This is a genomic window from Photobacterium marinum (assembly GCF_000331515.1).
Taxonomy (GTDB): Bacteria; Pseudomonadota; Gammaproteobacteria; order Enterobacterales; family Vibrionaceae; genus Photobacterium; species Photobacterium marinum.
Genome location: NZ_AMZO01000045.1, coordinates 1 through 57,671, shown reverse-complemented (window position 1 = coordinate 57,671; position 57,671 = coordinate 1). Strand labels below are relative to the sequence as shown.

At 51.7% G+C, this 57,671-nt stretch carries 54 protein-coding genes (1 of these 54 running past the window's edge); 28 read left to right on the top strand and 26 right to left on the bottom strand.

The window, feature by feature from the left end; all coding sequences use genetic code 11:
• Together gspD and gspC are read right to left on the bottom strand one after the other, a co-directional pair.
• Window positions 1-246 carry the beginning of a type II secretion system secretin GspD gene (gene gspD, locus C942_RS23320; RefSeq protein WP_007471110.1) on the bottom strand. Its footprint begins 1,764 nt before the window's first position, so the window shows 246 of its 2,010 coding nt (coding positions 1-246); the start codon lies at window positions 244-246; its stop codon lies beyond the left edge, outside the window.
• A gap of 29 nt (window positions 247-275) precedes the next feature.
• Window positions 276-1,163 carry a type II secretion system protein GspC gene (gene gspC, locus C942_RS23315; protein ID WP_007471108.1) on the bottom strand — a complete coding sequence of 296 codons (888 nt, stop codon included), beginning with the start codon at window positions 1,161-1,163 and terminating at the stop codon, window positions 276-278.
• 289 nt (window positions 1,164-1,452) lie between these two features.
• Here gspC and hslR point away from each other — a divergent pair, with 289 nt between their 5' ends.
• The 4 genes from hslR to C942_RS23295 all read left to right on the top strand — a co-directional run bounded on the left by hslR (window position 1,453) and on the right by C942_RS23295 (window position 6,931).
• Entirely contained in the window at window positions 1,453-1,860 is a 408-nt protein-coding gene (gene hslR, locus C942_RS23310) for a ribosome-associated heat shock protein Hsp15 (protein ID WP_007471105.1), read from the top strand.
• A gap of 26 nt (window positions 1,861-1,886) precedes the next feature.
• Window positions 1,887-2,765, top strand: a complete 879-nt coding sequence (hslO, locus tag C942_RS23305; protein ID WP_007471104.1) for an Hsp33 family molecular chaperone HslO — start codon at window positions 1,887-1,889, stop codon at window positions 2,763-2,765.
• A gap of 317 nt (window positions 2,766-3,082) precedes the next feature.
• Window positions 3,083-4,714: a phosphoenolpyruvate carboxykinase (ATP) gene (gene pckA, locus C942_RS23300; RefSeq protein WP_007471102.1), complete on the top strand. Its 1,632-nt coding sequence runs from the start codon at window positions 3,083-3,085 to the stop codon at window positions 4,712-4,714.
• 171 nt (window positions 4,715-4,885) lie between these two features.
• Entirely contained in the window at window positions 4,886-6,931 is a 2,046-nt protein-coding gene (locus C942_RS23295; protein ID WP_007471098.1) for an AsmA family protein, read from the top strand.
• Here the strand turns inward: C942_RS23295 and C942_RS23290 are convergent.
• The 3 genes from C942_RS23290 to C942_RS23280 all read right to left on the bottom strand — a co-directional run bounded on the left by C942_RS23290 (window position 6,856) and on the right by C942_RS23280 (window position 9,216).
• The gene (locus C942_RS23290; protein ID WP_036801625.1) at window positions 6,856-7,779 is read right to left on the bottom strand and encodes a bifunctional GNAT family N-acetyltransferase/hotdog fold thioesterase; all 924 of its coding nucleotides are present in this window, start codon (window positions 7,777-7,779) and stop codon (window positions 6,856-6,858) included. The genes C942_RS23295 and C942_RS23290 overlap by 76 nt on opposite strands.
• Before the next feature lie 61 nt (window positions 7,780-7,840).
• Window positions 7,841-8,278 (bottom strand): D-aminoacyl-tRNA deacylase, encoded by a 438-nt coding sequence (dtd, locus tag C942_RS23285; RefSeq protein WP_007471096.1) that lies wholly within the window; start codon window positions 8,276-8,278, stop codon window positions 7,841-7,843.
• Window positions 8,275-9,216, bottom strand: coding sequence for a virulence factor BrkB family protein (locus C942_RS23280; RefSeq protein WP_007471095.1), 942 nt, complete (start codon window positions 9,214-9,216; stop codon window positions 8,275-8,277). The genes dtd and C942_RS23280 overlap by 4 nt, the downstream gene beginning before the upstream one ends.
• 104 nt (window positions 9,217-9,320) lie before the next feature.
• Here C942_RS23280 and C942_RS23275 point away from each other — a divergent pair, with 104 nt between their 5' ends.
• Entirely contained in the window at window positions 9,321-9,962 is a 642-nt protein-coding gene (locus C942_RS23275; RefSeq protein WP_007471093.1) for a DUF2959 domain-containing protein, read from the top strand.
• Here C942_RS23275 and C942_RS23270 read toward each other — a convergent pair.
• Window positions 9,959-10,489: an AAA family ATPase gene (locus tag C942_RS23270; protein WP_007471091.1), complete on the bottom strand. Its 531-nt coding sequence runs from the start codon at window positions 10,487-10,489 to the stop codon at window positions 9,959-9,961. The two genes, C942_RS23275 and C942_RS23270, sit on opposite strands and share 4 nt — an antisense overlap.
• A gap of 90 nt (window positions 10,490-10,579) precedes the next feature.
• Window positions 10,580-12,409, bottom strand: a complete 1,830-nt coding sequence (typA, locus tag C942_RS23265; protein WP_007471089.1) for a translational GTPase TypA — start codon at window positions 12,407-12,409, stop codon at window positions 10,580-10,582.
• Window positions 12,410-12,972: 563 nt separating this feature from the next.
• On the opposite strand from typA, the gene glnA reads away from it, so the two are divergent.
• The 6 genes from glnA to C942_RS25675 all read left to right on the top strand — a co-directional run bounded on the left by glnA (window position 12,973) and on the right by C942_RS25675 (window position 20,820).
• Window positions 12,973-14,382, top strand: a complete 1,410-nt coding sequence (gene glnA / locus C942_RS23260; RefSeq protein ID WP_007471086.1) for a glutamate--ammonia ligase — start codon at window positions 12,973-12,975, stop codon at window positions 14,380-14,382.
• Between the two features lie 124 nt (window positions 14,383-14,506).
• Window positions 14,507-15,076, top strand: a complete 570-nt coding sequence (locus C942_RS23255; protein WP_007471084.1) for a DUF4124 domain-containing protein — start codon at window positions 14,507-14,509, stop codon at window positions 15,074-15,076.
• Between the two features lie 124 nt (window positions 15,077-15,200).
• The gene (gene glnL, locus C942_RS23250; protein WP_007471083.1) at window positions 15,201-16,250 is read left to right on the top strand and encodes a nitrogen regulation protein NR(II); all 1,050 of its coding nucleotides are present in this window, start codon (window positions 15,201-15,203) and stop codon (window positions 16,248-16,250) included.
• A gap of 55 nt (window positions 16,251-16,305) precedes the next feature.
• Complete coding sequence (glnG, locus tag C942_RS23245) at window positions 16,306-17,721, top strand: nitrogen regulation protein NR(I) (protein WP_007471082.1); 1,416 nt, start codon at window positions 16,306-16,308, stop codon at window positions 17,719-17,721.
• 178 nt (window positions 17,722-17,899) lie between these two features.
• Entirely contained in the window at window positions 17,900-20,422 is a 2,523-nt protein-coding gene (locus C942_RS23240; protein ID WP_036801611.1) for a bifunctional diguanylate cyclase/phosphodiesterase, read from the top strand.
• Window positions 20,423-20,691: 269 nt separating this feature from the next.
• A complete protein-coding gene (locus tag C942_RS25675; RefSeq protein WP_007471079.1) occupies window positions 20,692-20,820 on the top strand; it encodes a hypothetical protein in 129 nt (42 codons plus the stop codon).
• A gap of 88 nt (window positions 20,821-20,908) precedes the next feature.
• On the opposite strand, the gene hemN is transcribed toward C942_RS25675, so the two are convergent.
• The 4 genes from hemN to C942_RS23220 all read right to left on the bottom strand — a co-directional run bounded on the left by hemN (window position 20,909) and on the right by C942_RS23220 (window position 24,155).
• Complete coding sequence (gene hemN, locus C942_RS23235) at window positions 20,909-22,282, bottom strand: oxygen-independent coproporphyrinogen III oxidase (protein WP_007471078.1); 1,374 nt, start codon at window positions 22,280-22,282, stop codon at window positions 20,909-20,911.
• A 203-nt stretch (window positions 22,283-22,485) separates the two neighbouring features.
• Window positions 22,486-22,956 carry a DUF2489 domain-containing protein gene (locus C942_RS23230; protein ID WP_036801620.1) on the bottom strand — a complete coding sequence of 157 codons (471 nt, stop codon included), beginning with the start codon at window positions 22,954-22,956 and terminating at the stop codon, window positions 22,486-22,488.
• A gap of 12 nt (window positions 22,957-22,968) precedes the next feature.
• Window positions 22,969-23,514: a Der GTPase-activating protein YihI gene (gene yihI, locus C942_RS23225; protein ID WP_007471074.1), complete on the bottom strand. Its 546-nt coding sequence runs from the start codon at window positions 23,512-23,514 to the stop codon at window positions 22,969-22,971.
• Complete coding sequence (locus tag C942_RS23220) at window positions 23,514-24,155, bottom strand: class I SAM-dependent methyltransferase (RefSeq protein ID WP_007471072.1); 642 nt, start codon at window positions 24,153-24,155, stop codon at window positions 23,514-23,516. Before C942_RS23220 ends, yihI begins: the two co-directional genes overlap by 1 nt.
• Window positions 24,156-24,210: 55 nt before the next feature.
• On the opposite strand from C942_RS23220, the gene C942_RS25200 reads away from it, so the two are divergent.
• Window positions 24,211-24,498 carry a hypothetical protein gene (locus C942_RS25200; RefSeq protein ID WP_007471069.1) on the top strand — a complete coding sequence of 96 codons (288 nt, stop codon included), beginning with the start codon at window positions 24,211-24,213 and terminating at the stop codon, window positions 24,496-24,498.
• A gap of 554 nt (window positions 24,499-25,052) precedes the next feature.
• On the opposite strand, the gene C942_RS23215 is transcribed toward C942_RS25200, so the two are convergent.
• Entirely contained in the window at window positions 25,053-25,670 is a 618-nt protein-coding gene (locus tag C942_RS23215) for a c-type cytochrome (RefSeq protein WP_007471068.1), read from the bottom strand.
• Between the two features lie 157 nt (window positions 25,671-25,827).
• Between C942_RS23215 and yihA the strand changes: the two genes are divergently transcribed.
• The gene (gene yihA, locus C942_RS23210; protein WP_007471066.1) at window positions 25,828-26,493 is read left to right on the top strand and encodes a ribosome biogenesis GTP-binding protein YihA/YsxC; all 666 of its coding nucleotides are present in this window, start codon (window positions 25,828-25,830) and stop codon (window positions 26,491-26,493) included.
• A 736-nt stretch (window positions 26,494-27,229) separates the two neighbouring features.
• On the opposite strand, the gene C942_RS25805 is transcribed toward yihA, so the two are convergent.
• Window positions 27,230-27,277, bottom strand: a complete 48-nt coding sequence (locus C942_RS25805) for a hypothetical protein (RefSeq protein WP_438616993.1) — start codon at window positions 27,275-27,277, stop codon at window positions 27,230-27,232.
• A 194-nt stretch (window positions 27,278-27,471) separates the two neighbouring features.
• The gene (gene polA / locus C942_RS23200; RefSeq protein ID WP_007471065.1) at window positions 27,472-30,243 is read right to left on the bottom strand and encodes a DNA polymerase I; all 2,772 of its coding nucleotides are present in this window, start codon (window positions 30,241-30,243) and stop codon (window positions 27,472-27,474) included.
• 329 nt (window positions 30,244-30,572) lie between these two features.
• Here polA and elbB point away from each other — a divergent pair, with 329 nt between their 5' ends.
• Entirely contained in the window at window positions 30,573-31,223 is a 651-nt protein-coding gene (elbB, locus tag C942_RS23195; RefSeq protein ID WP_007471063.1) for an isoprenoid biosynthesis glyoxalase ElbB, read from the top strand.
• 254 nt (window positions 31,224-31,477) lie between these two features.
• Here the strand turns inward: elbB and C942_RS23190 are convergent, their stop codons facing one another.
• From C942_RS23190 to recQ, 4 genes are all read right to left on the bottom strand, one after another.
• Window positions 31,478-31,915: a GNAT family N-acetyltransferase gene (locus C942_RS23190; protein WP_007471061.1), complete on the bottom strand. Its 438-nt coding sequence runs from the start codon at window positions 31,913-31,915 to the stop codon at window positions 31,478-31,480.
• An 89-nt stretch (window positions 31,916-32,004) separates the two neighbouring features.
• The gene (locus tag C942_RS23185; RefSeq protein WP_007471058.1) at window positions 32,005-32,694 is read right to left on the bottom strand and encodes a 7-cyano-7-deazaguanine/7-aminomethyl-7-deazaguanine transporter; all 690 of its coding nucleotides are present in this window, start codon (window positions 32,692-32,694) and stop codon (window positions 32,005-32,007) included.
• 202 nt (window positions 32,695-32,896) lie between these two features.
• Window positions 32,897-33,214, bottom strand: coding sequence for a DUF3630 family protein (locus tag C942_RS23180; protein ID WP_007471056.1), 318 nt, complete (start codon window positions 33,212-33,214; stop codon window positions 32,897-32,899).
• Window positions 33,215-33,534: 320 nt separating this feature from the next.
• Window positions 33,535-35,376 (bottom strand): ATP-dependent DNA helicase RecQ, encoded by a 1,842-nt coding sequence (gene recQ / locus C942_RS23175; protein ID WP_007471054.1) that lies wholly within the window; start codon window positions 35,374-35,376, stop codon window positions 33,535-33,537.
• A gap of 213 nt (window positions 35,377-35,589) precedes the next feature.
• Between recQ and rarD the strand changes: the two genes are divergently transcribed.
• The 4 genes from rarD (at window position 35,590) to ggt (ending at window position 40,136) form a co-directional block, all read left to right on the top strand.
• The gene (gene rarD, locus C942_RS23170) at window positions 35,590-36,501 is read left to right on the top strand and encodes an EamA family transporter RarD (RefSeq protein ID WP_007471052.1); all 912 of its coding nucleotides are present in this window, start codon (window positions 35,590-35,592) and stop codon (window positions 36,499-36,501) included.
• A gap of 105 nt (window positions 36,502-36,606) precedes the next feature.
• The gene (locus tag C942_RS23165; RefSeq protein ID WP_007471050.1) at window positions 36,607-37,407 is read left to right on the top strand and encodes an AraC family transcriptional regulator; all 801 of its coding nucleotides are present in this window, start codon (window positions 36,607-36,609) and stop codon (window positions 37,405-37,407) included.
• Window positions 37,408-37,543: 136 nt separating this feature from the next.
• Entirely contained in the window at window positions 37,544-38,236 is a 693-nt protein-coding gene (locus C942_RS23160) for a LysE family translocator (RefSeq protein ID WP_007471048.1), read from the top strand.
• Window positions 38,237-38,354: 118 nt separating this feature from the next.
• Window positions 38,355-40,136 (top strand): gamma-glutamyltransferase, encoded by a 1,782-nt coding sequence (gene ggt / locus C942_RS23155; protein ID WP_007471046.1) that lies wholly within the window; start codon window positions 38,355-38,357, stop codon window positions 40,134-40,136.
• An 81-nt stretch (window positions 40,137-40,217) separates the two neighbouring features.
• On the opposite strand, the gene uvrD is transcribed toward ggt, so the two are convergent.
• Window positions 40,218-42,389 (bottom strand): DNA helicase II, encoded by a 2,172-nt coding sequence (uvrD, locus tag C942_RS23150; protein ID WP_007471044.1) that lies wholly within the window; start codon window positions 42,387-42,389, stop codon window positions 40,218-40,220.
• A 356-nt stretch (window positions 42,390-42,745) separates the two neighbouring features.
• Here uvrD and C942_RS23140 point away from each other — a divergent pair, with 356 nt between their 5' ends.
• The 5 genes from C942_RS23140 to C942_RS23120 are packed head-to-tail and all read left to right on the top strand — an operon-like array spanning window position 42,746 to window position 45,389.
• Entirely contained in the window at window positions 42,746-43,012 is a 267-nt protein-coding gene (locus tag C942_RS23140; RefSeq protein ID WP_007471042.1) for a BufA1 family periplasmic bufferin-type metallophore, read from the top strand.
• Window positions 43,013-43,055: 43 nt separating this feature from the next.
• Window positions 43,056-43,319, top strand: a complete 264-nt coding sequence (locus C942_RS23135) for a BufA1 family periplasmic bufferin-type metallophore (RefSeq protein ID WP_007471039.1) — start codon at window positions 43,056-43,058, stop codon at window positions 43,317-43,319.
• A 24-nt stretch (window positions 43,320-43,343) separates the two neighbouring features.
• Window positions 43,344-44,180, top strand: a complete 837-nt coding sequence (bufB, locus tag C942_RS23130) for an MNIO family bufferin maturase (protein WP_036801618.1) — start codon at window positions 43,344-43,346, stop codon at window positions 44,178-44,180.
• Window positions 44,158-44,931: an HvfC/BufC N-terminal domain-containing protein gene (locus C942_RS23125; protein ID WP_007471035.1), complete on the top strand. Its 774-nt coding sequence runs from the start codon at window positions 44,158-44,160 to the stop codon at window positions 44,929-44,931. Before bufB ends, C942_RS23125 begins: the two co-directional genes overlap by 23 nt.
• Before the next feature lie 2 nt (window positions 44,932-44,933).
• Window positions 44,934-45,389 carry a DoxX family protein gene (locus tag C942_RS23120; RefSeq protein WP_007471032.1) on the top strand — a complete coding sequence of 152 codons (456 nt, stop codon included), beginning with the start codon at window positions 44,934-44,936 and terminating at the stop codon, window positions 45,387-45,389.
• An 83-nt stretch (window positions 45,390-45,472) separates the two neighbouring features.
• Here the strand turns inward: C942_RS23120 and yigB are convergent, their stop codons facing one another.
• From yigB to lptM, 6 genes are read right to left on the bottom strand one after another with little or no spacing between them, the layout of a single operon-like run.
• The gene (gene yigB / locus C942_RS23115) at window positions 45,473-46,189 is read right to left on the bottom strand and encodes a 5-amino-6-(5-phospho-D-ribitylamino)uracil phosphatase YigB (protein ID WP_007471030.1); all 717 of its coding nucleotides are present in this window, start codon (window positions 46,187-46,189) and stop codon (window positions 45,473-45,475) included.
• A 36-nt stretch (window positions 46,190-46,225) separates the two neighbouring features.
• Window positions 46,226-47,146: a tyrosine recombinase XerC gene (gene xerC, locus C942_RS23110; protein WP_007471027.1), complete on the bottom strand. Its 921-nt coding sequence runs from the start codon at window positions 47,144-47,146 to the stop codon at window positions 46,226-46,228.
• Window positions 47,143-47,844, bottom strand: coding sequence for a DUF484 family protein (locus tag C942_RS23105; protein ID WP_007471025.1), 702 nt, complete (start codon window positions 47,842-47,844; stop codon window positions 47,143-47,145). Before C942_RS23105 ends, xerC begins: the two co-directional genes overlap by 4 nt.
• Entirely contained in the window at window positions 47,841-48,671 is an 831-nt protein-coding gene (dapF, locus tag C942_RS23100; RefSeq protein WP_007471023.1) for a diaminopimelate epimerase, read from the bottom strand. The genes C942_RS23105 and dapF overlap by 4 nt, the downstream gene beginning before the upstream one ends.
• A 14-nt stretch (window positions 48,672-48,685) precedes the next feature.
• A complete protein-coding gene (gene lysA, locus C942_RS23095) occupies window positions 48,686-49,939 on the bottom strand; it encodes a diaminopimelate decarboxylase (RefSeq protein WP_007471021.1) in 1,254 nt (417 codons plus the stop codon).
• A gap of 30 nt (window positions 49,940-49,969) precedes the next feature.
• The gene (gene lptM, locus C942_RS24840) at window positions 49,970-50,086 is read right to left on the bottom strand and encodes an LPS translocon maturation chaperone LptM (RefSeq protein WP_007471019.1); all 117 of its coding nucleotides are present in this window, start codon (window positions 50,084-50,086) and stop codon (window positions 49,970-49,972) included.
• Between the two features lie 78 nt (window positions 50,087-50,164).
• On the opposite strand from lptM, the gene cyaY reads away from it, so the two are divergent.
• Window positions 50,165-50,476 (top strand): iron donor protein CyaY, encoded by a 312-nt coding sequence (cyaY, locus tag C942_RS23090; protein WP_007471017.1) that lies wholly within the window; start codon window positions 50,165-50,167, stop codon window positions 50,474-50,476.
• Between the two features lie 94 nt (window positions 50,477-50,570).
• Here the strand turns inward: cyaY and C942_RS23085 are convergent, their stop codons facing one another.
• Window positions 50,571-53,132 carry a class I adenylate cyclase gene (locus C942_RS23085; RefSeq protein WP_007471015.1) on the bottom strand — a complete coding sequence of 854 codons (2,562 nt, stop codon included), beginning with the start codon at window positions 53,130-53,132 and terminating at the stop codon, window positions 50,571-50,573.
• A 403-nt stretch (window positions 53,133-53,535) separates the two neighbouring features.
• Between C942_RS23085 and hemC the strand changes: the two genes are divergently transcribed.
• From hemC to C942_RS23065, 4 genes are read left to right on the top strand one after another with little or no spacing between them, the layout of a single operon-like run.
• Window positions 53,536-54,468, top strand: a complete 933-nt coding sequence (gene hemC / locus C942_RS23080; protein WP_007471012.1) for a hydroxymethylbilane synthase — start codon at window positions 53,536-53,538, stop codon at window positions 54,466-54,468.
• The gene (locus C942_RS23075; protein ID WP_007471010.1) at window positions 54,468-55,223 is read left to right on the top strand and encodes a uroporphyrinogen-III synthase; all 756 of its coding nucleotides are present in this window, start codon (window positions 54,468-54,470) and stop codon (window positions 55,221-55,223) included. The genes hemC and C942_RS23075 overlap by 1 nt, the downstream gene beginning before the upstream one ends.
• A 4-nt stretch (window positions 55,224-55,227) precedes the next feature.
• On the top strand, window positions 55,228-56,400 hold the full coding sequence (hemX, locus tag C942_RS23070) for a uroporphyrinogen-III C-methyltransferase (protein WP_007471008.1): 1,173 nt from the start codon (window positions 55,228-55,230) through the stop codon (window positions 56,398-56,400).
• Window positions 56,397-57,584 carry a heme biosynthesis HemY N-terminal domain-containing protein gene (locus C942_RS23065; protein ID WP_007471006.1) on the top strand — a complete coding sequence of 396 codons (1,188 nt, stop codon included), beginning with the start codon at window positions 56,397-56,399 and terminating at the stop codon, window positions 57,582-57,584. The genes hemX and C942_RS23065 overlap by 4 nt, the downstream gene beginning before the upstream one ends.
• Window positions 57,585-57,671: the final 87 nt, after the last annotated feature.

Below are 57,671 nucleotides of genomic sequence, written 5' to 3'. Positions count from 1 at the left end.
TTCCAGTACATTCAGGAAGAACTGGTAATACTGTTCATCATTCAGCAAATCATAACTGCGAACATTGACCTGACCGCGGACAGCAGGATCAACGATAATCGTTTTCTGCAGATTGCGCCCTACAATATTAATGAATTCCTGAATATCGGTTCCTTTGAAGCTGGCACTGAAATCATTTGCCATTGCAGAACTGCATAGCAAAGTTCCGGCCAACCACAGGGCACTTTTACCCATCCATTTTTTCACAAAAAACTCCTGCGTTCTCTCGCGTGTAACTAGCGCAACTCAATATAAATATCGTGTAACTGGCCTTCCCGCTCTACCGTCAAAGTAAAGTCTGTAGCCTGTGACAATTCTGTCCATAACTTAGCCATGACCGTCGGATCCGTCAGGTCGTTGCCGTTAAGGCTGACAGCTAAATCATTAGCCTTAAGCCCGACCGAATCAAATAAGGCGCGCTGCTTGCCCGGATTAACCCGATATCCCACTAATTTTCCGTCCCGCTTAACCTGAGACAGACGAATATAACTGAACAGGGACTGAGGCTTTTCCAGAATCTCCTGCTTGATACGGCTCAGATCCGAAGATGCTGTCGGTCTTTTCACCTCTTTAATCGGTGGTAACGGGGTAAATTTGCGGCTCTTTTTGAATTCCTCACCATCCAGCATCAGGGTTTCATCACGTCCCTGATTGCGGATAATAACCCGGTCAACATACACAGCCTGCAAGGTGGCACGTGTACCGTCTATCGTCTCGTTGATACCATACGTATTCTGTTTGCCGCGGTTGGTAATCACCGCCAGGCTACTGTTGGTCGTAGAACTTGCTACCACACCAACCAAGGTGAGATTAAGGCGCGTAACCGGCGCATCTTGCTTCACCGGCTCTTTTTTAACGACAGGTGCATTCTGCTGATAGCGACCGAAAAGGTTCATATCCAAAACATCTGACATCTGAAAGCCTGATCGGTTCGATGTAGGGACAGAAACCTGCTTCGCCTGCCATGAAGACGGGGCTACCGCCGGCTGGACAACAGACCAGACCAAACGCCCCAGAGTCCATGCCAACATCACCACTAGCAACCAGGTTATCATGCGGGTGAGTGTGGTGACTGACATCGGGCGCTTAGCCTGAAGCAGGCCCAACCATTTTGCTGTAACCATTTTAAAATCCATAACCTTGTGGATGTAGTCTAGATACGGCGGCTTATGAGCCGGATCTGATAAGAATACCTGTTAGTCAAAAATAACGGCAGTCTTTTACTTATAAAAGATGAAATATACCAAAACAGATCACGTAAAAAACATATCTACTATCAATACAATAAGACATTATGGGGCAAATATGTTCCCTCTGCAGTTGAAATCTAGGGCCAATATCACCATTTACTAAAGCTGACGCTGTAATCGCATTGTGGTATTTTTAGCGCCCTTTATGGGCTAGGAGCACGTTATGGGCCAGAAATCATCAGATTCTGACACTCTCCAGGTACGTCTTGATAAATGGTTATGGGCAGCACGTTTTTATAAAACTCGCTCTATTGCCCGTAACATGGTCGACGGCGGCAAAGTGCACTATAACGGGCATCGAAGTAAACCAAGCAAGCTGGTCGAAGTCGGTGCAGAAGTCCGCCTGAGACAGGGCAACGACGAAAAAACCGTTATCATTGCCAAATTGTCCGGCACTCGCCGAGGCGCTCCTGAAGCCCAAACGCTATATCAGGAGACAGCCGAGAGCATCCAACAGCGCGAAGCACATGCAAAATTGCGCAAGCTCAATGCCTACGGTAACCCAAGCCCTGAAAAGCGTCCCGATAAGAAACAGCGACGCGATATAATTAAGTTTAAGAGCAGTAACTAAATTTTACCTGCCGGAGTATACAAAAGATGGCAAACGATAGTCTGTACCGTTACCTGTTTGACGGTGTATCTGTACGTGGTGAACTTGTTCAGCTGAACGAGACATATCAACAAATCATTTCCAGCAAGGAATACCCTGCTCCGGTTCAGCATCTGCTGGGTGAGCTGCTGGTTGCAACCAGCCTGCTGACTGCAACCCTGAAATTCGAAGGCTCAATCACTGTCCAGCTTCAAGGTGACGGCCCGGTAAAACTGGCAGTGATCAATGGCGACCACGATCAGAAGATGCGCGGCGTAGCACGTTGGGAAGGTGATGTACCGGCTGACGGTTCAATCCACGACCTGATCGGTAAGGGCCATATGGTAATTACCATTACCCCTAACCAAGGCGAGCGCTACCAGGGTGTGGTTGGTCTGGAAGGTGACAACCTGGCCAGCTGCCTTGAAGGTTACTTCGAAAACTCTGAGCAGCTGAAAACCCGCATCTGGCTTCGCACCGGTGAAATCGAAGGTCAGCCAAAAGCGGCCGGTATGCTGCTGCAGATCCTGCCTGACGAACAAGGCAGCGCAGAAGACTTCGAGCACCTGGAAAAACTGACAGAAACAGTGAAGAACGAAGAGCTTTTCAGCCTGGACGCACAGGAAGTCCTGTACCGCCTGTACCATCAGGAAACGGTTCAGCTGTTTGAACCTCAGGAAGTTACTTTCCACTGTGGTTGCTCCCGTGAGCGCAGTGCTTCAGCAATTGCATCAATTGATCGTAGCGAAGTGGAGCGCATCGTTACTGAAGAAGGTAAGGTCTCTCTGCACTGTGATTACTGTGGCACCAGCTACGACTTTGACAGCATTGATGTTGCAGCCCTGTTTGAAAATGCAGCAGCAAGCAGCAGCGATCAGGTTCATTAATTATCGCCACACATTAACACTGAAAGTTAATTACAAAAGCCGGAGTTGATCCGGCTTTTTTTACTTTTGCAGCACATAACCTCCTCCTTCCTGAAAGCAAATAACAGCTAACCCCCGCTTTTTTCAAGATAAATATTAAATCTGAGATCTAGCGCAATCGCTTTACATTCCCGTAAAATACTCACCCACAAAACCACTAAAACTTTTACTCCACCTTAACTTTTGGATGGTTAATTTTTGATTAATATCCCTGATTTAGCCCCTTAGGGTTGCTAGCATGGTCAACAGTTAAACAACATCTTACCCAAGGAGCACCTATGACTGTCATGAACGTCGAGAAAAAGGTTGCAAAACATATGGATCTGTCTAAATACGGTATCAAAAATGTTACAGAGGTAATTCGTAACCCATCTTACGAATTTCTGTTTGAGGAAGAGACCAAACCGGGCCTGGAAGGTTATGAAAAAGGTGTCGTAACAGAGCTTGGCTCTGTCGCTGTTGACACTGGTATCTTCACCGGCCGCTCACCAAAAGATAAGTTCATCGTTAAAGATGACACAACAAAAGATACCCTATGGTGGGCAGACCAAGGCAAAAACGATAACAAAGCCATTGGTCAGGAAGCGTGGAACGATCTGAAAGAGCTGGTTACTGAACAGCTGTCTGGCAAACGACTGTTTGTGATTGACGGTTACTGCGGTGCCAACCCTGATACCCGCCTGTGCATCCGTGTTATCACAGAAGTAGCATGGCAGGCGCACTTCGTGAAGAACATGTTCATCCGTCCAAGCGAAGAAGAGCTGGAAAACTTCGAGCCTGATTTCGTGGTGATGAACGGCGCCAAGTGCACCAACCCTAAGTGGGAAGAGCACAGCATGAACTCTGAAAACTTCACAGTGTTCAACCTGACTGAAAAGATGCAGCTAATTGGCGGCACCTGGTACGGCGGCGAAATGAAGAAGGGTATGTTCGCAATGATGAACTACTTCCTGCCGCTAAAAGACATCGCATCCATGCACTGCTCCGCTAACATGGGTGAGAATGGCGATGTTGCTGTCTTCTTCGGCCTGTCCGGTACCGGTAAAACAACCCTGTCGACAGATCCGAAGCGTGCCCTTATCGGTGATGATGAGCACGGCTGGGACGACAACGGCGTCTTTAACTTCGAAGGCGGCTGCTACGCGAAGACAATCAACCTGTCTAAAGAAGCTGAGCCGGATATCTACAACGCAATCCGCCGCGATGCACTGCTGGAAAACGTCACAGTTCGCGGTGACGGCTCAATCGACTTTGATGACAACTCGAAGACCGAAAACACCCGTGTGTCTTACCCTATCTACCACATCGAAAATATCGTGAAGCCGGTATCTAAGGGTGGACATGCAAACAAGGTGATCTTCCTGTCAGCTGATGCGTTCGGTGTTCTGCCTCCGGTTTCTAAACTGACTCCTGAACAAACCAAGTACCACTTCCTGTCTGGCTTTACTGCCAAGCTGGCCGGTACTGAGCGCGGCATCACTGAGCCGACTCCAACCTTCTCGGCCTGTTTCGGTAATGCCTTCCTGACACTGCACCCAACCAAGTACGCAGAAGTACTGGTTAAGCGCATGGAAGCCGCAGGCGCTGAAGCATACCTGGTTAACACCGGCTGGAACGGCAGCGGTAAGCGTATCTCTATCAAAGATACCCGCGGTATCATTGACGCCATCCTGGATGGTTCTATCGATAAAGCGGAAACCAAGCACATTCCAATCTTCAATCTGGAAGTACCAACTGCACTGCCAGGCGTAGATCCTGCCATCCTTGACCCTCGCGATACCTACACAGATCCTCTGCAGTGGGAAAGCAAGGCGAAAGACCTGGCTGAACGCTTCATCAATAACTTCGACAAGTACACAGATACTGACGAAGGTGCATCACTGGTTTCAGCTGGCCCTCAGTTGGACTAAACCATCACTCTGACGTTACTCGGCCCCTCTTATGAGGGGCCTTTTTTATATCGCCAACCAGCCCGACCAAAGTCAAAAACAGCTGATAAATAAAACAATCCGGCTTGCAGCCATAACCTTTTTCCGTCAAGTTATAACCTTCCTCCAACACACTCAGACAGGAAAGCGCCGATGCGTCTGGCCGGGAAACTCTCCGCAACTGTAATTGTCCTCTTGTTGCTTTGTCTCACTATCGTGCTGGCGTTGCTCCATACCCGGCATGCCACCAGCATTGTAACTTATGCGCTCAACACGTTTTCCCCTTACTCGGTAACCGCAAACGCCGTCAGTTACCACATTACCGATCCCTGGCACCTGACTGCCAGCGATATCCACTTCAAAGATCAGCACCAAAAGAGCGAAAACCTAAACGCCAAAGTTCTTCAGCTCTGGTTCTCACCGGGTAAGCTGCTTCAACCCGGCTGGCACTTTGACACCATACTGATAGACGGCCTTTCCCTGAGTGCAAATACCGAACAACCATCACTGCCAGAGTTGTATACCGACCGCCTGGCACTGACCAACTTCGACTGGCACAGCGCGCAGCTCAGCCTGGAAAACAGTAAATTGCAACTGGATAACTGGCAGAATAGGCCGGACTCAGGACAAACCTTCAACGGAGATTTTCAGCTGGCTGCAGACCAGTTAGCCTGGCAGGGCATCAAGCTCAATGAAGTCCTGCTCGACGGTGACTACAAACCAAACAGCGATACGCAGCCGCAATGGACACTGTACGGCTTTTCTTTTGACTGGCAGCAGGCCAGCTTTAATGGTCAGGCCGAATATATCGAACAGGATGACGCCCTGATCCTGCACCAGCTGACAGTCTCCGATTTAAAACTGCACCACAGTGAATCACTCAACAGCCAATGGCTTGAACAACAAACTCGCTCACTACAGCTTCCACAAACAATTGAGATTCGCCGCCTGGATATCTTAGACAGCAGTTTTGAACAGCCACAGCTGAGCTTAAACCACACTAACCTATCGCTACAAAACTGGCATTGGCCAGCCGATCACTGGCACCAACAGGATGCCCGCTTTTCCCTCAGTGCCGACAGCCTGCGCTGGCACGATACCGTAATGGATGCCCCCCTGGCTGAGCTGGCTTTTTCCCCGGAACAAATCGTCATCGAAGGTGCATCTGCCAAAGCCCTTGAAGGTTATGTCCAAACCGATGGCACACTGACTCCAGACACCCTGGCCCTGAACCAGCTGACGCTGAACAGCATCAAGTGGTTCCTGCCTGAAAACTGGCCTGAGTTAATCAAGAAAACCAGCCAGCATTTTGACAATATCCAACTGGCAGCTCTGGATATCGGCTATGCCCAAGTTACTGACACCGCTCCCGGCCGACATTTCCAATTCTCGGATCTCAACGTTAGTGGCCATGACCTGCTCCTTAAACATGAAGGACAAGCTGGTTTATGGCAGGGTGAACTGACCGCCAGCAGCGGTTTTGCCAGTATCAAGACAGTGAGTATGGTGGAACCCTTAATCACCATGCGCAGCCAGGAAGGACAGTGGCAGCTGAGCGAACTGATTGTGCCGTTCAAAAATAGCGGATTACTGTCAGCCAATGGCAAAATTAACCTGCAACAGGAAGGTCAACCGTGGCAACTTGAGCTGACCACTGACAGTATGCCTGTCAGCGTGCTGCCTCAGTGGCTCAACCTGCCTCTTCCCCTTGGCGGAAATATGGATATAGAACTGACTGCAAATGGCCTCGGCCAGCATGCAACCAGTCTGGCCTACAGCTTAGAAGGCGAGTTGAAAGGACAATTCCGCCAGCTTCAGCTCAGCCAACAAAAAACGAAACAAATATGGCAGCAATGGAGTGGGAGCAGAACAGAGCAGCACAGTGGAAAAGACACTATGTCAAAAACCGACATTGAGGAAACTAAGCCTTTCTCCGTTAGCGCCAACCAACTGCACGTTCAGGCAGAACGAGGAAAGATCAAACTGGCGCCGATATCACTGCAAAGCCGAGGCTTTACGGCAACATTGCAAGGTAACTGGGATTTAGCCAAACCCAACGGCAAACAAGTGAAGTTGCAGGCAAGTCAGGGCTGCCTGCAACTGAAAAAAGAATGGCGGGGCAATCAGAAACAGGTTTTACAGTCGTCACCCTGCGACGGTAACAACATAAAAGTGCCAGTGAAAACAGACGCCAGCTGATCACCACTATAAACACCGGCTTCAACAATAACGCGGCCCTTTCGACCACTGGCCAGTCGGTCCAGATCCCCCTGAAGGCTTTCAATGGTGGCTACCGCTCGCGGGCGCTCTTTGACCGGTGCGACATAACGGATACGGCTGTCAGCCAGCACAATATCGGCTTTGAGCTTGCGCTCTTTCAACAACATCCAAACAAATCCCCAACCCGCCAGTGTCGCCATGGTAAAAATACTGCCGGCGAACATGGTCTCAGAAGGGTTAAGGTTGGCATTGATCAGGGCACTAACCTCAAAGCGGTAACCGGTATACTGGCTGATCCTGACCCCCATCTTTTCACTGATCGGGATCTGAAACTGCCATAACTCCTGCAGCTCCTGACACCACTCGGGATGGCGAAGCACACCAGTCATCGGCTTGAGGTGTTTTAGCATCTGCTGGTGCTGCACCGGACCGCGCTCTTCACTCAGCTCTCCCTCACTGGAAAAGCCATGACTGAGGTAGAAAGGAATGGCATCTTCGCGGGCATTACAGACCAGGCGCTTGGCACCTTCCTGACGGGCCAGCGATTCCAGCGCCATCAACACAATCGCCCCCATCCCCTGATGACGATAATCCGGATGCACCGCCATGAAACGGATCTGGCCGTCATTATCCGGCGTCATGTACAGGCGGCCAATGGCTATGCTTTCACCGTTATCACCGACAACCATCCGGTGACAGCTCATCTCATCGTAGGCATCCCGCTCCGAGCCGGCCGGCATATGCCAAGGCTCTCGCAACATCTGCCAGCGAAAATGGTAATACTGAGCCAATTCACTCTCAGTCTGCGGGGTGATCAATCGAAACATGCCATCCATCTCCACTGTTATTGAGGCCCGGCTCCCTGAGCACTCATTGCCGGGGTAGCCGTTAAACCTGCAGCCAGAAAGTCACCGGGCCGTCGTTCAGCAGGGCAACCTTCATATCGGCAGCAAAGATGCCGGTTTCGGTCTTGATATCTTTGGCCTTACAACATTCGACAAAATATTCGTACAGACGTTCCGCATCCGCCGGAGCCGCGCCCGACGAGAAGCTCGGGCGCATCCCTTTCTTGGTATCCGCAGCTAGCGTGAACTGGGAAACAACAAGAACGCTGCCACCGGCCTGCTGAACATTCAGGTTCATCTTGCCTTCGTCATCTTCAAAAATCCGGTAGCCCAGCACGCGATCCCGCAGGCGTTGCGCTTTTGCCTCATCATCGTCTTTCTCGACACCCAGCAGTACTAACAAGCCCTTGCCGATAGCCCCTGTTACCTTTCCGTCGACAGTTACACTGGCTTCACTCACTCGCTGAATAAGCGCAATCATTCCCCTGGCTCCTTTGTTTCATGGTTTTCTTTACTTACTTGCTGCTCGAGACGATTTTCCGAATCCACCTCAGCCTGCACCTTAGGCTGCCAGTGTACACGTTCACCGAGGCTGGCGGTAATTTCAGCGCCCAACAACACGATACACCAGCACAGGTACACCCAAACAAACAGGATAGGGATCACCGCCAAAGCGCCGTAAATCACCTGATAAGAAGGGAAGTTAGTAATATAAAGCGCAAAGCCCTTCTTACTCAGCTCAAACAGGGTACTGGCAAACAGCGCCCCGACCAGGGCATGGTGAAAACGCACTTTAATATTCGGCACCAGCAGGTAAAGCCCGAGGAACGCACTGCTGGACATAATGACCGGCAACGCACGCAGGGTTTGCTGGAACAGGCCGTGAACCGCTTCACTTTCGAGCAGATTAAGCGAGCCGAGATAAGAACTGACCGCAATGCTGGTACCGACCAGTATCGGCCCTAGCGTCAACACCATCCAATAGATAGAAAATGAAATCATCGGGCGGCGCTTTTCATGCACCCGGAAGATAAAATTGAGTGCCCGATCGATCGATGAAATCAGCATCAGCGCCACCACAAATAATGCGCCGATACCAACTGCCGTCATCTTTCCCGCATTAGCGACAAACTCATTGAGGTACTGCTTAACCACTTCACCTGCCGCCGGAACAAAGTTCTCAATAACAAAATTTTGCAGCAGTTCCCCCAAGCCGGCAAACACCGGGAAGGTCGACAAAGCGGATAAAACCACGGTCAGTAATGGCACTAAAGACAGCAAAGTGACATAAGCCATCGACCCGGCTGCCACTGTCAGGCGGTCATGCCCGATCCGCCGGCGCAGATATTTGATATACGCAAACCCAATAGCCAGATATTGCTGCCAAGACAGCTTGCCTGTTATCTTTTTGTCAGCCATAGTCTCTACAAATTTATTTATCTGTTTTTATAGTCAAAATAGTTGGTCCGGCGGCAGATAACAAACGCCACCCAACCCTTTCTAAACGAATTCAGGAGCCAGTTATGCCTTATCTGCTCGTTGCCATGCTCAGCCTTACCCTATTGTCCGGATGCCAAAGTGCCTATTACTCAGCGATGGAATCAGTCGGGATCCATAAACGTGAGATCATGGTCGACCGGGTTGAAGAAGCCAATGAAGCCCAGCAGGATGCCCAGCAACAGTTCACCAGCGCCTTAGACGCCCTCAAATCCCTAACTCAGTTTGACGGCGGCGAACTGGAAGACATGTACAACCGCATCAATGACCAGTATGAAGCCAGCAATGATGCTGCCGAGAAAGTCAGCAGCCGTATTGCAGCCATTGAGGATGTCGCTGATGCCCTGTTTGATGAGTGGCAGGATGAACTGTCCCTTTACACCAGCAGCAAGCTCAAGCGCGACAGCGAGCGTAAGCTCAATAATACCAAGGCTTCCTATAAGCGAATGCTGAGTGCCATGCACCGTGCAGAACAGAAAATGACGCCGGTCCTTAATACCCTGCGCGACAACACCCTGTACCTGAAGCATAACCTTAATGCTGCCGCTATCGGCGATCTACAAGGCGAATTCAACACCCTGCAGCATGACATTGAGCGCGCGATCGGAGATATGGAAAACGCTATTGCCGAATCAGAACGCTTCATCTCCCAGCTAAAACAAGCTTAACCTTGCGCAAGACGGGTCAGCACCCAGCCGGCCCGCTCTTCCACGCTTCCCCACGGCACTTCTGCAACTTCATAACCCAGTCCCTGATAAGTTGCCACCAACTGATGATGGATCTGCTCGGCCTCTTCAAAACTGTGGGGGCGTTCTTCATCCTGAGCATAAATATCACGGTGAGGAGCACAAAAGAAAACAACCGGATAGTAACCTTGGGCGGCTTCTCGATAATCAGGTGTCACCACCTCGCCTCCGACAGCCAGATAGGCACAGATATCACCAATCGCCCGATCTACAAACGCAAGCTGAGTCTCGACACAAGCCTGGTCACGCTGTTGTGACATCATATCCAGACACAGTTCAGCAAAACGCGGTAAATCTGTCCACGGCAGAACGCCGTCTGCCAGCTGCGACTGCTGCCGGATCAGGGTTCGGGAAACTTCCGGGAATGTCAGAAAGCCCTGCTCCCCCAACGCATTCATTAAAGTCGTTTTCCCTGCACCGGGCCCGCCGGTAATAATAATGGGTTGCATCGCCCAATCCTTGTTTTCCATGCTTCAGATACAACAATCCCCCCATGGTAGCACCGATGGGGGGATTGATTAACGTTCAGCAGTCAGCGATTATTTCGCAGTACGGCTTGCACGTTTACGATCGTTTTCAGTAAGCAGTTTCTTACGGATACGAATGTTTTCAGGTGTAACTTCTACCAGCTCGTCATCATCGATGAACTCAAGCGCCTGCTCCAGAGTGTACTTAATTGCAGGAGAAAGAACCTGAGCTTCATCAGTACCAGAAGCACGAACGTTAGTCAGCTGCTTACCTTTCAGACAGTTTACTGTCAGATCGTTAGAACGGTTGTGAATACCGATGATCTGACCTTCGTAAACTTCGTCCGCGTGCTCAGTGAACAGACGGCCACGCTCCTGCAGGTTGAACAGTGCGTAAGTCAGTGCTTTACCTGTTGCGTTTGAGATTAGCACACCGTTGTTACGCTGACCGATAGTACCACCTTTGTGTGGGCCGTAGTGATCAAACGTATGGTAAAGAAGGCCAGAACCTGAAGTCAGGGTCATGAACTCAGTTTGGAAACCAATCAGGCCACGAGATGGCATGATGAAGTCCATACGAACACGGCCTTTACCGTCTGGTGCCATGTCTTTCAGTTCACCTTTACGCAGACCGATGTTCTCCATGATGCCACCTTGGTGCTCTTCTAGCACGTCGATAGTTACCACTTCGAACGGTTCCATTAGCTGACCATCTTCTTCTTTGATGATTACTTCCGGACGCGATACTGCAAGTTCAAAACCTTCACGACGCATGTTTTCGATCAGGATAGACAGGTGAAGTTCACCACGACCTGATACACGGAATTTATCCGGGTCTTCAGTTTCTTCAACACGCAGGGCAACGTTGTGTACCAGCTCTTTCTGCAGACGCTCAAGGATGTTACGTGAAGTTACGAACTTACCTTCTTTACCTGCAAACGGAGAAGTGTTTACCTGGAACGTCATGGTTACTGTTGGTTCATCAACAGACAGAGCAGGCAGGGCTTCTACTGCGTTCACGTCACAGATAGTGTCAGAGATTTTCAGCTCACCAAGGCCTGTAATTGCAATGATGTCACCGGCAGTTGCTTCTTCAACTTCGTGACGCTCAAGACCAAGGTAACCAAGAACAGTACCTACTTTACCGTTACGGGTCTTACCGTCAGCACCAACAACAGTTACCTGCTGGTTTGGCTTAACAGAACCGCGGGTTACACGGCCAACACCGATAACACCTACGTAAGAGCTGTAGTCAAGCTGAGAAATCTGCATCTGCAGAGAACCGTCAACGTCAACATCAGGAGCCGCTACGTTATCAACGATAGCCTGGAACAGCGGTTCCATGTTCTCGCCAGTTTCGCCTTCTTCCTGTGTTGCCCAGCCGTTCAGTGCCGATGCGTAAACTACCTGGAAGTCCAGCTGTTCGTCAGTTGCACCCAGGTTGTCGAACAGATCGAATACCTGATCCATTACCCAGTCAGGGCGTGCGCCAGGACGGTCGATTTTGTTGATAACAACGATTGGCTTCAGGCCGTGAGCGAATGCTTTCTGGGTTACGAAGCGAGTCTGTGGCATTGGGCCGTCAACGGCATCAACGATAAGCAGAACAGAGTCAACCATAGACATGATACGCTCAACTTCACCACCGAAATCGGCGTGTCCCGGAGTATCTACGATATTGATGTGGTAATCATTCCAGTTAATCGCTGTGTTCTTCGCAAGAATGGTAATACCACGCTCTTTTTCGATGTCGTTGGAATCCATTACGCGTTCTTCAACTTCACCGCGAGACTCTAACGTGCCAGACTGCTGAAGCAGTTTGTCAACCAGGGTGGTTTTACCGTGGTCAACGTGCGCAATGATTGCGATATTTCTTAGTTTATCGATCTGTGGATTTGACATGTGTTTTACATTCACTCAGAACATGCAGCGACCGGATGGCAGCTACTTGGTTAAAAAAACGGCTCATAATCTAACAGATTTTACGTCAAAACCCACGAAATATGTGATTTATATCACCAGCTTTTTTCATACTCAGCGTCAACCAGTGAAAACAGGGACATTTTTGGCTACTCCCGCCCCTGTTTCCCGCTTCAATTCTGCTTGTTTTTATCCGCAATAACTCACCAGCTCTGAAGTAAAACCTTCCTGCTCTGAATTGCCTTCAGCCTAATATTGCTGGCGGATAATAATGCATCGACAGATTGACATTATGCTGGCCCGGGCTAATAGTAAAAGCGCACCAATAAGGTGAAGACGCCTCACCTTGCACCATAACAGTGCGGTCATTCACCAAAACAGTGCAGAAAAAGGAATGATTTAGCCTGCCAATCCCCATTTTTGGGCGATTTAGCAGCTTTTTACAGTTGGCACGGTTTTAGCAAAGACTATTTCAGATGAACGACAACCCCGTTCGAAATATTTTTGCGGCCAGTTGCCCAACCTAACACCGGAGGTTACTCAAGATGTCAGTAGAAAACGTACTAGCGCTGATCCAGGAAAACGAAGTTAAGTTTGTAGACCTACGCTTTACCGACACTAAAGGTAAAGAACAGCACATCTCTATCCCAGCCCACCAAATCGATGCCGACTTCTTTGAAGAAGGTAAGATGTTCGACGGCTCTTCGGTTGCTGGCTGGAAAGGTATCAACGAGTCAGACATGGTAATGATGCCGGATGCTGCAAGCGCAGTACTTGACCCGTTCACCGAAGATGCCACGCTGAATCTCCGCTGTGACATCCTAGAACCTTCTACTATGCAAGGTTACGACCGTGACCCACGCTCTATTGCTAAGCGTGCAGAAGATCACATGCGTGCAATTGGCATTGCCGACACAGTACTTATCGGCCCAGAGCCAGAATTCTTCCTGTTTGACGATGTGAAGTTCGCTACTGATATGTCAGGTTCTTTCTTCAAGATTGATGACGTGGAAGCGGCATGGAATACAGGCAGCGACTTTGAAGGCGGTAACAAAGGCCACCGCCCTGGCGTGAAAGGCGGTTACTTCCCGGTAGCACCGGTTGACTCATCACAGGACATCCGTTCTGCTATGTGTCTGGTTATGGAAGAAATGGGTCTGGTTGTTGAGGCGCACCACCACGAAGTGGCGACAGCAGGCCAGAACGAGATCGCGACCCGTTTCAACACCCTTACAGCGAAAGCTGACGAAATCCAGATCTACAAGTATGTGGTTCACAACGTAGCTCACGCTTTCGGCAAGACAGCGACCTTTATGCCTAAGCCACTGGTTGGCGACAACGGCTCAGGTATGCACGTTCACCAGTCACTGGCGAAAGACGGTAAGAACCTGTTCGCAGGCGACAAGTACGGCGGTCTGTCTGAAACAGCGCTTTACTACATCGGCGGTATCATCAAGCACGCACGTGCAATCAACGCCTTTGCCAATGCTTCAACAAACTCATACAAGCGTCTGGTTCCTGGTTTCGAAGCACCGGTTATGCTGGCTTACTCTGCCCGTAACCGTTCAGCGTCAATCCGTATCCCAGTGGTACCAAGCCCTAAAGCACGCCGTATCGAAGTTCGCTTCCCGGACCCAACAGCAAACCCATACCTGGCGTTTGCTGCCATGCTGATGGCTGGTCTTGACGGTATCCAGAACAAGATCCACCCGGGCGAAGCAATGGATAAAGACCTGTACGACCTGCCAGCAGAAGAAGCAGCGGAAATCCCGACTGTTGCTGAATCACTGCAGGGCGCACTACAGGCTCTGAACGAAGACCGTGAGTTCCTGACAGCTGGCGGCGTATTCTCTGATGATTTCATCGACTCTTACATTGAGCTGAAATCTCAGGATGTTGAGAAAATCAACATGACTACGCACCCACTTGAGTTCGAACTTTACTACTCAGTATAAGCAACTGATAAATAAGTTAACCATTAAGATTAAGGCCTGCTTCACAAGCAGGCCTTTTTGCTCTTGCCGTCCGGCTTCAGGCAGATAACTTTACTCCTACCTGTAACCAGCCAAGACCATATCCATGAAGTCATCTCGCCTGTTCATCCTAACCATTCTCCTTACCAGCCTGTTTTCGATAACAACGGTTCAGGCGTCAACCATCTACACCTGGGAAGATGAAAAAGGCGTGGTGCATTTTTCTGATCAGCCCCGCCCCGGTGCAGATACCATTAATCTCAACATCCCCGAACCCAGTAATAGCAAGGCTAATAGCGCAGATAAATCGCAGACGACCAATCCCCAGCCAGAGCAAACAAAAGAACCGGCTCTGCCAATTGCGACCATCAGTCTAATTTCGCCTCTTCACGAGCAAACTGTCCGCAACAATGAAGGGATAATCGATGTATCCGTAGTCAGTAACCGCAAACTAACCAAAGGCCACAATGCCCGTCTGCTGCTTGACGGCAAACCTTATGGCAGACCACAGACCAAGCTCAACTGGCAGCTTCATAACATAGACCGAGGCAGCCATACCCTTCAGGCTCAGTTACTTAAACACGGCAAGGTTATTGCATCATCAGATATGATCACTGTCTACCTGCACCGGGCATCAATACTCAACCGCCAGCCACCAGCGATAACACCCAAGTGATCTCCGGTCCGGCGCGATTTTTCATTCACGATAGCAGGCAGACAGGCTAAACTTGATTGCACCACTATGGTGCACTACTGGTTCATTGCACCAAACTGAACTAGCCCAGACAAGGATGATTATCGTGACTGCCGCTTTTACACCGCTAATTCTGGACAATCTGGTCACTGCAATTCTACTGCTTGATGAAGGGCTGACGATTCGTTATGTCAATCCGGCAGCCGAGCAACTGCTTTCCTACAGCAAACGTCGGCTCAACAATGCCTGTTTTCCGGATCTGTTGCAGCACTCTTCCATAGACCTTGCGCTGATCCAAGCCACCCTGCAAAGTGGTCAGGGGCTCGCTGACAGTGACGTTACCTTTGTCATTGACGGCAGACACTACACGGTAGAACTCAATGCCAGCCCGCTGTCCTGGCAGAAAGAGCTGCTTATCCTGCTTGAGCTCAAACCTATCGACCAGCAGCGCCGGATCAGTCAGGAGCTGAGTCAGCATGCCCAACAGCAGGCAGCCAGAGAGCTGGTACGCGGCCTGGCCCACGAAATCAAAAACCCGCTGGGCGGATTACGCGGAGCGGCCCAGTTGCTGGAAAAAACCCTGCCGGACCCGAGCTACAAAGAATATACCCAGATGATTATCGAGCAGGCCGACCGGCTGCGTAACTTGGTCGACCGGCTGCTGGGGCCTCAGCGCCCCGGCTCCCGACAGGTAGATAACATCCACGTGATCCTGGAAAAAGTACGTCAACTGGTCGCCATCGACAGCGGCAGCGATATTCACCTGCATCGCGACTACGACCCCAGCCTGCCAGACTTCACCATGGATCCGGAGCAGCTGGAACAGGCCATTCTCAATATTGTCAGCAATGCCGCCCAGGCCCTGCACCAAAACGGGGGCGGGAATATTACCCTGAAAACCCGTACTGCCCATCAGGCCCTGATCCACGGCAAGCGCTACCGGGTTGCCGCCAAAATCGACATCATTGATGACGGTCCGGGGATCCCGGGTGATATCCAAGACACCCTGTTCTACCCGATGGTAACAGGGCGTGAAGGCGGCACAGGACTAGGCCTATCAATAGCCCAGAACCTGATTGACCAGCATCAGGGGAAAATTGAAGTTATAAGCTGGCCAGGCCATACCAAATTCACTATCTACTTGCCGATAAAATAACAACCATGGCCAATTACCCTGAAGCCAACGGCATAATAGCCAGAGAGGACGAACTATGAGCAAAGGATTAATTTGGGTTGTCGACGATGACAGCTCCATTCGCTGGGTTCTGGAACGAACCCTTAATGCGGCAGGACTAAAATGTGAAACCTTTGCCAACGCCGACAGTGTACTGGAAGCACTGGAACGCAGCGTGCCGGACGTATTAGTATCTGACATTCGGATGCCGGGTACCGACGGCCTGGCCCTGCTCAAGTCGCTGCACCGGGATTACCCGTCACTGCCGGTGATAATCATGACAGCTCACTCGGATCTGGATGCCGCTGTTAACGCCTACCAGGAAGGGGCTTTTGAGTACCTGCCAAAACCCTTCGATATAGATGAAGCGGTCAGCCTGGTCGAGCGGGCCGTTACTCACAGCCAGGAGCAAAAACGTCAACAGCAACCGGAAACCAGTCCTCAGAATGCCCCGGAAATTATCGGTGAAGCACCGGCGATGCAGGAGGTTTTCCGTGCTATCGGCCGCCTGTCCCGCTCATCAATTTCAGTGCTGATCAACGGTGAGTCCGGTACCGGTAAAGAACTGGTAGCCCATGCCCTGCACCGCCACAGCCCGCGCAGCCATAAAGAGTTTATCGCCCTGAACATGGCGGCGATTCCTAAAGATCTAATTGAATCCGAGCTGTTCGGTCATGAAAAAGGCGCTTTCACCGGCGCCAACAGCGTCCGCCAGGGCCGCTTTGAACAAGCCAACGGCGGCACCCTGTTTTTAGATGAAATCGGCGATATGCCCCTCGATATCCAGACCCGCCTGCTGCGGGTACTGGCTGATGGTCAATTTTATCGGGTCGGCGGCCACTCGCCGGTTAATGTTGATGTCAGAATTATTGCCGCTACCCACCAGGATCTGGAAAGACTGGTTGCCAACGGCGACTTCCGTGAAGACTTGTTCCACCGTCTGAATGTCATCCGGATCCACCTACCAGCACTGAAAGACCGCCGCCAGGATATCCCGCAACTTACCCGGCATTTTCTGCAGCGTGCTTCTGACGAACTCGGCGTTGAGGTCAAAACTCTGCATCCGTCGACGGAAGATATCCTCACTGAACTCGACTGGCCGGGGAATGTGCGCCAACTGGAAAATACCTGTCGCTGGCTAACTGTAATGGCAAGTGGTAACGAAGTCCTGCCGACGGATCTGCCGACGGAATTGCTGACTCCCGACAGCAAAACAACCCAAGAGCAAGGGAACGGCCACTGGCACCACGCTCTCGAACAGTGGGCCAGGGATACCCTCAAGCAAGGTAACCAAAACCTTTTGGGTGAAGCCTTGCCGGAGTTTGAAAAAATCCTGCTGGAAACCGCACTGGAGTATACCCACGGCCATAAACAGGAAGCTGCGAGGTTGCTTGGCTGGGGCCGCAATACCCTGACCAGAAAACTCAAGGAACTCAATATTTCTGCTGAATAGCGAATACTCACTCAATGAAACCAGTAGAAGCGGTAAAGGAGATTATCGGCTTCTACTGACTCATCTCTCATTATTTGATCGCAATTCTTGTGATCAACAAAAGAGCGTTTGCATGTTTATATTATTTATCAGAATATTTGAGCATCAGAATTACAGTACGACGAACTGAGCTTCGACAATGCCCAGACCCCGCCTGATGACATTGCGCTTTGCGGTAATGGCACCGTTTACCCTGCTGATGGTACTGACCGTCGGGGTAATCGCTATTTCCCAACAAAACAGCTATGAACGCATGCTGACTGAAGTCAGCGGCAAGTTGCTCAGTTCCTATACGGCAAGTATCAGCAACGACCTGCGGGTATTTTTAGGCGATCCCTTCAACACCAACCTGACCATAGCCGACAGTATTCAGCGCCACCATCTTTATCAACCACCCAAACTAACCGGACTGGAAACCTATCTCAAAGATGCCATGGCCAGGCTGTACATACACCAGCCGCAAATCACAACCATCGGCTTCGGCAGCAAAGACAAATACTTCGTCGGTTACCGTAAAAATGACCAGCAATTATCCCTGATGCTGAAAGACTGGCGTACCGACAATCAACTTTATATTTTCAACGGTGCCAACCATTTTAGTTCCACCAGCCTGAAACTGGCAGGCTATGATCCGACAAACCGTCCCTGGTATCAGCCGTTTACCCGCAACCTCAAGCCCGGTTGGGCTGATGTCTACACCAACCAGGACGAAAATCTCAGCCTGACGATATCCGCCGTCAGCCCAGTGATTGATGATGAGAGCCAAGTCCTGCTCGGCATGATGGTAACCGACATAAACCTTAATCGTCTCAATGGCTTCTTAAACCGTGAAAGCCGGAATTTCTCAGGCAGTACCTACATCATTGACCGCCAGGGCAAACTGATCGCCAGCTCTGGACTGGCCCCCAATAACCAGCCCGTAACCCAGTTACCACAACCGGATGTCCTGATCTCCGCCAGTCTGAAAATCCTGACCCAACGTCAGCTGACAGAAACAGAAGTTGTCAGTGAATTTCAGTTCGAACATGATAAAACCCGTTATTTCAGCCGTATAACGCCTTATCGTGATGAGTTTGGCCTCGACTGGCAAATCGTTATGATCATGCCCGAAGAAAACCTGCTCGGTCACTTGCCTGAACAGCAAGAAACCGCTCTGTTGGCTGCTGCACTTATGGCGGGGCTTGGCCTGCTTATCGGCCTGTTTGTTATCAAACGGATCACCCAGCCGATAGCCGACATCGCCAAAGCTTCACAGACACTAAGTGAAAAAAACTGGGCCGTGGATGTCCGCCCGGCTCTCAGGCTTCAGGAAACCGATCAGTTGGCATCAGCCTTTACCGCCATGTCTGCCCGTCTTCAGCGCTCTTTCAATACTCTGAGAAGACAGGTGCTCTATGACGACCTGACCGGCCTGCTGAGCCGGGAAGGACTCATTGAGGCCACCAAAAACCCGAATGCCGAACACAATGCCACCCTGATACTGATTGACCTTAAAGCCTTCAGACATATCAATGACAGTATTGGCCATCTCAACGGCGATCAGCTGCTAGTCTCTGTCGCCTGCCGACTGGAAAATATCCAGCCCGACAATGCGCTGTTCGGTCGAGTCGGGCGGGATGAGTTTGCGATTCTGGTCTCAGGGATCAGTCAGCGAAGTGAAGCGGAGGTAATAGCCCGCCAATTACTGAGTACTTTCTACCTGCCATTTATCGTCAACGGTGTTGAAGTCATGGTATCCGCCAGTATCGGGGTTGTGCAGGGAATCCTGCCGCAGAGTGGTATGTCCGAATGGCTCCGTAATGCCAGCCTGGCGATCAATCACAATAAAGGACAGGATGATCAGCCAGTATGCTATTTCGAACCGAAAATGCTGGAAGCATCATTGGAAAAAACCCGGCTGGCAGCCGAACTCAACCGGGCACTGGAAAACCACGAACTGGAAGTTCACTTTCAGCCCCTGATCAGCCTGAGTGGCACAACAGTCTGTGGTGCAGAGGCTCTGGTTCGCTGGCGCAGTCCTTCTCGCGGGCTTGTTTCCCCAGCCCAGTTTATTCCGCTGGCCGAAGAAAACGGCATGATTGTCGAAATGGGCTATCAAATCCTGCACCAAGCCTGCCAGCAAACCCGACAGATGATTGAACAGGAAGACTGGTCACCGGATTTCATGTTGCATGTGAACGTCTCGGTCCGCCAGCTGATGCAGGCTAACTTTGCCGAACAGACCAAAGAGATACTGAAACAAACTAAGCTGCCGGCAACCAACCTGACCCTGGAGCTGACCGAGTCCCATTTGGTCAGCCGCCCTCAACAGGCAACCCAAGCCCTGCAAAAGCTACGTCAACTCGGGATCCATATTGCCATCGACGATTTCGGTACCGGCTACTCGTCGCTGGCTTACCTTACCCAGCTACCTTTCGACAGCCTGAAAATCGACCGCTCTTTTGTCAGCCAACTGACCGAAGGTGATAACTATTCCCCGGTAATCGCGGCCATCATTACTTTAGCCAATAATTTCAATGCCGATGTTGTGGCTGAAGGGGTTGAAACTCAGGCCCAGGCCGAGCAGCTGAAAAGCCTTGGCTGCCACTATGCTCAAGGGTTCTACTATGCCAGACCGCAGCCATTGAGCGAATGGCCGGTAGAACAGGATAGTCCTGTTTGATTTACGGCCAGTTATGTTGCCAGTGTTTTTAATAAAATATTTCACACAAAATTGACCAATTGATTATTTTTTGAGCGACAGCAATTCCATCTTGCCTGATTTCGAGTAAAATACGTCCACTTTAAGCCAACGGAACACTGTCCCAGGACTGATCCTGAACGATCCCAGACTTTCAGGACGAGCGTTCCACTGGCTTAAAGCGAAATAAAACAGCGTCCTGCTCTAAGCAATCCACGCAAACACCATCAAAAATACTGTGAGATTTCCCCATGCTGGAAAGTATTCTTTCATTTAGCGTGGCTATGCCAGCTGTCAATGATATTGCAGCCAATGGCCCGGGCCATTTTGCCGCTGGCGTATTGGCACTAATAGCCGCCGTAAACATGTTTAACGGCTGATAACCCCGTTGATCAAAAAAGCCCTCACGACTCAGGTTCTGTAACCTAAGTCGTGAGGGCTTTTGTATATCAGGCGTTTTTTCTAGCGTCAGATCACGCGAGAGAACTGCTGCTGGCGGGCACGATCGCGCAGGTACTTGTCGAAACACATGCAGATGTTACGAATCAATAAGCGGCCTTTCAGGGTAACCTGAATGTAGCGCTCATCAACCGTCACCAGCTCATCATTGATGAAAGTCTGCAGCAGCTCAATATCTTCGGCAAAGTAAGTTTTAAATTCGACGCCAAAACGCTGCTCAATATCCTGCATGTCCAGCTGGAAGTTACAAATCAGCGATTTAATCACTTCACGGCGCAACAGATCGTCAGCATCCAGCGAAACACCTTTCCACAGCGCTTCGCGCTGTTCGTCCACGCTGGCGTAATATTTCTTCAGCTCTTTCTGGTTCTGAGCATAACAGTCACCAATCATAGAAATCGCCGATACCCCCAGCCCCAACAAGTCACAGTCGCCCTGAGTGGTATAGCCTTGGAAGTTGCGGTGCAGCACACCATTACGCTGAGCAACAGCCAGCTCATCATCCGGCAGAGCAAAATGGTCCATACCGATAAACTGGTAACCGGCTCCGGTCAAGGTTGCGATGGTATCTTGCAAAATTGCCAGCTTCTCATTCGCGCCAGGCAGGTCTGCGTCATGAATTTTACGCTGCGCAGCAAACAGCTTAGGCATATGAGCATAGTTAAATACTGACAGCCGACCCGGTTTCATTGTCAGCACCTGTTTCAGCGTTTCGGCAAAGCGCTCCTGATTCTGTTTCGGCAGACCATAAATCAGATCCAGGTTGGTCGAGCGGAAACCCAGCTGCTTCGCCCGCTCAACAAGAGCAAAGATAAACGCCTCGTCCTGCTCACGGTTAACCAGCTGCTGCACTTCTTTATTAAAGTCCTGCACCCCGATACTCACGCGGTTGAAGCCCTCGGCTCGCAGGTGATCCAGCATATCCAATTCAATTTCGCGCGGGTCGATTTCGATACTGATTTCAGCATCATCGGCAAAATCAAACTGATCGCGCAACAAACCGACCAGGCGGCTGATTTGCGCCTTGGTCAGGAAAGTTGGTGTACCACCGCCCCAGTGCAGCTGACTGACCTTGCGATCACCGAGCAGGCTCGCGCGCTGGCGGATTTCCTGCTCCAGGGCATCGAGGTACTGATCGGCCTTGTGCTGGTGACGGGTGATGATCTTGTTACAGCCGCAGTAGTAGCAAAGCTTGTGACAAAACGGAATATGGACATACAGTGAAAGGTTACGCTCGGGGTATTGAGCGCATGCCATATCAAATTCCGCCGAGGTAAAGGCTTCATGAAACTCAAGGGCGGTCGGGTATGAGGTATAGCGGGGACCGGAATAGTTATATTTTTCTATCAGCGCCTGATCCCAAATTATCTGCTCATGTGACATGACATACTTCCACTAATCGTCTGGGGGAATAAGTTGCAAAAACCAAGTGTGCCATAACCTGGTCGGTATTGTAGATGTTTTACTTGTTCACTAAGCCGAAAATGATATCGGACTCAATGACAGGGGTGTAGGGTATCCCCTCATCTACACTGATATCTTCAGTATAGATGAGGATAATCAAGCACTAAACCACGTTTTCTGATTTATGGCTTCAGTGCCAGAATGGCGTCCAGCTCTTGCTTTATATCGTCAAGCAAACGAGCTTCGGCTTTCATCCGCTCCAGATCAAGCTTCATTCGCTCTTTCTTCTGCAGCGTCTTACGTGCATCACCACGCGGCATATCTTTCACCACATGGTAAAGCTCGGTCATCGCCGGATACAGGCCGGAAAAATCAACCGCCTGCTCGCCCTGCAAGACTTCCATCAGCTTATAAAGGCGGATGGAAATCTCAGACATGTCGCACTGATCCTGCTTACCGGCCTCAGCAATAATGAACACGCTGTCCATGATATTGGCATTGCGCTGTTTAATCTGCTCAGCCTGCTGAAGGGCAGCTCGCTCAAGGAAGGCCTTGTGGCGGGTATGCTGCTGGTACAGTTTAAATAACAAGTAACCGGCATACGTCGCCAGCACGGCAACAATGGTACCGGCCAGTCCTAACCAAAGCGTCATATCCTGCAAGGGTTACTCCTTATCGAATGAATCTTCAAACGAGTCGAAATCCATGTTTTCAAACTGATCCAGCAGATCGTCATCTGAAGAAACACGAGCAACCGGTGCCATTTCCGGCTCATCGTCTTCTTCCAGCAAGCCCAACTGGTTCATCAGCTGCTCAATGCGATCCAGCTTCTGATCTACCTGCTTCTGCAGACCGGCACCCAGCTTCTCACCGGCTTCGATGCGATCGAGCAATACCATCAGCTGAGCATCATTTTCCAGCATAGCCAGTTCTTGCTCGGCGCTCATACGGCGCTCTTTCTTAGTTGCTGGCTTAGTATCAACAATCAGAGGCACCGGCTTTTTACTGCCGATACGCGGGTCTTTGCGCTGACCCTGTGTTCTTGCTTTTTCCACTTGGGCTGCAGAGTGGCGACTACCCGCCTTCTGGCCTTTGCGCTTCTTATCTTTCTGGCGTTTACGGCCTTCTTGATCTAGCTGAGTTACGCTTTTCTCTTGGTATAACGCTGGTCCTTCAGAACCAGGCTTACGGCTTTTTCTTTTACGGGTCATTACTGGGTTTTCCTCAGCAAAATTACATCATTTCCAACAAACTCGACTTCCAGGCCATCACGCTGTGCCAGATAGTGGAAGGTCTCACGGCTGAAAAAGCTCACGTGGGTTGGGTCGTTCTTATAATGCCAGTTCACAAAGGCATCGAGATCTCTGGCTAACTTGGTCATCAGTCCCAGCCATCCGCCGGGTTTCACCATGTCGATCAACTGCCCCCATTCCTTCGCAGGCGTATAAAAATGTTCGATCGCTTCTGTACAGGTGACAAAGTCATACTGCCGTTCCAGCGCTGTCGGCTCATGGGCAAAATACGGATCATAGATCGCCATATTATACCCCATCTCTTCCAGCATAACGGAAAGAGTCGGGCCCGGTCCGCAACCAAAATCCAGCCCGTCCAACTGAGCCGGTCCTAGGCGTTCGGTCAAAGGTGCCGCCAGGCGATCGAGAAAACGGCGATACCCCTGATCTTCCGGGTTATTCTCATGCTGGTCATAAACTGCCTTTTCCTCTTCCGGTGGCAGCAATACATCAGGATCAGCGAAAATCAGTGCACATTCAGTGCAGCGAGAATACGTCCGACGCTTATCCTGGTGGAATGTACCGGCCGATGGGCTATTACACAGCGGGCAGGTTGGCATGACTTTCTGACTCCTGTATCCAGCCAGCCCTCAGCTTAGCGGCGGGGCGGCTTAAATGAAGCCGGGTATCATAGCAGATTTGATGGAGAAGTGTGCACTTTTGCACCACGAAGAATACGGGCGCAGAAAAGAAAAAAGCGACAGGTTTTCACCTGTCGCTCTGTATGTCGCCATTGCTGGCTTTATCCTGTCTAGTCAGTCCTTAACCAGTATGAAACATCCCGGTCAGACAACAATCCTGTTGTTATTAGTGCTTTCCCTGCCAACGTTTATTGTTTTTCATCATCCTGATGAATTTTCACCGTCCTTGCGACAACATCCTGTTGCTACGGTTAATCCCTAACCGGCTTTTCCATAAAGCGTGTTACCCGTCCCGGCAACCCATTTCACCATCCCTGTGGATACACTTTCCGTCGTGTACCTTTTCTTTTCCGTAAGCGTCTTCCTGACGAATCCTACGCGTCTTGCGAACTTCCCGGCCTCCTGGCCAGACGTCCTGTGAATCCTTCAGGCTTCATGCCTATGCCATCATGGCGCTTTCCTATCCTTCGTCGCACTCCCTGTCGACAACGCTTACTTTACGCCGATTCAGGTCTGATACAAGGTTGCTCACTTAAGCTCATTTATTGAAATAATCTTTCACTCAACCTAAGTTGCTGATAAATAAGTAGCGGAATAAAATATCTTCCGCTCCTTTCATCATCATCGTCCGCATCGAATGGTCGATCTCTTACAAACCGTTCAGCTTTTCTCTCTGCTATCGACAATTTTGTTATTAACTTGCAGGACAAAACCGCCACAATGTCTGACTATTTTTGCTCCAAGTACTAAAAAGGCAGCCAGAGCTGCCTTTTTTATTCGATGAGATTGTTAATGGTTTTTCACAAATTCACACAATTAATGCAGCCCACCGACGTACTGAGATAAAGCGGTAATTTCATCATCGGTGAGTTTAGCGGCAACAGAGCGCATCATGGCATTCATATCATTCATGCGCTGACCGCCACGGAATTTTTCCAGCTGCAATTTTACGTATTCAGCATTCTGACCGGATATTTTAGGAAAACCTGACAGGCTGGTTCCGTTGCCACGCGGCCCATGGCAGGCCGTACAAGCAGCGATCCCGCGCTCAGCATCGCCGAAGCGGTAAAGCGCCTGACCAGTTTCAATGGATGATTCGGGAGTCGTATTGTCTGAAATTGGCAGGCCGGCATAGTAAGCTGCCAGATCAGCCATATCCTGTTCATTGAGCGGCATTGCCATCCCGCCCATCACTGGATCGTTACGGCCCTGCTTGCCTCCTGTGGTCATACCCAGCTTGAAATCTTTCAGCTGTTTCTCAAGATAACCGGGATGCTGACCAGCGATTTTAGGGTATTGCGCCATTATGCCGTTACCATCTGCACCATGACAGGCGGCACACGTTGCGGCTTTTGCTTTTCCAGCTTCTGCGTCTCCTTGGGCCCAGGTTGAGCAACTGGCAAGAAGAGTCAATATCAGTGCTAATTTCTTCATGACATTCCGTTTATAATTATTGAGCTTCCAGTACCACAAGTAATGCTCAGTTACATGGTATACAATGCGACCACAAACCAAACATGGTTGCTTATATTTTACACCTTTTCACATAAAAGTAATCAGTTGACTACATAAAGACTTGACGGAGTTAACAGTGAATCAACCTCTCAACTATAGAAATACAAGATTCATCACAAGTGCACCGGACATCCGCCACTTGCCAAACGACACAGGCGTTGAGATCGCATTTGCTGGCCGCTCCAACGCAGGCAAGTCGAGTGCCCTGAACCGCATTACCGATCAGAAAAGCCTGGCACGTACCTCTAAAACACCGGGCCGTACCCAGCTGATCAACATGTTTGAAGTTGTTAACGGCTGTAACCTGATTGACCTGCCTGGCTACGGCTTTGCCCAGGTTCCGCTGGAAATGAAACTGAAGTGGCAAAAGTCACTGGGTGAATACCTGCAGAAACGCGAATGCCTGCAAGGCCTGGTGGTACTGATGGATATCCGCCACCCAATGAAGGATCTTGACCAGCAGATGATCAGCTGGGCCGTTGAGAGCCGCCTGCCGGTGCTGGTTCTACTGACGAAAGCAGACAAACTGAAAAGCGGTGCTCGCAAGCAGCAACTAATGAAAGTGCGTGAAACTTCACTGGCCTTCGGCGGCGACGTTCAGGTTGAAGTGTTCTCTTCTCTGAAAGGCCTTGGCGTTGATCAGGTTCGCCGCAAACTGGACAGCTGGTTCGCCCCTGAGCTGGAGCGTCAACAGGCACTACTGGAAAGTGAAGAAGCGTTTCTTGACGACGATGCCGAATAAGCAATAACCGACGTGATTATGGCTCTGTTTTCAGGGCCATAAAAATTCCCCACCTTCCAGGTGGGGCAACGGGAGAGAAATAGGAGGTTTTTATTTTTGTCCTAAAAGGATCAATGATTTCCCAAACCAACGCAAGTTTTTTATCCGGCTTTTGTTTATTTTTCCATCACTAATTTCGCCTTCCTGACCGTATTTCCCGCCACAAAACATCAACTTTTAAGGCTTTAGCCACAAAACCTGCCTCAATTAGTTTTTCATGCAAAATAAGTAACAAGAGTTGTCTTTCTCCTGCGCTAATTATGGAATTTAATTACAGATTTAAGATATGACAGGTGAAAAAAAAGCCACCCCAAGCAGAGAGTGGCTATTTCATGGATTTGTTGGCTAGCCGGTATCAGACCCGCTACCAATAACAAATATGAACAAGAAGCGTGAATAATTATACCCACCTCATACTAATAATTAAAGTAATTACTCTAAACAAACAACAAAGAGTGAGCTAAGGCGCAAATCGTTAAAGATATTAAACGGGATAAGATAAAAATGTCCCAATTACTCAAATTGCAACAATGCGCATATATTTTCAGCAGAAACTTAAGAACTGCTGGTTAAAACAGCAGAAAAAGAAAGAAAAGGTGGTGTTAAAGAGAAAAGAAAGAGTAAAAAAAGACAGGAGCGAAGAGTTTTGGCGGCCCAAAATAAAAAACGCCCTGGCCAAATGGCCAGGGCGGCTGAATCAGCCAAATCCAATAACGTGAAACAAAAGGTCTGAAAGATAGAACATCTTACCTCTGTACCCTACGCCGTTAACTGTATATCAAATGCACAGATTTTAAAAGACATTTTTGTAGTTTTTTTTCATTTTCTCGTAACTCAATTATACAAATAGTAATTTTCTTATTGATTATTTCTCATAAAAAAATAGCCAGCACTTAGCTGGCTATGATTTAAAAAAGGCAATTTTGCGGTTAAAAAGCCTTAGTGGGCTTGGTCCCAGTTATCGCCAGAACCGGCTTCAGCAATCAAAGGCACGTCCAATTCTGCTGCCGATTCCATCAGACGACGGATTTCAGCCGACACGCTTTCCAGCTCTGATTCCTGTACTTCAAAAACAAGTTCGTCATGAACTTGCATTAACAAACGGACACGACCCGGTTCCTGCTGTTCAACCCACTCATCAACCATCACCATCGCGCGCTTGATGATATCGGCAGCCGTCCCCTGCATCGGTGCGTTGATCGCCGCACGTTCAGCCGCTTTACGGCGCATTCCGTTGCGGGACTTAATGTCCGGCAGGTACAGGCGGCGACCGAACAGGGTTTCAACATAGCCCTGCTCGCTGGCAGCTGTACGGGTGCTTTCCATGTATTCCAGCACACCCGGGTAGCGCTCGAAGTACACATTCATATATTCCTGCGCTTCGTTACGTCCCATATCCAGTTGCTTAGCCAGGCCAAAGGCACTCATACCGTAGATCAGACCAAAGTTAATCGCTTTGGCGCGACGACGCTGCTCACTGGTAACCGATTCAATCGGCAGACCCAGAATTTCCGCCGCCGTTGCTGCGTGGATATCTTTACCGTGTTTGAACGCATCCACCAGCGCCTTATCACCAGACAGGTGGGCCATGATACGCAGCTCAATCTGCGAGTAGTCGACAGCCAGTACCTTGTAGCCAGTCGGAGCGATGAATGCCTGACGGATACGACGACCTTCTTCGTTACGAACCGGGATATTCTGCAGGTTAGGATCACTGGACGACAGACGACCGGTTGCCGTCACCGCCTGGTGATATGAAGTATGAACACGACCGGTCGCCGGATTAACCATCTTCGGCAACTTGTCGGTATAAGTGGACTTCAGTTTGGCCAGACCGCGATATTCCAGGATCAGCTTCGGCAGCGGGTAGTCCAGCGCCAGTTCCTGCAACACTTCTTCGTTTGTCGACGGCGCGCCTGACGGCGTTTTCTTCAGTACCGGCAGTCCCATTTTTTCAAACAGGATCGCCTGCAGCTGTTTAGGTGAGCTCAGGTTGAACTCTTGCTCGGCGATTTCGTATGCCTTCTGCTCCAGCTCATCCAAGCGGGCTGCAATTTCTGCCGACTGGGCACTGAGCTGCATGCTGTCAATCAGCACCCCGGTACGCTCCATACGAGACAGTACAGGCACCAGCGGCATCTCAATATCTTCGAAAACCGACTTCAGCTTCTCATCCGCATTCACTTTTTCGACCAGCAGGTTATGCAGACGCAAAGTAATATCCGCATCTTCAGCCGCATACGGGCCGGCCTGCTCCAGGTCGATTTGGTTGAAGGTCAGCTGCTTTTTACCTTTTCCGGCAATTTCTTCAAAGCTGATCGTCTTATGTTCCAGGTAACGCAGCGCCAGGCTGTCCATATCATGACGGCCGACCACACTGTTAAACACATAAGATTCCAGCATGGTATCGAACTTAATGCCCTGCATCCCAATGTCATAGCGAGCCAGGATGCTGGCGTCGAATTTCAGGTTCTGACCGACCTTGGCCTGCTGCGGATCTTCCAGCAACGGCTTCAGCTGCGCCAATACCCAATCGCGATCCAGCTGAGCCGGCGCATCCAGGTAGTCATGGGCGACAGGGACATAAGCGGCTTTGCCTTCTTCTGCCGCAAACGACACACCGACCAGGTTTGCCGTCATGTAATCCAAACCGTCCGTTTCAGTATCAAAGGCAAATACCTCCGAAGACTTCAGGGTTTCCAGCCAAGTGTTGAATGACGCTTCATCCAGCACCGTCTCATAACCGCTGCGGTCAATCACAGGTGCAACCGGCTTTTTCTCTGCCGAGGCAGAAGCCGCTTTCTCGTCAGCAACAATTTTGCCGTCACTGCCATCCAGCATTTCCGACAACCAGCGGCGGAACTGCAGCTTGCCGAACAGTTTGGTCAGTTCATCGGTATCCGGCTCACCTTTGCGCAGCTGATCCGGTGTTACATCCAGCTCAACATCCAGCTTAATGGTAGCCAGCTCATAAGACAGGTAAGCCGCTTCTTTATGCTCTTCGAGCTTTTTCGGCATGGTTTTCGAACCACGGAAACCAAGCGCCGGGATATCATCCAGGTTGGCATACAGCGCATCCAGGCCACCGATACCGGTCAGCAACGCCTTCGCCGTCTTCTCACCCACACCCGGTACACCCGGAATGTTATCGACCTTATCACCCATCAGGGCAAGGTAGTCGATAATCAGCTCAGGGCCGATACCGAACTTATCCACAACCCCGGCCGGATCCATCACTACGTCCGTCATGGTGTTGATCAAAGTAACATTCGGATCCACCAACTGCGCCATATCCTTATCACCGGTACTGATCAATACCGGCATACCCGCTTTCGACGCCTGAGTCGCCAACGTACCGATCACATCATCCGCCTCTACCCCGGACACCGAGATCAATGGCAGTCCCATTGCTTTGATCACCGCATGCAAGGGTTCGATCTGACCGCGCAGATCATCCGGCATTGGCGGACGATGCGCCTTATACTCAGGGTAGATCTCATCACGGAAAGTTTTGCCTTTTGCATCAAAGATCACCGCTACATGCTCGGTTGCATACTGGCGCAGCATGCTACGCAGCATATTAACTACGCCATAAACAGCACCCGTCGGTTCGCCATCTGAATTGGTGAAGTTTGGTGCCGCGTGATAGGCACGGTACAGGTAGGATGATCCGTCAATCAGAATAAGTGGATTTTCTGGGATAGTTGCCATAAAGATTATTCTTATATCCAGGGGATGAAGGAATTAGGACACTAGGATGCCACGACAACAGGCAACTGTTAACTACTGAATGTTTTCCACCAACCAAGCTTAATCTGTGGATAACTTTGTTAGTATTTAATTTATACCCGTTGATCAGAATTCATAAAAAATAATCAATTTTCAAACAAACCAATACCAATCAACAACTTAAGGCCTAGCGCAAAAATGGATCCTCGATCCTAAAATGATCATTAATTGTGGAAAAAGTTAACAGACCGATCTGAAATAAGCTTTACTAGGTGTAAAATTAGACAATTCTGACCATAAAGGAAGCCAATATGAAGAAGATTGCGGTTATTTTGAGCGGCTCAGGGGTATTTGACGGAACAGAAATCCACGAGGCTGTACTGGCCCTTCATGCGATTGAGCAAGAAGGGGCAAGCTGGCATTGTTTTGCACCAAATATTGCTCAACACCATGTCATCAATCACCTGACTGGTGAAGAAATGGATGAGAAACGCAATGTCTTGATCGAAGCCGCCCGCATTGCCCGCGGCAACATTGAAAATCTTGAAAACCTCAAAGCCGCTGACTATGACGGCTTACTGCTGCCAGGCGGCTTTGGCGCAGCCAAGAATTTGTCCGACTTTGCCTTTACCGGTGCCGGCTGCGAGATTAACCCGGAAGTCAAAAGAGCCTGCCAGGAATTCGCGAAAGAAGAGAAACCCGCAGGCTTTTTATGTATCGCCCCGGTAATGATCCCTGCCATTTACGGACCAGGGGCCAAAGGAACCATTGGCTATGATGCGGATACCGCTCACGCATTTAACAAAATGGGAGGAGAGCATATTAACTGCCCTGTTGATGACTATGTTCTTGATCAGAAGCGCCGTATCCTGACTACCCCCGCCTACATGCAGGCAAGCAGCATCAGTGAAGCAGCCAGCGGGATCAATAAGCTGGTAAAGGAACTGGTAAAATTAGCTTAGCGGGAGCAAAGAGAGTGTTTTTACAAATGACAGATAAAGAAAAGCGGCGCTACTTTGGGGAGCGCCGCCCAGCAGAATTGGTGTTCGTTTTCAGCCCTACACTAAAAACCGACCATAGCTGAAGTACACTGGAAGCAATGTGAGCAATGTCGTGCCTTCAAACAAGGGAGCCGTTTTGCTTTCCTCCCTCGCTGAGTGCAAGTTAATAATAACCATTCTCATTTGCTTTGCAAGCATTTTGTTGAGAATTATTGTCATTTAATTGCCAGCGACTTCACAAAATGTAACCTATAATCTTCAATTCCGTCTTTTTTCTCCATGTGTTCAATGAGATAGCTATTTCTCAGTAACAAACGCAACATAGCCGGAAAACGGTTACGCGATTTCACCCGCAGCTCTTGATACCCCTGCTCGGCTACCCAAGCTTCCTGGGCCTCCAGCAGTGCCTGAGCGACACCGCTACAACGCCCTTCCGGCGCGACGCCACCCAACCAGCTATAGAAGCAGGTTTCAGACAAACGGTAGCCAATCTTCACTCCGACTAACTGGCCGTCTTTCTCCGCGACCAAGATCAGGGGCTCGCGGCCTTTTAGCCTGGCTTCCAGCGCAGCTTCATCAGCAGGAGAAGCAAACTCCTTAATCCGGGCCAGTACCGTTACCGCTTCAGCAATATCTGCCTGACGTATCTTCATCATTTTTCTCCCTGCCGATTCACACAAAAAAGCCGGCTCAAGGCCGGCTTCTCAGTGTAATACCAAACGTTTTAATAATCAGGCACCGATTATTGTTCTGTCGGTATCCAGTCCTGCTGCGCTCCGGCCTTTGGACGAATGGTCGTCAGGCGCTTGATCAGATAATTCAGCAACACGCCGTAGAGCGGAACAAACAGGCTCAGGCTGATGATCATCTTGAAGCTGTAATCCACCAGTGCAATTTCCACCCAGTTTTCCGCCATGAACGGATCCGGGCTGTTGTAGAAAGCAATCGCAAAGAAAGCAATCGTATCCAGAGCATTACCAAAGATGGTCGAGCAGGTCGGTGCCACCCACCACTGCTTGGTCTGACGCAGGCGGTTAAATACCGAAACATCCATGATCTGGCCCAGCAGATATGCCATAAAGCTGGCTATCGCGATCCGGGCAACAAACAGATTGAACTCAGCTAAATGTGACCAGCCCTGATATTCCCCCTGGTAGAACAACACCGAAAGAACATAGGAGATCACCAGAGCCGGAGCCATCACCCGCACGATGATCTGACGTGCCATCGAAGCACCGAAAATCCGTACGGTCAGATCCGTCGCCAGGAAAATAAACGGGAAGGTAAATGCGCCCCAGGTCGTGTGGAAGCCAAAGATGGTAAACGGCAATTGCACCAGATAATTACTTGAAGCAATAACCAGCAGGTGGAAGACAACCAGAATCGAAAGGGCTTTGCGCTGCTGCGCGAATGAAAATTGAGATGCAGTCATGTAAGACCTTTTTGTCATTGGGGGAGAGGGAACCCAAAACACTGCCGCCGGGCGATCAGGCTCGACCGCAGCAACCGAAGCGGCGATTATACATTAACCACTTACGTTGCCCAGCTAAAAATCAAACTGAACACAAAGCAACCGTTTGCAGAGGGTGGAAAGCATTTTTGCCGCAAAAATTGCCAGCACAAAACTGCACTAACTAGCCCAGCAAACGGGCCAGGAAGACCAGGGTTTCCTGATCGTCTGCCGACAGCCCTTCCAGCCACAATGCCGAAGAATAGTGCTCGCCTTTTAACAACAAGCGGCAACCTTCAAAATCAATCAGCCATACATGCAAATCCGCATTCAGTTCCCGCTCCAACACCTGCGCATCAATCCGTGCTACCAATTGATCTGCCACTAAAGGGAAACTGTCGTAATCAAAATCCGGCCCGTCGATTTGCAGCAGTCCGGAGGCCAAATCCAGCTCGCGACAGCTGAAAACAGGATGAGAAGCAGGAGAGTGTGCAGTTGCCATGAAAGGCTCCTTTTTTCAGATAACAGCAGGGCAATTTACAGACATTCTGCCAGCAGAATAACCAGCCTACTGGCATTTCTGTAACTAATTGTTTCTATGGGTATCAAGCAATAAAGAAACTATAGCCAGCGAGGTGTGCTTCGTGTTCTTATTAGCCCCGCAGTCCGGAAGCGAGAAAACGAATACCATCCTTTCCCTTTTTCCGGTCGGCAGGTGAATAAACATTCTCACCAAATACGCAAGCTGTTTTGTAGCGAACTGGACATACTTAGTATGTTTCTTTGACGCATTTCAACCGGACCCAGGCAGTCCGGTTTTTTTTATTCTATTCCCAGCGTCAGATGCTCTTCGATAAGGGTCAGGAAGGCATCGCCGTATTTTTCCAACTTGCGATGACCGACACCGTTCACCGCCAGCAACTCACCTGCTGAGGTCGGCAGCATTTCCGCCATCTCCATCAGGGTCGCATCATTGAACACCACATATGGCGGCAGATCTTCTTCATCAGCAATGGCTTTACGAAGCTTACGCAGCTTGGCAAACAGCTTCTTGTCATAATGGCGGCTAGCCAACTTGTCATTCTTGGCACTGCGCGCGGCAATATCCAGTCGAGGCACTGCCAGTTCCAATTCGACTTCACCACGCAGGACACCACGGGCTTTCTCCGTCAGCTGCAAAGTTGAGCTGCGGACAATATTCTGGACCAGGTAACCGCGATGGATCAGTTGGCGCAGAATACTGACCCAGAACTCATGGCTGTGCTCGCGGCCAATACCATGAGTACTCAACTTGTCATGGCCAAGCTCGCGGATCCGCTGGTTCTGCATCCCGCGCAGCACATCAACGACATGGTTAACCCCGAAACTCTGGTTAACCCGATATACACAGGACAAGGCTTTTTGTGCCACTTCCACCGCAGCAAAACGCTTCGGCGGATCCAGGCAGATATCGCAGTTACCGCAAGGCTCTTCGCGGTATTCACCAAAATAGTTCAACAGTACCTGGCGGCGGCAGGTTTGGGCTTCGGCAAAGGCACCCATGGCATTGAGCTTATGGCTCTCGATCTGTTTCTGTGCCCCGTCTTCTTTTTCATCCAGACAACGGCGCAGCCAGGCCAGATCTGAAGGGTCATAGAACATCACCGCCTCGGCCGGCAGTCCGTCACGCCCGGCACGGCCGGTCTCCTGATAGTAAGATTCGATATTGCGAGGAATGTCGTAATGCACCACAAAACGGACATTGGGCTTGTTGATACCCATGCCGAAAGCCACGGTCGCCACCACGATATGGATATCATCGCGCTGGAAATCTTCCTGCACCCTTGCCCGCTCATCGAATTCCAGGCCGGCATGATAGGCCGCCGCCCGGATCCCGCTCTCACACAATTTCTCGGTGATCTGCTCCACCCGCTTACGGCTGTTGCAGTAGACAATCCCGCACTGCCCTCGCACACCGCGCAGGTAACTGCTCAGCTGTGACATCGGCTTGTACTTTTCCTGCAAGGTATAGCGGATATTCGGGCGGTCGAAACTACCCAGGTAGATATGCGGATCCGTCAGGCTCAGGCGCGACAGGATATCCTGACGGGTTGTCTCGTCAGCCGTCGCGGTAAGAGCAATAATTGGCAGCTGGTCAAAATGCTGTTTCAGGGTACCCAACGCAGCATATTCAGGACGAAAATCATGGCCCCACTGCGAAATACAGTGCGCTTCATCCACGGCCACCAGACTGAGCGGCATATCGCGCAGTCGCTCCATAAATTCCCGGGTCATCACCCGCTCCGGCGAGACATAAGCCAGCTTGACCTCACCGTCCTGCATAGCGCGGTAAGTTTCCTGCATCGCCTCGCGGGACTGGGTAGAGTTAAGACAGGCAGCCGCCACCCCATTAGCTTTAAGCTGGTCGACCTGGTCTTTCATCAGGGAGATCAAGGGAGAGACCACCAGCGTCAACCCATCGCACATCAGGGCCGGGATCTGGTAGCACAGCGATTTACCGCCACCGGTCGGCATGATCACCAAGCAGTCACGGCCTTCGGCAACCGCTTCGATCACCTCTTGCTGACCGGTACGGAATGTCTGGTAACCAAACACATCCTGCAAAATCTGCTCACTGGCCGGAAGGGAGACGGACTGACAAACGGCGGCGCTGCTAGATGACATAAATCGACTCTTTCATAAACGAGCTGGCTATTCTATACCAATCAGATCAGCGATGGGAGCACCACCATCGCTTCGCCGCCCCCAGTTCACACTCGGGAAGCAGCCCGGCTGATAATCACAGGTGACACTGCAAGCGAACACGTTTTATACTGGTTTTGCATATTTTTATGAAAATACATGCAATCCCATCCGCCGCATACGACAAGAGATTCAATGAACGAACAAAACCAGGAAACCCGGCGCGGGGTCATCCTTGCCCTTTCCGCCTATACCATGTGGGGGATCGCCCCGATTTATTTCAAAACGCTCCAGACAGTCAGCCCGCTGGAAATTCTCAGCCACCGGGTGATCTGGTCGTTTTTCTTTATTGCTGCCATTATCTGGATCAGCAAAAGCTGGGGTAAGGTCAGGACTGTGCTACGCCAACCGAAAACCCTGCTGATCCTAGTGGCCACCTCACTGCTGGTCGGCGGTAACTGGCTGATTTTTATCTGGGCCGTCAACAATAACTATATGCTTGATGCCAGCCTTGGCTATTACATCAACCCGCTACTCAATGTCATGCTGGGCATGCTGTTCCTAGGTGAACGGCTAAGGCCATTGCAATGGGTAGCGGTATTCTTTGCCGCCTGCGGTGTCGGGGTCCAGTTGCTCAAATTCGGCTCCCTGCCCTGGGTTGCCTTGGCACTGGCGACCAGCTTCGGTCTTTACGGCCTGATGCGGAAAAAAATCCGTCTTGATGCCGAAACCGGACTGTTCATGGAAACCTGCCTGCTGCTGCCGCTGGCGGCCTGCTACGTGTTGTTCATTGCTGACAGCCCGACATCGGACTGGGCCACCAACCCGATGAACACCAACCTGTTGTTGATGGCTGCCGGTATTGTCACCACTGTGCCCCTGCTCTGTTTTACCGGAGCCGCGACCAAACTCAGGCTATCCACCCTCGGCTTTTTTCAGTACATCGGCCCGAGCCTGATGTTCCTGCTTGCCATTATTGTCTACGGTGAGCAATTTACCGCCGACAAAGGCTACACCTTTGCCTTTATCTGGGGCGCTCTGATGCTGTTCAGCTTCGACGGCATCCGGGGCCACCGCCAAAGCCGCAAACTAGCCCGCGCCAGCTGATAACCCCGGCGGCTTGTCATTATTTTACAAGCCGCCTCCCTTCACATATGGTCTACTGATAAATCTCATCATAATTCCGCTAAGGCAACAAACGGGCAGTACAGGATGAACAAGGATACGGTTAACCATCAAACCACAGGCATTGAAGACATCAGCCTGATTGATGCCCATTACCGCCAGTTTGCCTTCAAGCGCCACTACCACCTCGACTACCATATGGGGTTAATCACAGAAGGCCAGCAGGAATACTATTTCAACGGCACCCGCTACCGGGCAGGGAAAGGGGAGCTGGTGATCATGCCGCCCGACGAAATCCATGACGGCCAACCGCAGCAGGACAGCGGCTATAAAGTTAAGGTATTTAGTATTACCCCGGAGTGGCTCCATCAGCAGGCCGACGAACTCGGCGCCAAAGGACAGGTCTATTTTCCCCTCCATAAGGTGGCCGACAACCAGCTGTTTTTCGATCTCAGCCAGCTACACTGCGAACTGGGCAATCCCCTGTTCCCGCAACTGGCCAAAGACAGTATGCCGATTGAGTACTTCTCAAAACTGCTCACCCGCCACAGCCAGCTGCGGCCCAAACAGGCAGTTCCGCTCGGCAGCAAAGACCTCAACCAGCTGCGCGACTACCTGATGGCAAACCTTGACCAGAAGATCAGTCTAGAGAGCCTGGCCGCACTGTGCGACCTCAGCCCGTCGCAACTGCTGCGCCAGTTTAAAAAAGCCACCGGCATGACGCCTTATGCCTGGTTGGCGCGGCTGCGACTGGAACATGCCATGGCCTTGCTCAAAGCCGGTTACAGCAGTACTGAAGTGGCCTATCGGGTCGGTTTTTATGATCAGGCCCACTTTGTCCGCAGTTTCCGCCAGGCCTTCGGCGTCGCCCCTTCAACCGTCAAGTAACAACTCAATCCACCCGGTGTTAATTTTTTACAAGCGCGGGCTGACAGAACAAGGCAATCTATCGCCTGCAATATCACCTTGCACTACATCGCTTGAATTACATCATCCTGAACCGCATCGCCCGGAAAGAACAGCCATGAACGAAATCACACCACTTATCACCTTACTGACCGTCCACATCCTTGCCCTGATGAGCCCGGGCCCGGACTTCGCCCTGGTGGTACAAAACGCCGGTCGTTACGGTCGACAAACCGGGATCACTATCGCCCTTGGCCTGTCTTTGGGGATCCTGATGCATTCCATCCTCAGCCTGACCGGAGCCAGCCTGCTGATCCACCAGCACCCGACACTGTTTGCCCTGCTTCAGGCCGCTGGCGGCAGTTACCTGTTATGGCTTGGAGCCGGCGCGCTGAAAAACACGCTCAAACCCACGCTAAAAAAATTGTGGAGAAAATCAGAACAGCGGAGCAAATCAGAACAAGCCTCCGAGCAGAGCCCAGAGAAGCCAACCAAGCTGATTGCTAACCGCAAGCAAGCACTGGCGAAAGGCTTTACGACCAACATTCTCAACCCGAAAGCATTAGTATTTTTCCTCAGCCTGCTATCTACCTTGGTACCGGCTCATATGTCACTGAGCGGCAAGGCCGGAGCCATCGGCCTGCTGTGGCTGAGCTCTTTCCTCTGGTTCGCCCTGCTGGCATGGCTGCTGACCGGACAACGAATGCAACAAAAACTTCAGCGCTGGACTCCTTATATCGACGGGCTGTGCGGCATACTGTTTGTTGTTATCGGCGGGATGATCCTGCTCAATATCACCCTGCTGAGCTGATTGGAAAACAAGGCAAATTCTTGATTACGACCACAAAACAGCCATGAGAAATTAGACAGTCCGGCATTCCGCTCTTACGCTTTTTTGTTAACCCCATGGTTGCATAAGAGGAAAAGTCATGGCGCGGACACTAACCCAACTGGCGATGGCCGTTGTGGCAGCCAGCCTGTTTATCTCACCGGTGATCAGTAAGGAAGCAGGCAAAACCACCAACAAACAGACGGCAGATCAGGTAGCTCCGGAAACGACAACCGGGCGAAGTACCCAAACCCTGGTCCGCGGCAAAGAGTGGATGGTGGCAGCCGCCAACCCGTATGCCAGTGAAGCCGGTGCTGCCATTTTGCGTCAGGGTGGCAATGCTATTGATGCCATGGTGACAACCCAGCTGGTTCTGGGGCTGACAGAACCGCAATCCTCCGGCATCGGCGGCGGTGCCTTCCTCGTCTACTGGGATGCCGAAAAAGATCGTCTCACAACCTTTGACGGCCGGGAAACAGCTCCGTTTGCCGCTACACCGCGCCTGTTCCAGACCCCAGAAGGCCAACCTCTGGCCTTTTTCGATGCCGTCGTCGGCGGCCGCTCAGTCGGTACCCCCGGCACTGTGATGCTGATGTGGCGCACTCACCAGCGCTACGGCAAATTACCGTGGCGCGATCTGTTTTCACCAGCCATCAAACTGGCCAAAGACGGCTTTCTTGTCAGCCCGCGGCTTGCAACACTTATCGCCAATGATCAGGAACGCCTGAAACGCTGGAAAGACACCGAAGCCTATTTCTTCAATCAGGACGGCAGTCCGCTTCGGGCCGGGCAAACCCTCACTAACCCGACTTATGCCGATACCCTGACCCAAATCGCCGAACGCGGAGCCAGTGCTTTCTACCATGGTGACATAGCCAAAGATATTGTCCGCACGGTACGCAAGGCGGAAGACAACCCCGGCGTTCTCAGTGCCATGGATCTGGCGACCTACCAAATCAAAGAACGTGAGCCGGTCTGTGCCCCCTACCGCCAGTTCGAAATCTGCGGAATGGGTCCGCCAAGCTCAGGTGCTCTGACCCTTGGCCAGATAATGGGTATGCTCAGCCACTTCCCGCTGGATAAAATGGGCCGCAATGATATCAACAGCTGGCGCCTGATCGGTGATGCTTCCCGTCTAGCTTTTGCTGACCGCGGCCGCTATATGGCCGACAGCGATTATGTCCCGATGCCGACAGCAGGCCTGCTGGCTGATGACTACCTGGCACAGCGCGCAACTCTGCTGAAAGGCGATAACGCCCTGACAAAGGTTGAGCCGGGGCAGCCAGTCTGGTCCCATGCGATGAATTACACCACCGATGAGGCACTGGAACTGCCCTCCACCAGCCATTTCTCAATCGTCGATCGCGACCGCAATGTGGTCTCTGTAACCACCACCATAGAGAACGGCTTCGGCTCCCGACTGATGGTCCGCGGCTTCCTGCTCAACAATGAACTGACCGACTTCTCGTTCCGCACCCACATTGACGGCCGCCCCATCGCCAACCGCCTCGAGCCGGGCAAGCGTCCGCGTTCCTCGATGGCCCCGACCATAGTGATGCGCAAAGGCACCCCGTATCTCGCTATCGGTTCACCGGGCGGCAGCCAGATCATCGGCTATGTCGCCAAGACCCTGGTCGGCCACCTCGACTGGAACCTCGACCTGCAGCAAGCCATCAACCTGCCGAATATGAATAATCGCTTCGGTGCGTTCGAGCTGGAACAGGGCACCGCCGCCGAGCAGTGGGCACCGAAGCTTGAGCAAATCGGCTTCGAGGTCAAAGTCAAAGACCTCAACTCCGGAGTCCAGGCGATCAAAATTGACGACAAACAGCTCACCGGAGCCGCCGACCCGCGCCGGGAAGGCAAAGTGATCGCCCAATAAGCGCTTTAAGGATCACAAACAACGAGCACAAAAAAGCCCGCCGGTATCAACCTGGCGGGCTTTTTCAATATGAATGAATAATTACATCGGCTGCAGTTTCGCGTACTGGGTTACCAGCCACTTGATACCTTCACCGTTGAAGGCCACCTGTACCCTGCTCTGGGCACCGCTGCCTTCAAAGTTAATGATGGTACCTTCACCAAACTTCGGATGCATCACCCGCTGACCAAGATTGAAGCCGGTCTGGTTGAAGTTATCATTCACTTTAGCCTGGCTGAAACGACCCGCACTGGCCGGACGCGAAACCTGTGCCTTCATCCGGACTTCCTCGACAAACTCCGACGGGATCTCGCGGATAAAGCGGGACGGCTTATGGAAGTTATCCTTACCATACAAACGTCGCATCTCAGCATAAGTGATATACAGCTTCTGCATCGCACGAGTCATACCCACGTAGCAAAGGCGACGCTCTTCTTCCAGGCGGCCCACTTCCTCGGTAGTGCGTGAGCTCGGGAACATGCCCTCCTCAACACCGACCATGAAGACTACCGGGAACTCCAGACCTTTAGCGCTGTGCATTGTCATCAGCTGCACCGCATCTTCAAACTCGTCGGCCTGACCTTCACCGGCTTCCAGTGCCGCATGAGAAAGGAAAGCCGCCAGCGGACTCATATCTTCGGCTTCTTCCGGCACCTCAAACTGACGGGTCGCCGTAACCAATTCCTCAAGGTTTTCAATACGGGCCTGAGCTTTTTCCCCTTTCTCCTGCTCGTACATTGCACGCAGCCCGGAGTTGCGGATCACCTCGTCAGTCTGCTGGAACAGCGGCTGCTCACGGGTATCATCTTCCAGTGCATTTATCAGCTCAATGAAACGGCGAAGCGAGTTAGCAGCACGGCCTGCCAGCACCTGCTCTTCCAGCAGGGAGACACTTGCCTGCCACAAAGTCGCGCCGCGATCACGGGCTGCCATGCGGATGGTTTCCAGCGTGCGATCACCCAAACCACGGGCAGGGGTATTCACCACGCGTTCAAAAGAAGCATCGTCATTACGGTTGGACATCAGGCGCAGATAAGCCAAAGCATCTTTAATTTCCTGCCGCTCGAAGAAGCGCATGCCGCCATAAATGCGGTAAGGCAGACCGGTCTGAATCAATGCTTCTTCCAGCACCCGCGACTGGGCGTTGCTACGATACAGAAGTGCAGTCTCATTGAGCGCACCACCCTTGTCCTGCCATTCCTTTATCTTGCCGACCGCAAAGCGGGCTTCATCCAGCTCATTGAAAGCGGAATAAACAGAGATCGCTTCACCTTCGTCACCGTCGGTCCAGAGATTCTTACCCATTCGCTCATTATTGTGGGCGATCAGTTCGTTGGCCGCTTTCAGGATATTGCCGGTCGAGCGGTAGTTCTGCTCCAGGAAAATGGATGAGGCGTTAGAAAAGTCACGCAGGAAACGCTGGATATTTTCTACCTGGGCACCACGCCAGCCGTAAATCGACTGATCATCATCACCGACAATCATGACATTACAATCCGGTCCCGCCATCAGGCGCAACCAGGCAAACTGGATGTTGTTAGTATCCTGAAACTCATCGACCAGGATGTGCTTAAAGCGCGCCTGATAATGCTCGCGGATATGCTTGCTGCGCTGCAGCAGTTCAAATGCCCGCAGCAACAGCTCGGCAAAATCGACCAGGCCGGCACGGTCACAAGCTTCCTGGTAAGCGGCATAGACCCGCAACCAGGTCTGCTCGACCGGATCGTTGAACGTTTCAATATGAGCCGGGCGCAAACCCTCATCTTTCTTACCGTTGATATACCAGGCGGCTTGGCGTGCAGGCCACTGTTTCTCGTCCAGGTTCTGGGCTTTGATCAGGCGGCGCAGCAGGCGCATCTGATCTTCAGAATCCAGGATATTGAAATCTTCCGGCAAACTGGCATCAAGGTAATGAGCACGCAGCATGCGGTGACACAGGCCGTGGAAAGTACCGTTCCACATCCCGGCACAGGAGCCCTGCATCAGCTCATTGATACGACCGCGCATTTCAGCCGCCGCTTTATTGGTGAAGGTCACCGACATGATGGAATACGGTGACGCCTGCTCAATCTGCATCAGCCAGGCGATACGATGAACCAGCACCCGGGTTTTACCACTACCCGCTCCCGCCAGAACCAGGTGATTACCTAACGGCGCAGCCACCGCCTCTCGTTGTTTGTCATTCAGGCCATCTAACAGAAGTGAAGGATCCATCGTTATCTACTGGTTATTTATACAATGCTGATGATTATACCAGCTAAAATTGAGAATGCTTCGAGAACTTCACCGAATGCCTGCGGAATCGGTCACCGCCGACATACTGCTGCCTTGCTGTTTATAAATTCATCATATTCAAACTCTTGCCCTGATTTATTTGATCTATGCTTGGAAAGGCGGAATGTTAACGATTGCGAGAAAAAGTTAAAAAAGAGTGAAATAAAACCTCCCCTCGCCCTTTCTTATGTTCCGAGAGCACCGACAGGTGCCACTGATAATCACAAACACACTGAGAGTCATAAAAGGAAGCGTTGCGAACAGCGCAACCGTCAGCAAATCAAAGAGGAATGAGTATGAAGAAGACAACCAATATCGCCCTGGCTACCGCAGTAACCGGCCTGCTTGCTCTGGCAGGTACCGCAGCGACAACATCGACGGCCGTGGCAGCAGAAGCAAAAGAGAAATGCTATGGCGTAGCAAAAGCCGGTAAGAATGACTGTGCGACCAAGACCAGCTCATGTGCCGGTACTTCGAAAACCGACGGTCAGAAGGATGCCTTCATCATGGTTCCTAAAGGCCTGTGTGACCGCCTGGCTGGCAGCTCAAAAACGTCATCCTAACCGCCCTTAATCCTCCATCATTTGCTCAACTGAAGGAATCATTATGAAGAAGACCAATATCGCTCTTGCCACTGCGGTAACAGGCCTGATCGCCCTGGCCGGCACTGTCGCCACTACATCGACGGCCGTTGCCGGTGAAGCGAAAGAGAAATGCTACGGCGTGGTAAAAGCCGGTAAGAATGACTGTGCGACCAAGACCAGCTCATGTGCAGGTACCTCAAAAACAGACGGCCAGAAAGACGCTTTTATCATGGTTCCGAAAGGCCTGTGTGACCGCTTGGCCGGCAGCTCTTCCGAGGCGAAATAAGTGAACGGCCCGGTAGAACAAGGGATGGTCGGGGTGGGGCTGCGCTCCCCCCACATATCCCAATTCGTGGAACAAAAGCCGGATATCGGCTGGCTGGAAGTGCACAGCGAGAACTATTTCAACCCCGCGTCCACAGCACGCCAGCAGTTGCGTCACCTTGCCGGACACTACCCGATCAGCTGCCACGGTATCGGCCTATCACTGGGTTCCGCCGATCCCCTCAGCCGGGAACACCTGGTACAGCTGAAGCAACTGGTCGATGACATTGAGCCATTTGCGGTTTCCGATCATCTGAGCTGGAGTTCGGTCGACGGCCAGTTTTTCAATGATTTGCTACCGCTACCCTATACCGAAGACGCCCTGGCGCACTTCTGTCACAAAGTTGGCCAAGTGCAGGACTTTCTCGGCCGCCAGATGCTAATTGAAAACCCGTCGAGCTACCTGAGCTTTGCCCACTCGGAGATCCCGGAATGGGAATTCCTTCGCGAAGTTCAGCAACGCACCGGCTGTGGCCTGTTGCTCGACCTTAACAATATTTATGTCAGTGCCTTTAACCACGGCTTTGACTGTAACAATTACATCGCGACACTGGATCCGTCGACGGTGAAAGAAATCCACCTCGCCGGCTTTACGGTAAAACAGTTCGACGACGGCGAAATCTGGATAGATACCCACAGCAAGCCGATCAGCGAACCAGTATGGCAGCTCTACCGCCAATGGCTACAGGTTCACGGTAATATCCCAACCCTGATCGAATGGGACCTGGACATACCGGAGCTGCCTGTTCTGCTTGCCGAAGCTGACAAAGCCACCACTATCATGATGCAGGAGGCAAAAGATGGGCAAATCTCAATCCCGTAATCTTGCGCTGCGCCAGCTCCAGCAGGACTTTGCTGCCGCCCTGCATTACCAACCAAGTCCGGTAACAGATGAAATAGCTGACGGCCAATTTCAAGCCGAACAGCTGATCCAGATATACCGTAATAACTTCATCATCAGCCTGTCAGAGATCCTGGAAGTGGTTTATCCGAGCGTGAAGGCAGTGGTCGGTGAGGAATGTTTCAGCCAACTGGCCCGCCAGCATGTACTGACCTGCCCGCTGCAACAAGGGAATGTCAGCCACTATGGCGAAGGCTTGTGTGACACCATCGAAAGCCAGCCGGAACTTAGTGCGGCGGTTCCTTACTTAGCCGATCTGGCCCGTCTGGAATGGAGCCTGGATCTGGCTTCCCGTGCACCGGCCATCGAACCGTCTTTTCCGTTCCACAAGCTGACACAGATCACCGAAGCCAATCTGCCAACACTCAAGCTGGTTGTGCCGGAGCCGACATATGTACTCGATTCACGCTATCCGGTCGCCAGCCTCTGGCAGATGATCACCGATGACCAGATCGAGCCGATTGACCTCAACCAGCCAGAATCGGTAATTATCCAGCATCGACCGGAGCACATGGAGGTGCGGGCGACAACCCCGGACGCGACAGCACTGATCCGGCTCAGCCAGCAACAACAGACTTTGAGCGAAGCCTCCGAGGCCATGCTCACCATACTCGGCGAGCTGATCCAGCAACAGTTTTTTTCCGATATTCATGGTTTGCCAAAGGGAGAATGAGCATGCTGAATTTCATCAAGCAAGTTGACGATCTTGCCCGGCGGATTACCGACCCGCTGATCCCCTTTCTATTATTATTCACCCGGCTCTGGGTTGCCTGGGTGTTCTTCAAATCCGGTATGGTGAAATACTCCAGCTGGGACAGCACCCTGTACCTGTTTGAGTATGAATACCAGGTTCCGCTGATCCCGTGGCAAATCGCCGCCTATGCCGGTACCGCTGCCGAGTTGATCCTGCCGGCCTTCCTCGCCCTTGGCCTGTTCACCCGGCCAATGACACTGGCTCTGTTTGCTTTCAATATCACCGCCGTGATCTCTTACCCGCTGTTATGGGAAAAAGGCTTCTTCGACCACCAGTTGTGGGGAATGATGATGTTGGTGAATATTTTCTGGGGCGCGGGTTTATTCTCCGCCGACAAGCTGCTCAACAATGAGCCCAAGCAAAGCCTGCTGGAATAAACTCAATCCCGCCAATCCATAACATGAAGGGATCAAAAAAGGCGATCGATGATCGCCTTTTTCACTCTATGCGCGAGGCTGATTCAGACCAGCTCCAGCAACTGTGACAGACTGTGAATTTCCACATCAGGCAGCCATTTAGCCTTCGGTTCCCGGTGCAGCTCTCGTTGCTGATCGTTATACCAGCAGGCCTGAAAACCGTTCTGTTTGGCACCGCCGACATCGGTCACCAGATGATCGCCGACATGAAGAATGCTGCTTGCAGGCAGCTCCAACGCCTTCGCCGCCAGCTCAAACATATCAGGCTCCGGCTTTGCCAGGCCGTCACGCCCAGCTACCAGTACCCGGTCAAAATAATGCCCCAAGCCGATTTTACCGGCATCAACATTACCGTTGGTAATCGCGACCAAGGGGAGTTTTTGCTTCAACGCAGACAGCACCCGGTGGGTTTCTTCCGGCACATCAACCTGATTACGAACAACCAGCACCCGGGCAACACCGTCATCAGCAGCCTGCTCGGCCTTCGGCCGAGTGTAGCCAAGCTGCATCAATCCGACCCGCAACACTTCATAGCGCCAGCGGGTAACGTCATGGCGCAGCATAGGGTCCTCGGCCGCCAATTCCATCTTCAAGCGCTTCCAGTCATCCCGTTCCACCTTATGGCTGCACGGATGATGTTCCGCCAGCCAGTCATGCATGGCCTGCTCGGCACGGTGGATCACCGGCCGGTTGTCATACAAGGTGTCGTCTAAATCAAAAGTCAGAGCCTTTAACGGCTGAAGATTGCGATAAAACTGCATGGCAGCCCTCTGTTATCTCTGTTCCGCGCTTAGGCGTTATCCCTGGCGCTTGCCCCGCTTGGCTCTCGGGTGAGCCTCATCATATACCTGTGCCAAATGCTGGAAATCAAGGTGAGTATAGATTTGGGTTGTCGACAGATTAGCATGACCAAGCAATTCCTGCACAGCCCGCAGATCGCCGCTCGACTCCAGCATATGGGTCGCAAAGCTGTGGCGCAGTTTGTGGGGGTTGATGTGGCTCGATACAGCCTGCTTCTGCCCCCATTCGGCCATCCGCTTCTGAACATTCCGGTTGGAAATCCGCGTGCCTTGTTTGGAGACAAACAGCGCCGGCTCACCGCTTCCGGCCAAATTGCCACGCACACGCAACCAATGACCAACCCACTCCCGGGCCAGACCGGCAAACGGTACGATACGCTCTTTGTCACCCTTACCGATCACCCGCAAGTCACCCTTATTCAGGCTGACATTCTTAACGTTCAGGTTCACTAGCTCCGACAGACGCAACCCGGCGCCGTACATCAGTTCCATCATCGCCCGGTCGCGAATAGACAGGGGATCATCTTCATCAACACTGAGCAGTTGATCCATCTCATCAACATCGAGGTTCTTCGGTAACGGCCTTGCCTTACGCGGTGCCGATACGCCCTTAGCCGGATTGGCCTTCAGGAAACCTTTATTAACTAGGTAATCGAAAAAGCTGCGCAACGCTGACAGACGCATCGACAAACTGCTGGCCTTAAGGCCGTCACGCATCCCTTTGCTTGCAAGCTGGCGCACCCAACCGGCATCGACTGCATGCCAGTCAGTCACGCCCAGCTCCACCAGCTGCTCAGCCATGGTCGTCAGCTGGCGCTTATAGTTCTGCTGGGTGTGCAGACTCAGCTCACGCTCACTGCGCAAGTATTCGTAGAAACGGAGCAGGGGCTTTTCCAGCCCGGAGGGCAACTGGCTCAATCAAACACCTCACGGGTATATTCCCAGTGATGAATCAGACGGGTCAGGATCAGAGCCAGCTGTTCAACAAACAAAGTGTCCATTGAAGGCTGAAAGTGGCCGCCGTCATTGCTAGCAAAGCTAAGCACCCCAATTGGACGCTCCAGCCCCAGCGGCAAGACGACAAAAGAGCCTAAATGCGGCGGTTCATGGAACAGCAGCTCGCTCTCTTGCTTGCGCAAACGTCCGAGATACACCGGACGGCTGGATAGGTGAGCAACTCGGAAACTTTCAAAAGCCCTGCGCTCGAGGTAAAGCTCATCATCCAGGCTGTCAAACAGGCGAAGGGTGTAATCAAGACCCAGCTGATTGCTGAGCTCGTCCAGGATCGACAATGCCTGGTAAATATTGTGGGTCTGGAACAACTTCTGCTGGGCTCGGGCAAAAATCTCAAACAGCTCGCTGTTTTTCCTTGCCGACCCAATCAGGGAGCCGATTTCACCTTCCAGCTCACGCACCCGGTGGCGCAACCTGTCGAACTGGATTTCAACCAAAGATACGGCTCCGCGTTCGCTGTGAGAAACCTGCAGCTCATCCAGCAGCTCTGGCTGGCGGTTAAAAAAATCAGGATGGCTGCGCAGAAACTCTGCCACATCCTGATCGGTCAACGGGGTGTCTGCCATTACCGGCAGCTCATCCAGTTGGGATACATCTGTCATAATACTATCTGTCCATCAAAGACATGTGCTACCGGGCCGGTCATATAAAGAGGCTTGCCTTCCCCGGCCCAGCGAATATTGAGTTCGCCTCCCGGCAGGCTGACTTTTACTTTGTCATCCAGCAGCCCCTGGCGACGGCCAACAGCGACAGCCGCACAGGCACCGCTACCGCAAGCCTGGGTTTCACCTGCGCCGCGCTCATAGACCCGCAGCCGGATTTCGTTACGGTTCACAACCTGCATAAAGCCGGCATTTACCCGCTCGGGAAAACGTTCGTGGGATTCTAACAACGGCCCCAGCGTTTCCACATCAGCAGTGTCCACATCATCGACCACGGTCACACAATGAGGATTACCCATGCTAACGGCACCGCAGAACAAAGTCTTGTCATCGGCACGCAAGATATAGGTTTTTTCGCTCTGCTTAGCTTTAAACGGAATTTTTCCCGGTTCAAATACAGGGACACCCATATTGACCGTCACCTGATTGTCGTTTTCCAGCTTCAGCACCATCTTGCCGGCTTTGGTACTGACCGAAATATGGTATTTATTGGTCAGCCCCTTCATCCAGACAAAACGGGCAAAACAGCGGGCACCATTGCCGCACTGCTCCACTTCACTGCCGTCGGCATTGAAAATCCGGTAATGAAAGTCGGTTTCCGGATCATAAGGTGGCTCCACCACCAATAACTGGTCAAAGCCGATCCCACGATGGCGATCGGCCAGTCGTCTGATGGCGTCCGGCGAAAAGAATACATTCTGCGTAACGCTGTCCACGACCATGAAGTCATTGCCCAAGCCATGCATTTTCGAGAAATTTATCTGCATGTTGTCCCTTATTTTTATTCTGGCAATACGTGCTCAGACTGCCACAGCTGCTCAAGCGATTCACGCTCACGCACCACGTGGGCATTTTGGCCGTCGACCATGATCTCCGCAGCCCGCACCCGGGTATTATAATTAGATGCCATCACGAAACCATAAGCACCGGCCGAACGTACCGCCAGCAGATCGCCCTGCTCCACGCACAAACCACGATCTTTACCGATAAAATCCCCGGTTTCACAGATAGGGCCGACCACATCATAGATCACGACTTCACCTTCACGCGGCACAACCGGCACGATTTCCTGCCAGGCCTGATACAGCGTCGGGCGGATCAGATCATTCATCGCTGCATCGACAATGGCAAAGTTCTTATGTTCGGTCAGCTTGAGGTACTCGACCCGAGTCAGCATCACCCCGGCATTGGCGGCAATTGCCCGGCCCGGTTCAAACACCAGCTCCAGCTCTTTATGATCTTTCAGGCGAGCCAGCAGCTCTGTCGCATACTCTGACGGCTGCGGCGGCTGTTCATCACTGTATGTCACACCCAGGCCACCACCGACATCAAGGTGATCAATTTCAATACCTTCGGCTTTCAGGGTATCAATCAATGCCAGCAGACGGTCGATGGCATCCACAAACGGACCGATTTCAGTCAGCTGCGAGCCGATGTGACAGTCAATCCCGGTCACTTTCAGATTAGGCAGGCTTTTTGCCAGACGATAGACATCCGGAGCCCGATCAAAGGCAATACCGAACTTGTTATCACGCAGGCCGGTGGAAATGTAAGGGTGAGTTTTGGCATCGACATCCGGGTTGATCCGCAATGAAATCGGCGCCACTTTGCCCAGCTCGCCCGCCACCTCGTTAAGGCGCTCAAGCTCAGGTTCAGATTCAACATTGAAGCACTTGATACCCAGCTCCAGTGCCCGTTTCATTTCCGCTGCCGTTTTGCCGACACCGGAGAACACGACTTTGGCCGGATCGCCACCGGCGGCAACTACCCGCTCCAGCTCACCCTGCGACACAATATCAAAGCCGGAGCCCAGTCGGGCCAGCACGTTTAGTACCGCGATGTTTGAGTTCGCCTTAACCGCATAGCACACCAAGTGCGGATGATCGCCCACCGCCCGGTCAAATGCATGCCAGTGACGCTCCAGAGTAGCCCGCGAGTAAACGTACAGCGGCGTGCCATGACGCTTGGCAAGCTCAGTCAGTGCAATATCTTCGGCCCATAACTGGCCGTCTTGCTGGTAATTAAAATAATCCAATGTTGTCTCTTCCCTGTCCGTTCGCCGTCGTTACTGCTGCTGTTGCTGCTGATCAGAATCTTGCGGCATGTAAAGCGGCCCGCTCTGACCGCAGCCAGTGAGTGCCAGAACACCCAAAACTAAAATTGCTAATAAACCTTTACGCATTTTTTAAAGCCAGTGATTATCATTTCATTGCCCTCTATAATCGCACCAAGAAAACGAAAAGCAATAGGACGCAATGCGATGAATGATACTGAATTTCATAAGTTGGCCGATGAGGTCCTGATGAGCATCGAAGAAGGCATCGACGAATCCGGCGCTGACATCGAATATGAGACCACCGGAAACGTACTGACGCTGGAATTCGAAAACCGTAGCCAGATCGTTATTAACCGCCAGGAACCCCTACATGAAATCTGGGTGGCTTCCAAATCAGGCGGCTACCACTTCAAATACCAGGACGGCGAATGGCACTGTACCCGCAGTGGTGCCGAACTGGTTTCCCTACTGAAGCAAGAATGTTCCCTGCACGCTGAAGAGCCGGTCAACTGGTAACATCGGCTCCTCTTCAAGCATGGTAAAGAACAAACGCAAAAGCCATGATCAAAAAAAGCTAGCCTCAGGCTAGCTTTTTTCTTTTCATTATCTGTCAGCGCATCGACATCATATTGACCGTCGTGCCTGAAGAGGCCGGACGGCGCGCAACCTGCTGCCCGCTCTTGAACGGGATCACCTGCAACTCGCCATTTTCGGTATGCACGATGTCATAGAACTGCGGCAGGTTGAAGTTAATAAAGTTGGCGCTGTAGCTAAACCTGTCATGAGCCGAAGTATAGAAACGGTTAACTCCGTGAACCATTTCATCCTTATCGCCGCTGCACTGACGATAAACTTCAATCCGATTCGCCTCATCCAGAATGTAGATATTGAACCCGGCATCACAGTCTTCGAAGAAGAACTGGATCAGACCCTCACTGGCATAAGAGTCGACAATTTCCGGCGGATGTGGCTCATCAGTCTTCCCCATCACCAGATTCGCCGAACCGTTCAGCTTATTGGTCGAAATACAGCTGTAGAAATCTACCGAATTCTCCAGCTTCTGTACCGACACACCACGACGTTCAAAGAACAGGCCGTGGGTCTGCTCTCCGATGCGGATTGCTTTAAAGCGACGGCGTTTTTCCTGCTCAACCGGCTTCAGGCGCATCTCGATACATTCAGCCACCAGCTGGTAAACCAGGTTCCGGATCAGGCCGCGCATGTGCTTGCTGTAACAGAACACATCCACTGACTCCGGCGGGATCGCATCCTGGTGCATCTTGCCGAGAATGGTCTTTAGCGCATCGAGCATCGCGCTCTCACCACTGAAATTCAGAGTACGCACTTCATTCCAGGAATTCCGGTAAACCAGATCCACACTGCCGACTAGGCACTTCTGATCCGGGCCGTAGCTGAAAATATCGGTGTTTTTGAAATCGAAACGCACCGAGCGGTTCTTCAGCTCTGTCGTCGGGTCATTTTCCAGATTGATAAACAGGCCAAGCTGGCGGATTTCACACGGACTCGACAGTGCCTGCAAGCTCGGCTGCGGACGACGGATCGGGAAAGTGTTGCGAATATCGCTGACCAGCTGATAAAGCTTATCAATGTCCATCGCCGCATCACGTACCACGGTATGCAGGCAGGTTGATTCGGTCAGCAGACCGTTAAAATACGCCCACGCCACCAGCTTACTCAGGTAACGGTTATGGTCGAGTGACGGACGGCCGATAATGGCGTACGGATCCAGCGAATGCTTATACAGATACCAACCCGCAGGGTTAGTGCGACCAGCAGGCACCTCAATCAGCGTCAGATCCGGTTCATGCAAATCCGGTGAAATCTGCGGGTTAAGCAGCGTTACCTTACCCGGCAGTACCTCAAAGGCCGCGTACAGCTTACGCGCCAGAATACTGATATCTTCCGGGCTGATCGCCGAGGTAATGTTATTACGACGGGCAAAGCGGATCAGGTTACGGTAGCTGAGCATCAGAGCATCAAGCAGCTCATTATGCGCTTCTTTAACTTCCTCGACCTTCCAGTCACGGCGACCGTCCAGCTCCTGAAGTACCTCCTGTGGCCACTGCCAGTCAGAAGTCAGTTTCTCCAGCACCTTGCGGCGCCATGGTACCGAGCCAGAAGCCGGTTCACGGGTCAGCTTTTCGTGAGTCTTAAGGTAGAAACAACGGCGCACCAAATCCAGGCGGCGGTGATCGTCGATACGCTCCAGGTAACGGGTAACCTTTTCCAGCATCAGGAAATAGGCATCCATACAATACTCGGTGCGATCTTCGGCAAAAAATCGACGCTTGGCGTCCACACTCAGCAGCTGGGTATGTGGGTATTCCCAGGAATAGGCTTCAAGCAAAATCGCTTTCAGCACCGATTTATAAGGGGAGTCGATACTCTTATACAACTGCCACAGACTGGAGCCAAAATACTCTTCGGCCGGGATCCGGCTAAGGCCACCGAAATCAATCCACTCACCACGGCGGATATACCCATTCCTGGTCAGGAAAGCGATATATTCGTCGTAGCACTCTTCCATCTCCGGCGGCGCCATAAACCACAGAAGCGGCAGGCCGGCCAGTTTCACCGCCGAACGGTAAAATTCATCAAGCAGCAGCAAGTGCTGGCTCGAGCCACAGTTCTCGCCGGTCATCTGCTCTGAAAAATTCTCGCGGAAGCGGTTTTCGTCGATCAGGAAAAAGTTGGCTTCAACCCCCTGGGACATAGCCCAATCGGATACCAGAGAGCATTTACTCTCAAGCGCATTGCGTGCTTCAGGGGTCATATCGGTGCGGATGCAGACCCAGATATCGAGATCGCTGGTCAGACTCTGACCAAGCGATGAAGTACTACCCATGGCATAAAGGCCCAGAATAGGAGACTCATCATCGCTCAGTTGAGGCGTATTAATGACCGACTGGGTAGTCAGCGCACAATCATCAATAAACTGCTGCTGTTGTTCAGTGGCAGTAAAAGCCGCAATACCAACCGGAACCACCTGATCCAAGTAGCCGGGTACGGACGGATGATTGTAGTGAAGCAAAACAGTCAGCAGGTTAAAGACCTGTTCGGACTGCGCATTCATCGCCGCACGGGCACGCTCCAGGCGAAGCTGGTTGAGCTGGTCCAGGCGATTTTTAAGCGTCTCGATATAATTCTGCAAGTTACTCTTCCAAGAGCTGCCTGATTATTAAGCAGCCCCAAAAGTGTCATGGTTAGTGTAGACAGGGTCATACACGTGAGCAAAAACGTGATCAATGTAACAGTTTCTGCATCGAGCGTAAAGTTAATGACGTTTTATGACAAATTATTAATGAAACAACAAACCATCAAGCCGTTCATTTATCGAACAATATCTCAGTATTGAATCCAAATTTATCAGGCCGCCAACGCCAGTATTGTAATAAATTCTTCACCAAAAGGTTATGTGAGAAATATCACATTACTGACAACCCGCCTCAAGACAATACTGCTTCACCGCACTGAGGACAACAAGTGAATTACCATCATCGCGCAGGAGTGGTACGATTACTCTATAAAAGCAAGCGATTTATGGACCTGATTCTATGACCGATAAACCGATCCGCATTGCCACCCGCAAAAGCCCGCTGGCAATGTGGCAAGCAGAATTTGTAAAAGACGCACTGGAGCAAGCGCACCCAGGCCTGGCCGTTGAACTGGTCCCTATGGTTACTAAAGGCGATGTTATTCTGGACACCCCGCTGGCCAAGGTCGGAGGCAAAGGCCTGTTCGTCAAAGAGCTGGAAGTTGCCATGCTTGAAGGCCGCGCCGATATCGCCGTCCACTCGATGAAAGATGTCCCGGTTGAGTTCCCTGAAGGACTGGGCCTGGTCACCATCTGTGAGCGCGAAGATCCGCGTGATGCCTTTGTATCCAACACCTACAACAATATTGACGAGCTGCCAGCCGGTGCCGTTGTCGGTACATCCAGCCTGCGCCGTCAGTGCCAGCTGCGTGCCCAGCGCCCGGATCTTGTCGTTAAAGACCTGCGCGGCAATGTAAACACCCGCCTGCGCAAACTGGACGATGGTGAATATGATGCCATTATCCTGGCCTGTGCCGGCCTTAAGCGCCTGAAGATGGACGATCGCATCCGTTGTGCTATCGCGCCGGAAACCAGCCTGCCGGCTGTCGGCCAGGGTGCTGTCGGTATCGAATGCCGCTTGGATGATCAGCGCGTACGCGACCTGCTTGATGCTCTGAACCATCAGGAAACGGCGACTCGCGTTCTGTGTGAGCGCGCCATGAACAACCGCCTACAGGGTGGCTGCCAGGTGCCAATCGGCAGCTACGCTGAAATCAAAGACGACACCATCTGGCTACGAGCCCTGGTCGGTGAGCCGGACGGCAGCAAGATTGTTCGTGGTGAGATCAGCGGCCCGACCGCCGATGCCGAAACATTAGGTACCCAACTGGCAGACCAACTGCTTGGTGACGGTGCCAAAGTCATTCTGGACAAGCTTTACGGCGACGCCTGATGACAATACTGATCACCCGCCCGGCGCCGGAGTGCCATCAACTCACCCAGCAGCTGCATGCCGCGGGGATCAGTGCCATTGCCCAGCCCCTGCTGGAAATCCAGCCGGGGCAGCAACTCCCCTCCCTGATTCCACAGCTAAATTCCCTGCAACCTGACGATTTTCTGATTGCAGTCAGTGTTCATGCAGTGAACTTGGCTCACAATTACTTGATGTCACACGATGCCAGCTGGCCAAAAAACGTGCATTATATGGCGGTTGGACATAAAACCGCGGCAGCATTAGAAAAATGTACCGGTTGTGACGTCTTGTCTCCTGTCTCACGCTGTGACAGCGAAGGATTACTGGCGTTACCTGCCCTGGCACAACTTCAGGGCCGCCGGATTGTGATCCTGCGCGGTAACGGCGGACGGGAACTGATTTATCAGACCTTGCAACAGCGCGGGGCTGATGTCAGCTACTGCGAAACCTACCAGCGCAGCTGGATTGCACTGGACGGTAAGCAGCTTAGCCAGGTCTGGCAGGCCCGGCATGTTTCATCTCTGGTGGTGACCAGCGGCGAACAGCTGGCATACCTGAGCAGTTTAGTTCCAGAAAGTGACAAGGCTTGGTTTCTTCAATGCCACCTTTTCGTACCAAGCCAACGAATCGCGGACCAGGCTCTCCAGCTTGGTTTCCGTACTATTTCCACCGTGGGAAGTGCCGCCAACAGCGCCCTTTTCACTACCCTAAGCAAAATAGGCACGATGGGATAATCGGATGACTGACAAAAAAACCAATAATGAAACTCCTGCAGATAACAATCAATCGGCAGCGTCAAAAGCAACGGACAAGCCTGGTCAATCGAGTGCCAAAGCGCAAGCACCTGCCGCTGGCAGCGCACCGAAAAAACCGGCAGCTCAGCCTGCTGAAAAGAAAAGCGGCAGCAAAACCGGCGCAATCGCTATTGCCCTGGTGATTGCCCTTGGTGCCGGCCTTTACTACCACGGCCACCAGCAAACCCAAACTCAGAATGCCCAAATGGCTGCGCTGAAGCAGCAGCTGGCCGGTATGCAAAGCCAGCTTGAAGCCGCAAAGCAAGATACCCTGAACCAAGTTGAGAAAAGCCTGCAGCGTACTGACGTTTCCCTTTCCCAGCAGGAAAAATCCATCTCAGGTCTGCAACTGGCCCTGGCAGAAATGAAAGGTCGCCGTCCGAATGACTGGCTACTGGCCGAAGCCGACTACCTGGTCAAAATGGCCGGTCGCAAACTGTGGCTGGAGCACGACACCGCCAGCGCATCGATCCTGCTTGAATCTGCCGATCACCGCATCGCCGAGCTTAACGATCCGAGCCTGACGCCGATCCGCGAAGCCATGCACAGCGACATTACGGCACTGAAAGCTGTCGCCCGTATCGACCGTGACGGCTTGGTACTACGCTTGACCAGCCTGCAAGAAGCTGTACCGGGCCTGCCACTGGCGAATGCCATCATGCCGGAAGCCGAGCCGGTTGAAGAAGCGACAGTGACCACTTCAGTTAATGACTGGCAAGAAAACCTGATGACGTCGCTGAAAAAATTCAGCGAACACTTTGTGACCTACCGAACCCGAGACGGCAATGTACTTCCACTGCTGTCACCGAAGCAGCACTTCTACCTGCAGGAAAACATCAAGTCGAAGCTGGAAACCGCCATCAAAGCAGTATACCGCGAACAGGGTGAGCTATATACCAAGTCGCTGACGATGGCCAAAGAATGGGCTGAACAGTTCTACGATATGGAAGATCCGGCAACACAGAGCTTTATCCAAACCCTGGACAAACTTTCTAAAGAAAGCATCCAGACAAGCTACCCTGCGAAGCTGAAGTCCCAGCCACTTATCACCGATGCCATCAGCGAGCGTATCCGTCAACAAGTGAAACCACTTAGCACAGAGGAGAATCCGGCATGATCAAACTTCTACTGCTGGTCGCTGCGCTGATCGCCGGTATCGTTGTCGGTCCGATGCTGGCAGGCAATCAAGGTTATGTCCTGATCTCTGCCGCTAACCACACCATGGAAATGAGCCTGACCACACTGATCCTGTTGGTGATTGTGCTGTTGGGTGCCTTCTTCCTGCTGGAAAACATCATCAAGCGCCTGCTGTCGATGAGCAGCCGTACCCGCGGCTGGTTCTCTGGCCGCAAAACCCGCAAAGCCCGCCAGCAAACCTCAACCGGTCTGGTAAAAGTGCTGGAAGGTGACTGGAAACAGGCTGAGAAGCTGGTTGTCAAAGCTGCCAGACACAGTGATGCGCCACTACTGAACTACCTGGCTGCCGCAGAAGCAGCCCAAGGCCAGGGTGATACCACCCAGCGTGATGAATACCTGAAACTGGCTGCCGATATTGATGACCAGAGCCTGGCTGTTGCCCTGACCCGTGCCAAACTGCAATACCAGCAGCAACAGTATGAGCAGGCGATGGCAACCCTACAGGGCATCAAACAAGACCACAGCCGCAACCCAATCATGCTGGCACTTCTGAAAGACTGCTACCTGAGACTGGAAGACTGGAAACCGCTACTGGCAATGCTGCCTCAGCTTGAGAAACTGGGCGTGATCAGTGCAGAAGAAAGCGCAGAGCTGTATATCAAAGCCGAGTGCGGCCTGATGGCACATATCACTCAGCAAAACGGCAGTGATGGCCTGATGGGCCATTGGAACAGCCTGAGCCGCAAAGCGAAGCAACAACCGGCCCTGATTGCCTGTTTCGTTAAGCAAATGAGCAGCCGCAATGCTGACAGCGAAGCCTATACCGTCCTACGTGATGCTCTGAAGAAGAACAACGATGAGACGCTGATTGAACTGGTACCGACCCTGAACCTGCCAGACAATCATCCGGCAATCGTCCGCCTGCAGGATCTGCTGCGTTATGACAGCAACAACCCAAGTACTCACAGTGCCCTTGGCCAGTTGTTCATGCGAGAAGAGAAGTGGGAAGAAGCCAAACAACACTTCGAAAAAGCCATTGAGATCCGCCCAAGCATGAGCGATTACGGCTACCTGGTCGAGGTAATGGAAAAACTCAACGACAGCAAGGCCGCTGCCAACCTGTCACGCGAGGCATTATCCCTGGCACTTCCAGCTAAAAGCTAACATAAAAGCAAAATAAACCACTAACAGAAAAGCACCCTTTACGGGTGCTTTTTTATTATTAAAATCTGTCCCGTCCTGAGATAAGTT

Excerpts from the sequence above, each read along its gene's own strand:
- gspC (WP_007471108.1), bottom strand. The coding sequence starts at position 1,163 with ATGGTTACAGCAAAATGGTTGGGCCTGCTTCAGGCTAAGCGCCCGATG.
- hslR (WP_007471105.1), top strand. The coding sequence starts at position 1,453 with ATGGGCCAGAAATCATCAGATTCTGACACTCTCCAGGTACGTCTTGAT.
- hslO (WP_007471104.1), top strand. The coding sequence starts at position 1,887 with ATGGCAAACGATAGTCTGTACCGTTACCTGTTTGACGGTGTATCTGTA.
- pckA (WP_007471102.1), top strand. The coding sequence starts at position 3,083 with ATGACTGTCATGAACGTCGAGAAAAAGGTTGCAAAACATATGGATCTG.
- C942_RS23295 (WP_007471098.1), top strand. The coding sequence starts at position 4,886 with ATGCGTCTGGCCGGGAAACTCTCCGCAACTGTAATTGTCCTCTTGTTG.
- C942_RS23290 (WP_036801625.1), bottom strand. The coding sequence starts at position 7,779 with ATGTTTCGATTGATCACCCCGCAGACTGAGAGTGAATTGGCTCAGTAT.
- dtd (WP_007471096.1), bottom strand. The coding sequence starts at position 8,278 with ATGATTGCGCTTATTCAGCGAGTGAGTGAAGCCAGTGTAACTGTCGAC.
- C942_RS23280 (WP_007471095.1), bottom strand. The coding sequence starts at position 9,216 with ATGGCTGACAAAAAGATAACAGGCAAGCTGTCTTGGCAGCAATATCTG.
- C942_RS23275 (WP_007471093.1), top strand. The coding sequence starts at position 9,321 with ATGCCTTATCTGCTCGTTGCCATGCTCAGCCTTACCCTATTGTCCGGA.
- C942_RS23270 (WP_007471091.1), bottom strand. The coding sequence starts at position 10,489 with ATGCAACCCATTATTATTACCGGCGGGCCCGGTGCAGGGAAAACGACT.
- typA (WP_007471089.1), bottom strand. The coding sequence starts at position 12,409 with ATGTCAAATCCACAGATCGATAAACTAAGAAATATCGCAATCATTGCG.
- glnA (WP_007471086.1), top strand. The coding sequence starts at position 12,973 with ATGTCAGTAGAAAACGTACTAGCGCTGATCCAGGAAAACGAAGTTAAG.
- C942_RS23255 (WP_007471084.1), top strand. The coding sequence starts at position 14,507 with ATGAAGTCATCTCGCCTGTTCATCCTAACCATTCTCCTTACCAGCCTG.
- glnG (WP_007471082.1), top strand. The coding sequence starts at position 16,306 with ATGAGCAAAGGATTAATTTGGGTTGTCGACGATGACAGCTCCATTCGC.
- C942_RS23240 (WP_036801611.1), top strand. The coding sequence starts at position 17,900 with ATGCCCAGACCCCGCCTGATGACATTGCGCTTTGCGGTAATGGCACCG.
- C942_RS25675 (WP_007471079.1), top strand. The coding sequence starts at position 20,692 with ATGCTGGAAAGTATTCTTTCATTTAGCGTGGCTATGCCAGCTGTCAAT.
- hemN (WP_007471078.1), bottom strand. The coding sequence starts at position 22,282 with ATGTCACATGAGCAGATAATTTGGGATCAGGCGCTGATAGAAAAATAT.
- C942_RS23230 (WP_036801620.1), bottom strand. The coding sequence starts at position 22,956 with ATGACGCTTTGGTTAGGACTGGCCGGTACCATTGTTGCCGTGCTGGCG.
- yihI (WP_007471074.1), bottom strand. The coding sequence starts at position 23,514 with ATGACCCGTAAAAGAAAAAGCCGTAAGCCTGGTTCTGAAGGACCAGCG.
- C942_RS23220 (WP_007471072.1), bottom strand. The coding sequence starts at position 24,155 with ATGCCAACCTGCCCGCTGTGTAATAGCCCATCGGCCGGTACATTCCAC.
- C942_RS25200 (WP_007471069.1), top strand. The coding sequence starts at position 24,211 with ATGAAGCCGGGTATCATAGCAGATTTGATGGAGAAGTGTGCACTTTTG.
- C942_RS23215 (WP_007471068.1), bottom strand. The coding sequence starts at position 25,670 with ATGAAGAAATTAGCACTGATATTGACTCTTCTTGCCAGTTGCTCAACC.
- polA (WP_007471065.1), bottom strand. The coding sequence starts at position 30,243 with ATGGCAACTATCCCAGAAAATCCACTTATTCTGATTGACGGATCATCC.
- elbB (WP_007471063.1), top strand. The coding sequence starts at position 30,573 with ATGAAGAAGATTGCGGTTATTTTGAGCGGCTCAGGGGTATTTGACGGA.
- C942_RS23190 (WP_007471061.1), bottom strand. The coding sequence starts at position 31,915 with ATGAAGATACGTCAGGCAGATATTGCTGAAGCGGTAACGGTACTGGCC.
- C942_RS23185 (WP_007471058.1), bottom strand. The coding sequence starts at position 32,694 with ATGACTGCATCTCAATTTTCATTCGCGCAGCAGCGCAAAGCCCTTTCG.
- C942_RS23180 (WP_007471056.1), bottom strand. The coding sequence starts at position 33,214 with ATGGCAACTGCACACTCTCCTGCTTCTCATCCTGTTTTCAGCTGTCGC.
- recQ (WP_007471054.1), bottom strand. The coding sequence starts at position 35,376 with ATGTCATCTAGCAGCGCCGCCGTTTGTCAGTCCGTCTCCCTTCCGGCC.
- rarD (WP_007471052.1), top strand. The coding sequence starts at position 35,590 with ATGAACGAACAAAACCAGGAAACCCGGCGCGGGGTCATCCTTGCCCTT.
- C942_RS23165 (WP_007471050.1), top strand. The coding sequence starts at position 36,607 with ATGAACAAGGATACGGTTAACCATCAAACCACAGGCATTGAAGACATC.
- C942_RS23160 (WP_007471048.1), top strand. The coding sequence starts at position 37,544 with ATGAACGAAATCACACCACTTATCACCTTACTGACCGTCCACATCCTT.
- ggt (WP_007471046.1), top strand. The coding sequence starts at position 38,355 with ATGGCGCGGACACTAACCCAACTGGCGATGGCCGTTGTGGCAGCCAGC.
- uvrD (WP_007471044.1), bottom strand. The coding sequence starts at position 42,389 with ATGGATCCTTCACTTCTGTTAGATGGCCTGAATGACAAACAACGAGAG.
- C942_RS23140 (WP_007471042.1), top strand. The coding sequence starts at position 42,746 with ATGAAGAAGACAACCAATATCGCCCTGGCTACCGCAGTAACCGGCCTG.
- C942_RS23135 (WP_007471039.1), top strand. The coding sequence starts at position 43,056 with ATGAAGAAGACCAATATCGCTCTTGCCACTGCGGTAACAGGCCTGATC.
- bufB (WP_036801618.1), top strand. The coding sequence starts at position 43,344 with ATGGTCGGGGTGGGGCTGCGCTCCCCCCACATATCCCAATTCGTGGAA.
- C942_RS23125 (WP_007471035.1), top strand. The coding sequence starts at position 44,158 with ATGGGCAAATCTCAATCCCGTAATCTTGCGCTGCGCCAGCTCCAGCAG.
- C942_RS23120 (WP_007471032.1), top strand. The coding sequence starts at position 44,934 with ATGCTGAATTTCATCAAGCAAGTTGACGATCTTGCCCGGCGGATTACC.
- yigB (WP_007471030.1), bottom strand. The coding sequence starts at position 46,189 with ATGCAGTTTTATCGCAATCTTCAGCCGTTAAAGGCTCTGACTTTTGAT.
- C942_RS23105 (WP_007471025.1), bottom strand. The coding sequence starts at position 47,844 with ATGACAGATGTATCCCAACTGGATGAGCTGCCGGTAATGGCAGACACC.
- dapF (WP_007471023.1), bottom strand. The coding sequence starts at position 48,671 with ATGCAGATAAATTTCTCGAAAATGCATGGCTTGGGCAATGACTTCATG.
- lptM (WP_007471019.1), bottom strand. The coding sequence starts at position 50,086 with ATGCGTAAAGGTTTATTAGCAATTTTAGTTTTGGGTGTTCTGGCACTC.
- cyaY (WP_007471017.1), top strand. The coding sequence starts at position 50,165 with ATGAATGATACTGAATTTCATAAGTTGGCCGATGAGGTCCTGATGAGC.
- hemC (WP_007471012.1), top strand. The coding sequence starts at position 53,536 with ATGACCGATAAACCGATCCGCATTGCCACCCGCAAAAGCCCGCTGGCA.
- C942_RS23075 (WP_007471010.1), top strand. The coding sequence starts at position 54,468 with ATGACAATACTGATCACCCGCCCGGCGCCGGAGTGCCATCAACTCACC.
- hemX (WP_007471008.1), top strand. The coding sequence starts at position 55,228 with ATGACTGACAAAAAAACCAATAATGAAACTCCTGCAGATAACAATCAA.
- C942_RS23065 (WP_007471006.1), top strand. The coding sequence starts at position 56,397 with ATGATCAAACTTCTACTGCTGGTCGCTGCGCTGATCGCCGGTATCGTT.